This is a genomic window from Paenibacillus sp. JNUCC 34, assembly GCF_058269055.1.
This window is the reverse complement of sequence record NZ_CM177770.1, coordinates 5,152,501-5,210,171: the sequence shown is the minus strand read 5'-3', so window position 1 is coordinate 5,210,171 and position 57,671 is coordinate 5,152,501. Positions and strand designations below refer to the sequence as shown.

Genomic DNA, 57,671 nt, shown 5'->3' with positions numbered 1-57,671 from the left:
TTGGAGAGATTGTACGCAATGGTATGAATGTATACTCAACAGGAGTCTTTCCGCTTTTTAATGAACGAACACAGCAAATCGAAGGCGCAGTAGCGATCATACATGATATTACTGAACTGGAGAAGCTTAAGAGTGAGTTCATAAATATTGAACGGCTTAGCTTGGTCGGACAGATGGCTGCCAGCATTACACATGAAATTCGAAATCCCATGGCCGTTGTAAGAGGCTTTCTTCAATTGATGAAAGAGAAGAGCCCGGATACGTTAGATCATTATTACCGGATCGTGATGGAGGAGCTGGATCGTGCCAATGGAATTATTAGTGATTTCTTATCTTTGGCTCAGAACCGGATTGCTGAAAAGGAAGAATGCCATCTCCATGATATCATCCATGAACTGAGTCCTCTGCTGTGGGCGGATGCCAATCTTCGGGGACAGAGCATTGATCTGAGACTGAGCAGCAATGTTCCGAGCCTTTATCTCAACTCTAAAGAGATGAAACAGCTGATCTTAAATCTGTGCCGCAATGGCATGGAAGCTATGGATGATAAAGGAGTGCTGACCATCGAGACAGGCCTGACCGGCGAGAAAGTGGAGCTGCGTGTGAAAGATACGGGGCCAGGCATTCCCAAAGATAAGCTGGATCGCCTGTTCGAGCCCTTTTTCACAACAAAGAGCAAGGGAACGGGATTAGGTCTCGCTCTCTGTATGAGCATTGCACAGCGCCATCAAAGTACAATCTCCGTGCAATCGGAGGAGGGAGCAGGTACTCTATTTATAGTCTCCTTTCCGATAGCTGACACGGATAAAGAACCTTTACTAAAGCCATAATAAGGCGAGAATATCGGTAAAGGAGGTCATGGAATGAACAAGAATGATTCCAAACAGCAGGAACAACAGAAGCAGGAAAATAAGCACCGCAAGGGTGAACCCATTAAAGACAAAAAGCTGGATGGTGTTAACCATCCTTCAACCTAGACGTTGGGCGATTAAATAAACAGAACAGGGCGGAATCCTTTTACGGATACCGCCCTGTTTTCTGCTTATCTTGCTTTCATCCATTGGGATTGTATAATATAGAATAGCGGAAAGCAGTTATTATATTTGACAATTTGTTTATATAAGGAGTGAAAGCAGCATGGGTATGTCTTTTGACCGATATATGCGTGATATGGTTCAACCGATGAGGGATGAACTGACGGAACTGGGTATCCGGGAATTGAAAACACCGGAAGAGGTAGAGGAAGTACTGCCAACGGCGAAGGGTACGACCCTTGTTGTTGTCAATTCGGTCTGCGGATGTGCTGCAGGTCAAGCGCGTCCGGGTGTAGCTCACGCGCTCCAACACGAAGTGAAGCCTGATCATCTGTGTACGGTTTTTGCCGGCCAAGATAAGGAAGCAACAGCGAAAGCACGTGAGTATTTCGCTCCATATCCGCCTTCTTCACCTTCAATTGCTTTATTGAAGGATGGAGAACTGGTACATTTTATCGAGCGTCATCAGGTAGAGAATCGTTCTGCTGAAGAAATTGCAGCGGATCTCACGGATGCGTTTGATCGTTACTGCCGGTAATCGTCAGTGATCATTAGGTCCCGGAGCATTCGGCAATATCCGAAGCCTCGGGGCTTTTATGGTTCATCCGCCGTTGTTCATTATGAAAGGAGTCCTGGATATGAGCTTACAAGAACAAATCATTGCCGAGTTAGGTGTGAAACCTTCCATAAATGTGGAGCAGGAAGTAAGAAAACGGGTCGACTTTTTGAAATCATACGTTAAGGATTCCGGAGCATCCGGATTGCTGATTGCCATTAGTGGTGGACTGGACAGCGCTGTGGCAACTGGGCTGTGCAAGCTGGCTACGGATGAGCTTACGGAGGAGCTAGGCAAGGAGTACAAAACTCTTGGCGTGTTTCAACCATACGGGACACAAGCAGATATTGATCACAGCTATGAAGCGGCTAAAGCATTTGACCTTAAATACACGGTGGAGACAAACATCGAGGATGCGGTGAACGAGGTTGCGCTTGAGGTGGAGCACGGATTGAAAAATATTGGGGTTCACCAGCATATTAGCATTCCCGGCAAGGGGAATGTGAAGGCTAGAATCCGGATGGTTGTGCAATATGCGTTGTCGTTTGAGCAAAATTTACTCGTTGTCGGTACGGATCATGCCTCGGAAGCGATCACAGGATTCTATACCAAGTGGGGAGACGGCGCCGTTGATATTACGCCGCTCAGCACGCTGAACAAGCGCCAGGTTGGGCAGCTCGGCTCTTATCTGGGTGTGCCTCAGTCGGTATTGGATAAAGCACCTACAGCAGGCCTGTGGGAAGGACAAACCGATGAGAAAGAACTGGGCCTTAGCTATGAGGACAATAGTGATTACCTTGAGGGCAAGGAAATCGCTCCTGAAGCCCGCGAGAAATTGGAGAGCTTTTTCCGTAGATCAGCACATAAACGAAACGCCATTCCGGGAATCTAATAGAGGTTGTTCAAAAAGTCCGCTTTTGATCACGAAGTGAATCAGGAAGTGGGCTCGGCATCGAATCTTGAATTCAGCCGGTTCTTCCGGTGCTCACGTACCCAAAGCGTACGCTCCGCTCCTCAGCCCCTAGCTTCATCCAACCTTCTCGGTGCTGAAAACCGACCTTTTTGAACACGCACTAATACCGATTCCCGACCGAGGCCCCGGAAGATATTCTTCCGGGGTTATTTGTGCTGACTCTCGCGTAGATAACGGGTGACTGTTACAATAGGAAAGTATGTATACATGAAGACCGGATTTTGAAGGGAAGGAGCGATAACAGTGATTTACGGAATCGGACATGATGTGCTCGAAATGAGGCGTGTTGCCTTGTTGATGGAAGGCCCTCACGGCCAAAAGTTTATGGAACGTGTCCTGACAAGGGCAGAACGTACTTTAGCTGAGAACAAGGGTGGAAGACGCACGGAATTTGTTGCCGGACGTTTTGCAGCAAAAGAGGCTATAAGTAAGGCTTTTGGCTGCGGAATTGGGAGTTTAATCGGCTTTTGGGATATAGAGATACTGCCTGATAAGCAGGGAAAGCCAGTTGTCACGTTATCGGCTTCGGCATGGTCCCGTTTGGGAATTAGCGAACCGGATCATTATGCGCTGCATTTGACCATATCACATCAGACTGAGCTAGCATCTGCTTTTTCGGTCGTTGAGAAGTTATAGGATGAGCAAGGTTTACAACAAAAGGAGATAACAGCACATGAATAACATAGAGCAACAGCTATTTTTCAGCCGGGAGCTACTGGACTGGTACGGACATAGCAAACGGGATTTGCCGTGGAGGCGGCACCGTAATCCGTACTACATTTGGATCTCGGAAATTATGCTGCAGCAGACCCGGGTGGATACGGTTATACCTTATTTTAACCGGTTTATTGAAAGGTTCCCAACGGTAGAGTCGTTAGCTGATGCACCGGAAGACGAAGTCCTTAAATGCTGGGAAGGGTTAGGATATTATTCACGGGCTCGTAACTTGCAGTATGCTGCTCGTCAGGTAAAGGAGCAGTATGGCGGAATCATGCCGAGTGGCAAGGAGGAAGTGTTCGGGTTGAAGGGAGTAGGCCCGTATACGGCCGGAGCAATCCGGAGCATTGCCTTTAACATTCCGGCACCTGCAGTGGACGGTAATGTGATGAGAGTGCTGTCCCGTTATTTTTTGATTGAAGAAGATATTATGAAGGGAAGCACCCGTTCACATATGGAGGATCTCGTTGTCCGTTTGATCCCAGAAGGAAGAGCATCTGATTTCAATCAAGGATTGATGGAGCTCGGAGCACTCGTATGTACACCAAAATCTCCGAAATGTCTCACCTGCCCGGTAATGGAGCATTGTACTGGTCGTCTCGAGGGGAAGGAGGAGGCACTGCCGATCAAGACCAAGGCCAAACCTCCCCGCCCTGAGTATCGGGTGACAGCGATTGTTGAAGGTAAGGATGATCATGCAGGGAAGGTATTAATTCGTAAGCGCCCGGCAACCGGTCTACTAGCTAGCATGTGGGAGCTGCCCCATGTGTCCGTATCGCCTGAAGGAGGGGCAGCACTCGTCTCTCTGCCGGACGAAGCTGCTATGGACAGGCTTGCCGGAGAGCTGAAGGGTGAGGGGATCCCGATTACACCGATCGCTCATTTTATGAACGCCGAGCATACGTTCAGCCATATTCATTGGAACATGCGTGTATTCCGCTGTCAGTGGCGTGATATAGGGATAGACCAATTGTACGCTGCTGAAAGTGCAGCTACTTATGAGGCTGGCTTAACCCTGGTAGGAGCGGCTGGTAAAGATTCTGATAAAGATTCTGATAGAGATTCTGATGGAGACACTCCATTCCGCTGGATTTCATCAGATGATATGGAATTTTACGCTTTTCCGAATGTATTCCTTCGTATATTAAATCAATATTTTTCATCCGTGCAGAATTAACATAGTTAGGAGAGGACATGGTAGGCAGCAGGGGGCCCAAAGTTGATATGTCTAACATCTGAATGGGCTGCTGCCATGATCACATATGATGTGATCAGTAATGATGTATGTTATACAACATGGGAGAAGAAACATGTCTAGACCTACTGATATTGTTGTAGATTATACAAAAATTCCTCCCAGGGAAGAGGAAAATCAATGATTTCCTAGCCTAATTATTGTATTCCCTACAACAATCCAGCTTTAGTCGCTGTATGACGAAGTAAAGTTGCATTCTGTACAACATTGGCACTGCGCGCTGCTCCCAGCGCGCGGTGTGTAGTTACATGACGGTGGTCGACCCCAAATCCTGTTGGATGATATGAAAAAGTTATTCCACAGGCAGGGAGGGTTATATTGCCATGTCCTTTAACTTACTTAGCCAACGTGACAGTTAATTTTGGGGAGAGTGGTACATATGTCTGGATGGAAAAACCCGTTACTGTACATATTCGGAATTGGCGTGTCCAATCTGGGAAACTGGATTTACTTGGTGGCCATAAACCTATTGGTATTAAGAATAACCGGCTCACCGGCCGCAGTAGCTGGTATGTTCATTATCAGGCCACTGGCTGTACTGCTCATAAACTCCTGGTCTGGCAGCATCATAGACAGGGTTAACAAGCGGAAATTAATGATAGCAGCTGATTGTATAAGGGGTCTGCTGATTTTTATTATCCCTTGGCTGGATTCAATATGGGCTATTTACAGCATTATGTTTTTAATCAGCATCACCGGTGCGTTTTTTGGTCCGACTTCCATGACGTACGTTACCAAACTGGTGCCACCGGAGAATCGCAAACAGTTTAATTCCTGGTCCAGCTTCACAACTTCGGGCGCCGCGCTCCTCGGACCGGCAATTTCCGGTCTGCTTATTATGTATACGGATATTCGTGTAAGCATTATCATCAATGCGATTTCGTTTTTCGTTTGTGCGCTGGTGATCTACTTTCTGCCGGACGTGGATCAGGAGGATGATGCTGTGAAAATAAGTGATAGGATCAACCTGCGAACGATTATTCGGGATTGGAAACGGGTTATTAGCTACGGTAAATCAGCTAAATACTTCATTCTCATTTATTTATTGTTCCAGTCGGTTATGATGATCAGTTTTGCTTTGGACTCTCAGGAAGCGACGTTTATCAAGCAGGTGATACATTTGGATGACCGAGATTACGGATTGCTGATCAGCGTGGCTGGCGCCGGATATTTAGCCGGTTCCATGGTTGCCGCACTGACCTCCCGGCGGATGTCGTTACGGATGTTTATCAGTCTGGGGGTTCTGCTCTCTAGCGTAGGATATGCGATGTTTTATTCTGCTTCCGGCTTTGCCATGGCGGCATTAGGATTTATCGTATTCGGTTTTTTCTCGTCTTTCGCGAATACCGGTTACTCCACGTTTTTTCAGAATAGCGTTCCGGTAGAGATGATGGGCAGATTTAGCAGTACGACGAGTCTTATGGAAGGGATTGCCCAAATCCTGTTAACTCTTCTTTTGGGCTTTGCGGCAGAGCTGCTGTCGGTTCAGTACGTGTGTCTGATTGGAGCGCTCCTTGCGGCTGTCATTTCCACTTTCCTGTGCTTCGTGATATATATTCCGTCAAAAAGCTCTCATTACGAGACGAAAACATCAAGCACAAACGTTGCGTAAATCTCAGCAATTCGAAGATGAACAGAGCCGCCGTCACTTCGGTTATTACGCTCAACCGCGTAAATGACCGGAGTGTTTTTTTTATAGTCGAAAAAACGGACATTTTTCATTTATTTCAATGTGGCCGATTGCCATGACGCCCTGTCTAATGAGCGAGTTGCCGAAGCTATGGTTATAAGGAAGTACCGAGTCTGAGACAGTATATCAAGGAGCTGGAGATGAAGATCCAGGTTCAATAAGTGGATGGAAAAGTAAAGGTATCGCCCAGTTCTATATATAAACGATGAAATCACCTCGCTGTCATTTTGCAAAGGAGGTGATTTTGTTTCATTATGAGTGAAACGAAATCATGTTTGTTTCACTAAAACACAAGTAGATACCCTGTTATTTTCATGATATAAAAGAATTCAAGCCGAAAACGACTTTTCTCTTTACGATTCGACAGAAATATGCTTTAATATGAATGAACATCGTTTCATTCGTTTCAGTATTTGTTTCATGTAGTATCAGGGGGGATTTCGTGGCCAACATCAAGGATGTCGCAAAATTGGCTGGCGTATCTCCAGCAACCGTATCAAGAGTGTTATCGAATAAAGGTAATACCTCGGAAGACGTCCGGGCAAGAGTCCAGATGGCGATTCGGAAGACGAACTATGTTCGTACCGGAGGCGCCAAGCCTCTCATCGCCAGCAACAGGACCATTTGCTTGACCATCGCCCGGAACTCGACGCATATCTTCGGAAACCCGTTCTTCGACAGCGTGCTATACGGGGTATCGAGCGCTGTTGAGCAGCATGGCATGGATTTGCAGCTGGCGGTGTTCCACAACGTCGATCGGCAGATCGAGAAATGCTTGCAACTGTACAAGCAAAACAAGGTCGATGGGTTTATCTTGACCGGGATTTTGTCGGCTGACAAGGATCGGCTACTGCGAACCTTTCATGAGGAGCATATTCCGTTCGTCATTATCGGCCGCACGTTCCGCCATGACGTATTCTCCGTCCATAACGATAATATGCGGGACGGATACATGGCCGCCCGGCATCTGATTGACACCGGATACCGGAATCTCGTTGTATTGACGCAGGACACGCAGTTGGATGTTTTCGCGGCGAGAATATCCGGTTATAGCCAAGCAGTACAGCAAGCCGGACTGGACGCGAGCCCCGAGCGTATCGTTCAGGCGGGACCGGAAGAAGAGGATATCATGGATGCGCTGCAGCATCTCCTTGATGAAAACATCGCCGTTGACAGCGTCATCACGATGGACAGCGTCATATCGCTTAGCGTTTTGAAGTTCTGTCAGCTGAAGGGTCTGCGCGTTCCGGAAGAAGTGGGGATACTCGGATTCAATGACGCCCCTTATCTGGTCAAGGTATCCCCGACATTAAGCTGTGTGGAGATGAACGGGGCCAACCTGGGGGCGGAAGCGTTTCATTTGCTGAACGAGATCATGAATGAACCGCAGACGATGAGTCTCAAAAAAAACGTGACGATTCCATCTAAGCTAATGATTCGTCAATCGACCACAAGAACTTCCTTGCAGGTCAGATAGAGGCACTCAGGCACAGATCTGCAGTAGGCCCGCAGTTCGGATTGTATGTGGTTTCAAAGATTACAGAGCAAGCGAAGGAGCAGTTATGGAGCTATATCTAGTAAGGCATGGACAATCAGTTGGCAATACGCAGCCGGACCGGGATATGCCGGATTCGCCGCTGACCGAGCAGGGCCACGCTCAAGCCGCTCGCGTGGCGATTTATTTGCAGGAGCGTGGCATCCGCGCCATCTATGCCAGCCCGTTGATTCGGGCGATGCAGTCGGCGCAGCCGCTGGCAAGACTACTCGGTCTGCCGATTCATGTGATGAAATCATTGTATGAAGTGAGGGAAGGCAGCCGGTTTATCGGTCTTTCCCAGCAGTCATTAATGGAGAGCGTCCCGGAAGCTATATTCGAGGATACGATGGAGACGATTGGATGGGAATGCCCGGGGGGAGATCGCCCCGAGACTGTTCGGCGGCGCGCGCAGGAAGCGCTACGGCAGCTTCAGGCGTCCGGAGAGCAGCGGATTGCGGTATTCTGTCACGGTAATTTCAATGAATATCTTCTCCGCGAAACGCTCGGCATTCCATCAGCCGCACATATCCGTTTTCCTCAGGAAAATACGGGGGTAAACCATATTGTTTTTGGCGAGGAAGAGACCGAACTGCTGAAGCTGAACGATACGGGGCATCTGCGGATCGGGGAGTACGAACGGGTAGGTTTGGCTGCCGGCAGCTTTCGAAGGGGATAAATCTAACAACACAGAGGAGAACATGATCTATGCACTTATATGTCATTCGCCATGCACAATCGACGATGAATATTGGACAAGGAGGCGGGCCGAACTGCAGTTTGTCGGAAGTGGGACGATGGCAGGCGGAGCAGATCCCTTCGTTTTTTAAGGATATCAAACTGGATGTGGTATTTTGCAGCCCGCTGCGCAGAGTTATTCAGACGGCGACACCTTTTGCCAAGGACCAGGGTCTAGGGATTGTGCTAATTCCTGAAATGTCCGAGATTTTCAATGAGGAATGGAAAGACTACCGGGATTACGATTGGGAAGCCTGCTCGCAGATTGTGGAGGAATTCCCGCATACAAAATTCGTGGAATATCAGGATATGCAGCAAAAATGGTGGCCGACCTGGCCGGAGAATCATGCGATCGTACGCAAACGCGTCCAGAAATTTGTTGATGCGAAGCTGACCGCTTATTACGGAACCGACGCGCATATTGCAGTATTCGGACATGGTCAGTCGACCTCGGATTTGAAGCAGATCGTCAATCCCGGGGACATTCATCCCGTATATAATGCGGCTGTTGTGCACTATGTTCTCGGTTCGCAAGGTCAATGTGAGCGTGTATCGTTGCATAAAGACCATCTTGGTCCGCACGTATACGAATAGATTTCAATCATAAACTCAAGGGGGAAATTAAGTATGGCAAAGAAAATGTTATTGCTGCTGCTCTCATTTACCGTCGTTTTGTCGCTTGCGGCCTGCGGGCCGAAGCGTGATGCGGAACAGGCCAAACCGGATACGGCCCAACAACAAGAAGAGGGGATGCCGCCGAAGCCGGACCGTCTGAAAATATGGGGACCTGAAAATGAGCCTGAATTAAATTCAATGCGGGCCATTACGAAAAAATTTACCGAGAAGACGGGCATTAACGTGGAAGTCATTCCGTTCAACCCGCGCGAACAAGCGAAAGCGTTCTCACTTGATGGACCGGCCGATCGCGGGCCTGATCTGTGGAGTGCCACCCATAATTCCATGGGCCGCAACGTGCTGCAAGGGCTGGCCGAGCCGTTCCAGATCAGCGAGGAGCAGATTAGCGAGTATTCGCCTGAGGCGATCCAGGCTGTAACGATTGATGGCAAAATATATAACCTGCCAATGGTTATCGAGACGACAGCCTTATTCTACAACAAAGAGCTTATGCCGAAGGCGCCGGAAACATGGGAAGAACTGGAGAAATTCGCTTTGGAGTTCACCGATGTATCGAAGGATGAATATGGATTATTGTTCGATGCTACGAATTTCTATTACGCCAACATGTTCTTGCAGGGCAATGGCGGTTATATTTTCGGATATGACAAAGATACAGGCTATAACGTGGACGATATCGGCCTGAATAATGAAGGCGCTGTCAAAGGTGCAAATCTGATCAAATCATGGTTCGAAAAGGGGCTTATTCCAGAATCGATTAATGGTGACGTGATCGACGGCTTGTTCAAAGAAGGAAAGGTTGGCGCCGTCGTTTCGGTGCCATCATCGATCAAAAATTATGAATCGGTGCTTGGAGACAAGTTGGGTGCCATGCCGCTGCCGAAGCTTGCTAACGGCCAACGTCCACCTTCCTTCCTGGGTGTCAAAGGACTGGTGCTATCCCCATTCTCTAAAAATAAGGAATGGGCGACCGAGTTAGCTCTATTCATTACCAATGACGAGAACGGCGCGAGCCATTTTGAAACGGCCGGAGAAATTCCAGCGCGTCCTGGGATTTTAGAAAGCGATCTCATTACGAAGCACCCTTACTTCTCGGCTGTGGCCGAGCAGTCCAAATTCGCTACACCAACACCGAATAATCCGGAAATCTCCCAGACATGGGAGCCGATGAAAAATGCGCTCGTGTTCCTGGCAAAAGGTCAGGACACCAAAGAGGTGCTGGATGAAGCAGTCGTCCAGATCAAAGAACAAATCGCGATCAACAACGCCAATAAATAAGGAATGATGATCGGATTGGGGTGCGGGTTTCGCACCCCAATCCACTTGACGTTGCATTGCGAATGTCAACGAGGAGGCTTGATTAGATTGGGAGAACCGCAGACACGAACCGACAAGCCGAAAACCAGTTCGCATAACCCCAAGTTGGCGATGCTGATGTCCGGTATTCCGGGGCTCGGGCAACTGTATAACCGGAGATATATAAAGGGTTCATTATTTTTTATTTTATTTTTATCTTTCTTTTTCGTGTTCGCTGATTTTTTGAACATCGGGTATTGGGGGCTTTGGACGCTGGGCACGTTGCAAGGGGTGGACGACTCACGTTCCTTGCTCATTCAAGGCATTATTTCGATCATATTGACCATTTTCTTTGTTATTTTCTACTGGATTAACCTGACAGATGCGCGCAATGACGCTCAGAAAATCCGCGAAGGCTGGAAGGTAACGACGATTCGCGAAGGCTATAAGCAGGCATGGGATAAAGGGGTTCCTTATATATTCGTCGGGCCCGGTATTTTCATGGTTACGTTCGTGCTTATTTTACCGCTACTTTTCATGGTTTCCTTGGCATTTACGAATTACAATATTTATAATTCGCCGCCCCGTCATTTGCTTGATTGGGTAGGGTTTGAAAATTTCAAAAACATTTTTTCCATTCCGATTTGGCGCAATACGTTCTTCTCCGTGCTGTCGTGGACGCTCGTATGGACGTTTGTCGCGTCGACGCTGCAGATTGCACTCGCCTTATTTTTGGCGGTGATCGTGAACGACAAGCGCGTCAAATTCAAAAAATTCATTCGGACGATGCTCATTCTACCATGGGCCGTTCCTTCATTCGTATCTATTCTCGTGTTTGCCGCGATGTTCAATGATCAATTCGGCGCGGTGAACCGGCAAATATTGAGCCCGCTAGGCTTGTCCATTCCGTGGATGTCCGATCCACTATGGACGAAGATAGCCATTATTATTATTCAAGTATGGCTGGGCTTCAGCTTTGTGTTCGCCTTGTTCACGGGGGTGCTCCAAAGTATATCAGGCGACTGGTACGAGGCGGCGGAGGTTGACGGAGCGAGCAAGTGGCAAAGATTCCGCTTCATTACGCTCCCGCATGTCCTGTTCGCGACAGCTCCGCTGCTCATTATGCAATATACGGGCAATTTCAATAACTTCAACTTGATTTACTTGTTCAACCAAGGCGGTCCGCCGGTGCGGGGTCAGACGGCAGGATCGACGGATATTGTCATTTCATGGGTGTACAAGCTAACCTTTGAAACGTTGAACTACAACATGGCGGCCGTCATTTCCATTATTCTGGGTCTAATTGTGGCAACCGTCGCCTTTTTCCAATTCAGGAGAACCCGATCGTTCAAGGAAGGGGGCAACATCTAATGAGTACGAGATGGAAATCGAGATTGGAGCTCACCGGCATTTACGCGTTCATTTTGTTTATGTTCGTCGTGATTGCGTATCCGCTGGTATGGGCTATGGGCGTCTCGCTAAATCCGGGGACCAGTTTATACAGTGCAAAAATAATTCCGGAGAACTGGTCGACGGAGCATTACTCCTGGTTGTTCTCCAGTCCGGACAGTCAATATGCGCTGTGGTACAAAAATACGCTGATTGTCGCCAGCTGGAAGACGGTGCTGTCGCTTATCGTGACGACGTTCCTGGCGTATGCGTTCTCGCGTTATAACTTCAGAGGGCGCAAGAATGGTCTGTACGCGCTTCTGCTGATCAAGATGTTCCCTGTATTGATGGGGATGGTCGCGATTTATATTTTGCTCAACCTCTTAGGACTGCTGGATACGCTGGCTGGCTTGATTCTGGTCTACGTTGGATCCTCCATTCCAATGCACGCGTTTTTGATCAAAGGCTATTTCGACACGATCCCGCGGGATTTGGACGAGTCGGCCAAGATTGACGGAGCGGGCCATTTCCGGATTTTCTTCCAGATTATTTTGCCGCTGGCGAAGCCGATTTTGGCCGTAGTTGCCTTGTTCAATTTTATGACGCCGTTCATGGACTTCCTGCTGCCACGGATCGTCATTCGAAGCTCGGAGAACTATACACTCGCCGTCGGCTTGTTCAACCTAGTCAATCAGGAATTCAGCAACAATTTCACCCGGTTCGCAGCGGGATCGATGCTTATCGCCATTCCGATTGCCGTGGTGTTCCTGTTCCTGCAGCGTTTCCTTATCTCCGGACTGACTGCGGGGGCAACGAAAACATAGGGAAGCGAGCAAGAGTTAGAACCTGCGGAAGTTTTTATGTACAAATTAGATTAGAACAGTAGTGACGAGAGGGGGAGATACGGTGACAAGCCCTTGGACGTTGGACACGGTAAGCATATGTCTGCGATTGTTTCTTGCGCTTGTGCTTGGAGGCATTATCGGCTTCGAGCGGGAGATGAATCAGCATGCTGCCGGATTCCGCACCAATATTTTGGTATGCATCGGCTCTTCGCTCATTATGCTGCTGTCCATCTATGGCTTCAACGCCTTCGTAGATGAGCCGAATGTCCGGATCGATCCGGCCCGTCTGGCGGCACAGGTCATCAGCGGCATTGGCTTCCTCGGTGCAGGGACGATTATTCGAACCGGGATGTCTGTCAAAGGGCTGACTACGGCCGCTACGCTCTGGGTAATGGCCGCGATAGGACTCGCGGTAGGAGCAGGATTTTATCTCCCGGCCATTTTGACCTGCGGGCTCGTGTTCGTCTCCTTGCAGGTGCTGAACAAAATCGAGCTTCGTTATCTGGTCGCGAATAAGGCACTGTCGGTGGAAGTGACCTGTTCCGGAGGTTCGGAGACGCTGGGCATGATTTCGAAGCAGCTGATTGCGGAACGGGTGGAGATCCGGAACATGAACGTGGCCGATGCGGAGTTATCGGGGCCGATTGTAGAGGCAGCTCCGTCGCTGCAGATGATGATCACAATTGTAATGCCGAAAAAAAAGCTGATGAGTGATCTGGTTGAACGCTTAAAGGCGGTACCAGGCGTGACTGCTGTAAAAATAGAGTAACGCTTGGATGAATGGGAATTGAATTGATGTGGGAATGAGAGAGGGCGGAAAATTCGCCCTCTCTTACTTCATGTATGGGATGAGGAATGTCTTGTCCGTTGGGTCGATTGGCGCACGATAAGCTCGGATGGCAGCGTTACCGTCTTGTTCTTATTAATGCGCTCAGGATCGTCCATCAGCTCGATGAGCATCTCCAGCGCTTCTAGACCGAGATGCTCCCCTCGAATGGTCGTGCAGCTGATCGATGGGGAGATTTTGCTCAGAAAGGCGGCATCGTTGAAGCCGATGATGCCGACATCTTCCGGAACTCGCAAATCGCGCTCCCGGCAATACTTCAATACACCGAGCGCCAACACGCTGTCAGCGGCGATAATCGCGTCGAATGCTCTGCCTCCGGAGCTGTATTCGTCCAGAGCGGCAATCATGTCCGCTTCCTTCGAGCCGCACAAGACGACGTCGTCGTCTCCCGCCTCTAGGCCGTTGCTGTGCAGCGCCTGCTTGTACCCTGCGATCCGGTCGCGCACGACATCGACGTCCAGACTCTCGGTCAGGAACACGATACGCCGGTACCCCTCGTCCAGCAAATGCTGGGCCGTGACATACCCATCCCGGAAATTATCGCTATGAATGCAAAAAACATTGTGCTGCAGACTGCGCCCGATCATGACGAATGGAATGGAATGCTGCTGCAGGCTTTGAATCAGCGAGCTTTTGTCCGCCGACATGACGCCGGATAAAATAAAGCCATTCACTCTTTTGTTCCGGTATAGCGCCAAGCATTTCTCGATTTGTTGATCGACAGAGCGAAAGGCGGAAATCTGCAATTCATATCCGTATTTTTGAGTAGCGTTGGATAAACCAAGGAGCACATTGGAATAGTACGGATTCCCAAAAATTTCGCTAGGTTCACGTGCGATTGTATAGCAGATGGTGCGGGATTCGGCGCCCGGAGCGTTCGGCTTCGCCTTTGGATTGTGCACGTACCCGAGCTCCCGCATCGCTTTCTCAACTTTTTCATTCACTTCGGAGGATGTGTTTCCTTTACCCGTAAGAACCCGCGATACGGTCGCCGGTGATACACCGGCTGCACGTGCTATATCTCTTACCGTTGGCAAGTCCCCGCCTCCCTTTCTACGGAATCATAATAATCGCATTGCCTCTTTTGAAGGACAAGAATCGAATCTTTATCATATCTGATTTTCAGTTAAAAATCAAAAATGGTCAAACTTTTATTGTTGAATTTTCCAAGCTCTAGTGGTTAGATAATTAATCGCTAGTTGTTTATATTCTTGGCTTATATTTCTCGCAAAAAACGCTATCGTCCATAAAGAAGGACGATAGCGTTTCTACAATTATATGTGGTTTTTAGCGGCAATTATTTCGCGTTGTTGTAGCGTTTGCCAACTTCTTCCCAGTTTACAACATTCCAGAAAGCGGAGATGTAATCAGGGCGTTTGTTTTGATACTTCAGGTAGTAAGCATGCTCCCAAACATCCAATCCAAGGAGAGGAGTTTGACCTTCCATGATCGGGCTGTCTTGGTTAGGTGTGCTGGTTACAGCCAGTTTACCGTCTTTCAACACGAGCCATGCCCAGCCGCTTCCGAAGCGGGTAGTAGCTGCTTTTGCGAAGTCTTCTTTGAACTTATCGAAGCCGCCAAGCTCGCTGTCGATCGCTTCAGCCAAAGCACCGGTAGGATTACCGCCGCCATTAGGTCCAATAATTTCCCAGAAGAGGGAGTGGTTTGCATGACCGCCGCCGTTGTTGCGAACAGCAGTGCGGATGCTCTCTGGAATAGCGTCAAGGTTGCTGATGAGCTCTTCCAGCGATTTGTTCGCAAATTCAGGAGCGTTCTCAAGCGCTGCATTCAAATTGGTAACATAGGTGTTATGGTGGCGATCATGGTGAATCTCCATCGTTTGTGCGTCGATGTGAGGCTCGAGCGCGTTGTTTGCGTAAGGAAGCTGTGGTAATTGAAATGCCATAATGAAAATACCTCCTGTAAATATAGTTTTTTTTTGGTTATGATCAAAGGGTCTTCCTAGATCTGGAAGCCTTTATCACCCGGAGAAATACAATATGTAATTCGGCTACATACATATATTAAACCGTTCGGGGGGATTAAATCAACTTTTATGTTTGAAAAGTCGGAGGTGAACCCGTTTTTAACACGAAAACTTGTATGATGAACTCTTTCGTGACATATAACACGCAGATTTAATGACTAATAAGCAAACTTTATGACGAAATTTTTCGTTACATGTATAACCGTAATCCAATCCATTAACCTGACCATGAAACTTGGAGAGTGGATATGGCGGATCTGAAAGGAGTATTTCCATAAATGAATACTAAAATGGTCAAAGTTACAGCCATCTTGCTAGGCACGATGTTGGCTGCAGCACCGCAAGCCGATGCGGCAGCCGGAAAGACGCAAACCGCTCCGGTCTCTGCACCGAAAACGTTAACTCCGATAGGTAACATAGGGCTCGGTAACAGTGTCTCTGCAGCTCTGGAGCATGTGGATGTCTGGGAGCAGAATGGCAGCCATGTGGCTGTGTTTACGCTGAAATATAAAAATGGGGGCAAAAGCACGGCACGGCTTGTAACTTATTTTCCTAGAGTGGTGCTGCCCGACGGTTCTGTAACCCCAGCAAATCCGATTACCCGCGACATCACTAAAAAAGGGGTTGAACCCGGCCAAAGTTTGAGCGTGACCTACTATGCCAAGATTAGTACAGGCTCCTTATCCGGTATGAAGGTGGCTATGGATGTATGGAATCCGAAAGTCAAAGGGTATCTGAAGCGTGTAGGAGCGTATAGATTGCCGACAAACTATTCACCCGCTGTGGCACCCGGGGCGAGCACGATGCTAAAGCTGGGCGGAACACCCATTACCGTTCAGACGGAATCCCTGCAAGTCATTAAGTATAATGGCAAAGTAATGGCCAAGGTTGGAATGTATATTACAAATCGCGGCGGAATGGTATGGACAGACAGTAGTTACAACCCATATTTAGTAACACGCAGCGGTACTTCTTTCCTTCTTCAGCCGGAAGCCGGAAAAGATGGATCACCTATTCAACCGAAAGAAAAGAAACTCGTTTATTACATAGCTGAAATTCCTTCATATCTTAAAACGACTGATCTGCGCTTCTTGTGGACGGAAAACGATGAAACGCTAAAGCTGGCTCTGCCTACCGCATCATTCAAGCTGCCTGAGGCTACAGCTCCCAAATGGGATATTGCGCCAGGATCTGTTAAAGCGCTGACACTCCAAGGCAATCGTGTCGATGCCAGGGTCCGTCAGGCTACTCTACGGGCATCCGGTGATCAGGCCTTATGGAATATCGAAATGGCTTTCAAAAACAAAGGTAATAAACCGGTGGAGGTTCCTGTCTATGAGTTTGCGATTAAAGCTTCGGAAGGAACTTATCATCCTTACATTCCGGATGATAAAGCGGCGACGATAACGCTGCGGCCTTCGGAGGAGAAAACGATTTCGATGGAAATTTCACTCCCGCTCAATCTCAGACAGGATCTGTTAAAGCTGCAAATGATAGAACCATCCGGTTCCGGTCTTCCGTCTAAATCGCCTGTAAATACGGATGAGCCGGGCAACAAATCTGCAGCTTCCGATGCCTCTGGCAGAATGATCGTGCCGATTGCATACTTTGGCCTGTCTTATCAACCTGAACAAAAAGCATCCATCGGCGTCGAATACGGCGCACAGACGGCAAATGGTTTTGCGTACACAGTGGAATCAATCCAACGCCTGCCTTGGGAGGATAAGGACCTTGTTGTCGCTAAGCTGCGTCTGCGCAATACTCAAGACTGGAACTCAACACTGCTGCCTGAACTGAAAGTGAATGTAAAAGCGGACGAAAAGACAGTTCTGGCTAGTTCCGAGATTATTGCGGACGAGCAAGGTTCCTTGATTGCTCCCGGGTCATCGACCGAGGTATATGTCTTGACAAAGATTCCTTATACCCAAAATATCCGTTCACTTCGCTTTGAGTTGTTTACCCAAAAAGACACGGCAAAAGCACCTTTCCTTAGCTTGACCACGTCAGGAACAACCATGCAGTCGATCAAGGTTTTGGATAAAGGGGAGCCTTATTCCATCACGACACCAGGTAAACGTGCCGAAGCGCAAGAACGGCGGACGGTCATTTATGAGGGAGTGGACTCAGATATTATATACTCCGAGTTAACATTGACAAGCAGTGAGCAGCGCCGGGTGCAGGCAGCGCGGCTGAAAGGGTATTTCCAAAGCACAGACGGAAAAATTTATGAAGCGGACACCGTACAGCCGGAAACCGCACTTCAACCTGGTGCCAAGCAGTCGGTCGTCTTTTGGACAAGGGTGCCGAAGGGCGCCGCGAGCGATATAGGTCTTGCTGTGGGCACTGCGATGTCCGAAGGCAAGTTTGCGGAACCGGGCAAAGACATAACCGGTGTTCTGAGTGTGAAGAAGCTGATGCTCAATCCAGTGAGACCAGCTGTAATCTCCTCACTGACCCAGTTAAATTGGTTTCCTTATAACGTCTCGGTTACTAAAGCGGTAGGTAATCTGCAGGAAGGCAGCTCTACGATCTCATTGAAGGTCACTTTTGACGTAAAACGTAGCGAGAACATAACCGCTGCCGATGCAGGTCACAAGCTGATTTTAATCATTAAAGACCATTTTGGACAGACGCAGGAGCGTACGCTTACGCCGGGCACAGACATCCAGGTTCCGGGCACGCGGACGGCTTCATTTGAACTGAGTGATGAGTTATATAAGAAGATCAGAGGCGGATGGGTTAACTTGACACTGGTGGATGAATTCCAGAATGAGCGAATTACGCTTGGCAGCCAAAGTTATAATTTGACGGTGCAGCTGAACGAGGATCCGTATGAAGACAGGTAAAATCAAGGACCAGAAAGGAAACGCGAACATGCTGCGTTTGGAAAATGTATCGCATAGCTTCAAAAACGGCAATGAAGTGCTGCAGGTGCTTCATAACATTCAGTTTGAAGTCCAAAAAGGAGAGATGATTGCTCTTCTCGGGAGCTCCGGATCGGGCAAGTCCACTCTGCTTAATCTGATGGCAGGGCTGATGAAGCCGACAGAAGGCCATATTTATATTGCTGATCAGGATATTGTTAAATTTGGGGAAAACAAGCTCGCAGTATTTCGGCGCAAGCACATCGGATTTATTTTTCAGGCATATGAACTCATTCCTACATTAACGATTCGGGAAAACGTAGAGCTTCCGCTTGTGTTTCAGTCCGTTTCACCGTCTAAACGCCGCAAGAAAGCGATGGAGCTTCTTGAAATGACGGGGATCGGTGATAAGTCTGGAATGTATCCGGCCCAGCTGTCCGGCGGACAGCAGCAGCGTGTCAGTATTGCGCGTTCGTTGATTACTGAGCCTTCCGTTATTTTTGCGGACGAGCCTACAGGCAACCTGGATACTAAAACTGAAGAGGAAATTATCAGTATCATGATGAGCCTCAACCAATCGATGAACACGACCTTTGTCATCGTAACCCATGAGATGGAAGTCGCCGCGCAGATGAAAAAGACGATCATGCTCCGTGACGGTTTTTTGGTGCAGCCAGAGGACTATCCGGAACCCAAAACAGTTGATAAGGCGATGTATTCTGTCCCGGTCTTGTCCGGTGCCCCGGCCTACGCGGATGAGGGAGGCGATGGCAAGTGAGACTTACAGACAGTATGAGGCTGGCATGGGGACAGATTAAGCGCCGTAAAGTAGTTACTGCCTTATGCATGACCGGTATTTCCATCGGCTGTGCGGCGATTATTGTTGCCCTTAGCCTCGGTAACTCCGCTCAGAGCTATTTGGAGAAAGAGATTATAGGGAGTCTGAAGCTTGACGAAATTAATGTTTCTCCCCAAAGCTCGGGTGGTGGCGGTGGCGATGGCGGTGGCGGTGGATCAGGCGAATCCGCTGGAGGGGACCGCGGCTTGCTTACAGACGATAAGCTTGAAGTGATTAAAGGCTTTGATCATGTTAAATCCGCGATAGCTACTAAAAGGGTCGGATACTTCAGGTCCATTTCGACAGAAAATTTGATTAATGAAAACCTGTCTCTTGTTGCTGTGGATCTCTCCCAGCTTAAAGAGCAAGGGAATACGTTTAAACAGGGTGGCCCTTTGGAGCAGCTTGGCGCCGTTGTGTTCAACTATGGAGCCACAACAGGGTGGATCGATAAGCAGACAAGTGAACGATTGTACCAAATGATGAGTACGGATCCCGAAAACCCGAAGCTGTGGGAGGAACGGATGATGTATGAAAACACAGTTTCGGATATGTTCGGCAAAAATATTCAAATGGAGCGGTGGGACAACGGAAGTACAATACTCAGCCCGCAGCTTTATGTAGGGGGCGTGCTCGATGTCCCGGTGGGAACAGATGCTCAATTTGCTAGTTATGATCGTCAGGCATATGTATCTTTTGAAACCGCGGAATGGCTTAGCGACAGCCTTAGTCCACAGGGAGGCACGGCTCCGAAACAGCGGGTGTACGATTCCCTTACGATTAAAGTGGATGATCCCGCTAACATTAAGCCGCTGGAAGAATTGATTCAAAAACTTGCGCTCAACGCAAGTGACAATTTGATGATGCGCGATCAGATTGCCTCTCAAATGAACACATTTAAGGCGATCGCACTTGGCGTTGGTGTATTCATTCTGTTATTGGCCTCCATATCTATTATTGTTGCCATGACGATGTCTACGCATCAGCGACGGCGGCAAATCGGCATTATGAAAGTGCTCGGGGCCAATATGCCGCAGATCCGCAACATGTTCATTGTTGAAGCCAGTTTGCTTGGGTTTTTAGGCGGTCTGCTTGGTATCGTATTCGCTAATTTGATTGTCACCGGGCTGAATTCATTCATTACAGCTTCTGCAGGCATGTCGGGGCTGCAGGTTGTAGTTACACTGGACACGCTGCCCATTGGAATTGCATTCGCTGTGATGACAGGGGTCATGTCGGGTATTTATCCGGCGATCAGCGCCGCAAGAACCAATGCATTGCTCGCGATTAAGCGGGATTAGGATTATGAATTAGCATCGGAAAGGGAGCTAAGGAGCATGAAGAAGATCATAAAATGGACGGTGCTTGTCGCTGTCCTGGCCTTCGTGGGCTATTGGGGATATGGAAAGATGAAGCCGGCAGCACCTGTCGATCCCGTGATGGAAGCGCCGCAGGTCATTTCATTTCCTGTAACCGAGGAAACCATCATGTCGACTGTTCAGGTCAAGGGCAGGTCCGAGTATGGACGGGAAACGAATGTATACACACCTTTTGAAGCGAAGGTGTCATCCTGGAAAGTAGTGAACGGCCAACAGATCAAGAAAGGGGACATTCTCTTTAACCTGGAGCAAAAAGTGCTGCGTCAGCAGCTTCAACAGAAGGAAGCAGAGCAGAAGAAGCGGAAGTTGGAGCAGGAGAAGCAGAAGCAGGAGCAGGAGAAGAAGAAGCAGGAGCAGGAACTAAAGGAGTTCATGTTGGATCAGGATTTGGACAATGCCCCACTTGGAGCTACGGAAGCCGAACGACTTAAGGTGTTAGCCGAGCAACTTAAGGCGTCATCCGAGCAGGACAATGCGCAGCTGAGCAGTCAGCTGGATGAAGTAAACGACATTATTGAACGTCAGGCGATGGATGACTTGCACGACAAGTTGAATCAGTCTACGTACAGATCACCGGATTCCGGGATTTTTCTGTTCGACAGCACGCAAAAGCAGCAGCCGCAATCAGTGACAGCGAATCAATATATTGGCAAAATAGTCGATTTAAGCTCTCTGCACTTTGTGGCGTATGTAGATGAAAATGATGTATTCAGCATTAAACCAGGCATGGCTGTCGAGGTGAAGCTGCCTTCCATTAAGGACCTGCGACTAAAGGGAAAAGTGGTGGAAGTGGCAAAATTCGCTGAGGCGGTCACCCAGGAGAAGCAAACTTCCCAGACACCACAGTTTAAGGTTATCATCTCGCTGCCTAAAAATGACCGCTTAATCGGTGGATTGACGCTTAACGGCGAGATTGTAACCCAACAGAAGGATAAAGCCATTGTCGTTCCGAAGCTCGCTGTCCTGACTGAAGGCGGTGAATCGTACGTTATGGTGGACAAGGGAAATGGTCAAATTGAGCGGCAGGATATTAAGATCGGTATGGTAACGCCGGACAAAACAGAAGTCTTATCAGGACTGAAGGCCGGCGATTCAGTGGTCCTGCAGTAAAAGGAGATTCTATCTTAAGGAGTTAAGGAGCAGCGCTCTTCGCGGCATATAGCCGGAAGGGTGCTGTTTTTGTTATAAAGTGAGTCCGGGAAACGAGTCCATTTTTTTGATTTGAAGGACAAAGATAGAAATTTAGCCAGCGATTAAAATGTAAACGCTTCATATAAAGCGTTTTCAAAAGAAAACTCGTGAATTCTGGAGTAATATGTGGTTTAATGGACAAGAACGCAGGATTTTCGCATTTTTTGTAGTAATTATTAATGTTAGGTTTGCATCAACGGAATACTTAATTGTAAGCCGCGTAAACCGCATCATGCTAACGAAAAGGGAGATTTTGAGATGCATGTTCGTTCCTTTCAGTTGAGTGACTGTAACCAAGTAACGGAGCTTTTACAGATTGCTTTGTCGGAAGAATGCTACGAAAATACGATGGAACCTTTTTCCAGACAGCTTGCCTGGGATTCAGACCTCATTATGGTAGCAGAAGAAGATGGCGAAATTGTTGGTGCCTTGATTGGGACCATCGAACGCAATAGTGGGTGTTATTACCGCATTGCCATTCATCCGGATTACCGTAGACAGGGAATTGGAAAGGCCCTTGTCGAGGCTATGGAACAGCGGTTCCAATCCCGTAAGGTCAGCCGGATTCTCGTTGCCGGTGATGAACATAATGCAGCTGCAATGCCGTTGTATGAAGCGATGGGATACGGCGCAAATAAAATCCTGACAGCCTTCCAGAAGCTGAGCATTGTAGGTCAGCCGTAATGGTCAGATCGGATTAAACTGGTTTCACGACATGTGTCCACATGGATGCGTAAAGGCGGGAAACGACATTTATTTCTATATGAAGCATATCTATCAACCGTTGCAAATGGGAGAGAGATATGCTTTTCTATTAATGTACCAATTTATATAGCGGTCTCCAAGTTGGAGGCTAACTTGATAGTAAAGAAGGTGTAGCATGGGACAAGTAATTCCACCGGGTTCGAGCGAGAATGGAGATGCATCGAATTCCCAAGGGAAACCGGCCGAGAAGAACAGCTGGGCTGCTGAGCTGTGGGATTGGGTTAAGACGATTGCCATTGCATTTTGTATCATGGTTCTACTGAATATGTTTGTCTTTAATCTGTCTATGGTTAAAGGAGAATCGATGCAGCCAACACTGGAAGCGTCCGAGCGGCTGTTTATCAATAAATTGGTATACCGCTTTGCTTATCCAAACCACGGTGACGTGATTGTGCTGAAGGATCCAAGCACCGGTCCGGACAGAAAGGAATTTCTTGTAAAAAGGGTTGTTGGCCTTCCGGGTGACACGGTCGAGGTCAAGGGACACATCCTTTATGTAAATGGTGAGGCGCAAGAGGAACCTTATACAGACGTTCCGATCGAAGATCCTGATTTCGGTCCGGTTACCATAGAGGAAGGCCGTTATTTTGTTATGGGCGATAATCGCCATCTTCGAAAGAGTAAGGACAGCCGCGAATTCGGTAGTGTAAAGGAATCGGACATCGTAGGGCGAGCGGAGTTTATTCTTTGGCCGTTGTCCAAAATAAAGGGACTGTAAAAGCTCAAACAAGAAAGGAGGCGCTGGAGATGACTTCACGACTTGGAGCCTACGCTCCTTCGTCTTCCGTTTGGGAGGAACTGAAAGAAGAGCTGAAGCAGGCTGCGCCCAGCATGGGTATTGATGATATAGGGTTTGCTACGGCAGACCCGTTTGTATCACTGAAATCGATTTTGCAAAATCACCGGGATAAAGGGTATGAATCCGGGTTCGAAGAGCCTGATCTTGATAAAAGGGTAACTCCCTCACTACCGGGAACGACTCCGGCTTCGATCATTGCAATAGCTGTAGCCTATCCGTCCAAAATGAGCAATCCGCCCAAATCAGAGCCCGGCAAATATCGGGGGATTATGGCCCGCTCGGCTTGGGGTAGGGATTATCACCATGTGCTGCGGGAAGCGATGGCGAAGCTTGAGGCATTCATCCGTGAACGCGTTCCGGATGCGGTCCTTGAGAGCATGGTTGATACCGGAGCTTTGGTTGACAGAGCAGTTTCGCAACGAGCCGGGATCGGCTTCAGCGCTAAAAACTGTGCTATTATTTCTCCGAAATACGGTTCTTGGATTTATCTTGGTGAAATGGTGACCAGCATTCCTTTTCCGCCGGACTCACCGGTGACGGAAGACTGTGGAGAATGCACTAAATGTATTGATGCTTGCCCTACAGGTGCCCTCGTGGGACCGGGGCAGCTTAACGCGCAGCGATGCGTATCTTTTCTTACTCAAACTAAAGGATTTCTGGATGAAGAAGTGATGCGCAAAATCGGTAACAGGCTGTATGGATGTGATACCTGTCAAATTGTCTGTCCAAAGAACAAAGGTTTGAACTGGACACACCACGAGGAATTGCAGCCTGATCCCGAGAAGGCGAAGCCGCTTCTTCTCCCAATCCTTGATATGAGCAACCGCGAATTTAAGGAAACATTCGGCGATACTTCGGCAGCATGGCGCGGGAGGAAGCCAATTCAGCGCAATGCCGTGATCGCCCTTGGTAACTTTAAAGACGCTTCGGCAGTACCGAAGCTCAGCGAGGTGCTGCTGAAAGATCCGCGTCCGGAGCTGCGGGGAACTGCCGCATGGGCTCTGGGCCGCATTGGAGGCGAAGAAGCTTTGAACAACTTAGAAAAAGGCATGAAATCGGAACAGGATCATAAAGTACGTAGCATGCTGACACAAGCCTTGAGCAAATTGCAGCCGGAGACTAAGGTAGCAGCGGAGACAGAGAAACAAGAAGGCAACCAACATTCTTCTCATAAATCGGAAGAAGTAGGACAGGATGTGCAGTCACCAGGCACCTCTTCGGTCAACACTGCATCGAAGGGAGTAGAGCCTATGGCTGCACCGACTGTTGAAAGTAATGTTTTGTATTACAATGAGGTACACACGCCGATTGGAACATTGACGGTTGTATCGTCTGATCTGGGGTTGTGTTTGATTGAGTTTGGTACATTTACCGTCAAAGAGGCTGTGTTGCAGCAGTGGTCGCGGACTTGGGCTGGTGGTGCTGGATATGAGCGCAATGAGGAGCGTCTGGCTGACGTTACATCCCAGATGAAGCAGTATTTTGAAGGGACATTGAAGGAGTTTACGATACCTCTTGATATGCGAGGAACGCAGTTCCAACTGCAGGTATGGGAAGCCCTTAAGGAAATTCCTTACGGTGAAATCTGTTCATACAAAGATATCGCTGACGCCATAGAACGTCCAAAAGCTGTTCGTGCTGTCGGAGGTGCGAATAACAAAAATCCGGTTCCCATTATCGTTCCTTGCCATCGTGTAATTGGAATGGATGGTGCGCTTGTGGGTTACGGCGGAGGGCTGGAAATCAAACGTTCCTTGCTTACGCTGGAAGGATATCTTCCGGATCGTAAAGGCCTTTAGAAATCAGGCAGCAAACGACCTTAGACCCGCGTTTTTTTCATTTGCTGTCCTGAAAAGGACATGCTATGATAGGTTCGTATATGCGCCATATAATGGTAAATATTAGTATGAGCAAAAGGTGGTCAATTCATGAACATTGTTATTCCGATTATTACATTAATCGTGGGTCTGGTCGGCGGATTTTTTATCGGTGTGTTTTATCTCCGCAAGCAGTTGGAGAAAATGCAAAATGATCCGCAAATGCTGCAAAAGATGGCTAAACAGATGGGGTACAATCTGAACGGCAAACAAATGCAGAAAGCGCAGCAAATGATGAAAAACCAGCCTGCGCCGGGCAAAGGCCAAGGACGTAAACGTAAATAAAGAATGAAGAGTATAATCGTTTGTTTTTTAACGGAAAGGGGGATATACCGTGGCGGGCGTAAAAGATTATGTTAACAACAAAGTTGGGGAACATCGTGAACAGATTGAATACCATGTTGAGCAAATTCTTAAGTTGATCGGTGAAGATACCGAGCGAGAGGGGTTGCTGGAGACACCAGCCCGCGTGACACGGATGTACGAGGAGATTTTTGCCGGTTACGAGATTGATCCCCGCGACGTGCTGGGCGTCACGTTTGACGAGCAGCATGAGGAATTGGTTATTGTGAAGGACATCGTGTACTACAGCCAATGCGAGCACCATATGGCACCGTTTTTCGGTAAAGTGCACATCGGTTATGTTCCTAGCGGCAAGATTGCAGGCTTAAGCAAGCTTGCACGCCTGGTAGAGGCGGTTACGCGCCGACTACAAGTACAAGAGCGCATCACTTCCCAGATTGCGAACATTATGGTTGAGGTGCTTCAGCCACAAGGTGTTATGGTCGTAGTAGAAGGTGAGCATCTGTGCATGTGTGCTCGCGGCGTTAAGAAACCCGGCAGCAAGACGATTACTTCGGCGGTACGGGGAACATTCCAAAGCGATTCGGCACAGCGCGCCGAATTTATGTCGCTGATTAAGAACTAAGACTTATCTTAGGATGAATGATATAGAGAAGGCTCCGCCGGTTTTTCGGCGGAGCCTTTTTGTTGAAATATAAGAAAGTATAAGTTTGGACTTATACTTGACTTATATTTCTCGCAGAAACTTCCGCCGTCTTTAAAGGACGGCATAGCCGTTTCTACTTGAAATATAAGAAAGTGATAGAGAGGTTTTGATTAGAAAGGCTGCCACTTGAGTTTCTTCGCCTGCTCGAAGCGCTCTGCTGCCTCCGGCCAATATACGACGTTCCACCAGTCTTTGATGTAATCCGCGCGAAGGTTTTGGTGCTTGAGATAATAGGCGTGCTCCCATACATCGAGGGCAAGGATAGGGACGACATCCCACTGGGACAGGTTTTGATGTTTTTCGGCCTGCAGTATTTCCAGACGGTGACTGCGGGGACTCCAGACCAGGATCGCCCAACCGCCTCCCTCGACCTTGTCCGCTGCTTCCGTAAACTGCTTCTTGAATCGCTCGTAGCTTCCAAAGTCTTTTTTGATCTGTTGCGCAAGTTCTCCCTGAGGAGCTCCGCCACCCTTCGGGTTCATAATGGTCCAGAATAAGGTGTGAAGATAATGGCCGGCGCCGTTAAATGCAAGTTCACGCTCCCAATGCTTGATCAGATCGAAATTTCCAGTTTTGCGAGCCTCCTCCAGCTTGGTCTCTGCCTTGTTAAGACCGTCAACATAGCTTTGATGATGTTTGTCATGGTGGATGCGCATGGTCTTCTCATCAATGTATGGTTCCAGCGCATTATACGGATAAGGAAGTGGAGGAAGGCGGTGACCTCCGATAGGGACAGGCTGCTGGGAGGGGGGGGAGGAGACGCTTTGGATGGCGGCTTCAACTTGTTCGACCCGAAATGGTGTGACTACTGGGTCCTTTGAAGCACCCGGGATCAGATCAGGATGATCGATCAGGCGTTTCAGTGTCCCAGGTTGGTTAAGCTCCTCCAGAACCTCAATGAAATATTCCGACTCCCGGATAATGTGAAGCAATACCGTATCGGCAAGAGGGACTTGCCTTACGGCAGCACTGTTGCTCTTCATCATATGCAGATGGCGTATGAATTCCTTCGATTGTTCGATGGAGACCCGCAGCAGCAGTTCGATCTGGGCGATAAGTTGTGGTGACAGCGGGCCAGGGGAAGAAAGGACTTCGCGGAGCAGCTGATCCGCCGCCTTTTCCGTTTCTCCGAATACAACAGCCCAATCGTCCAGCAGTTTGACATATGGAGCCTCCAGACCGGGGACAATCGCTTTAATGACTTCCGTATGTTCCATCTCCTGACGTTTCCAGAAGCGGATTTCCTCCAAAATCCTTGCCGGGAGCATCGCTCCGTAAATAAACAGCATGAACTATTCCTCCTGTCACATTCATTCACTATGAAACTATATTCGTACACCAGCCTGTATTATGAAGTTGAATTGCACAAAAAAAGTCCGCATCTGATACCAAGAGGCGGACTTTGGAGTAGATCATATTAAGTTTAAGCTGTACTGGTATATTATTCAGGCATAGGTCCGTCGGGAGATTTCAGCTTTCCGAGAAATGTGGACACTCGGCGTAAATACTCGCGCGGATATTCCCGGAATATGAGTTCATGACGTGAACCCTCGACAATCCACGAGTCGGAATCGGGATGGGTCTGGTTGGCCGCAATTTTTTCCGCGATCGGATAAGGCGCTTTGTCGTCTTTTGTACCGTGTATGAATAGCGTCGGGAACGGATAGTCGTTCTTTTTAACTTCCGTGTAAGGAATTTGGTCGAGGCTCGTGCCGTTCAAGACAGGAAACAACAGCTCTAATATTTCGAGCGAAGGATGGCGAGGCAGATCAATCTGGTTTTTAATGTTGTGATACAGGGTGTCCGGTTCCAGCAAAAAAGTGCTGTCGAGTATCATTGCATCGACATCCTTGGTTTCCAAACCAGCCTGTAAAGCCGTTCCTGCTCCCATGGAGAAACCCCAGACGATGATTTGCTTCGCACCACGCTGCTTGGCCAGTTGAATGGCACCAAGAAGCTGCCGTTTCTCTTCTTTACCTCCAGTAGCAACCTCTTTGCTGGTCTGGGATGCAAAGCCATAATCGAACATGAGTACATTAAAGTTCAGATTGTGCGCGTAGTGGGCAAGGTCGTACATCGGAATCCACGATTCCTCACGATTGGCTCCGTAACCATGACTAAATACGATCGTCCGCGAGGAGTTTTCCGTAGGAATGTACCAGCCGCTCATATTCTTTTTCCCATCGATCGAAGGGAAGAGCACATTCTCATATTCCATATCCTTTGCAAGTTTCGGGTTAGAGTAGAGCGGGGCTACGGTAGGATTCGACAAAACCCAGGCGATATAGGCATGCAGAGCTATGAAACAAAATATGAGAAAGAACACGACTGACAGAATGAGAGCAAGCAAAATATGTTTAAACCGGATCATACGGGTAGAAAGACCGATCGGCGTATCGTTCATTTGAGAGAGTGGGGCGTTATTACCAGTGACCATGCTCATGATTGGCCCCTCCTTACCATGAATTCTTTCATTAAAGTGAAAATTTAAAAATTATAATTATCGTATGCCGGGATGAGATCAAAGTCAATGTAAATTAGGAGATTGTTAGACAAATGTAAAATGAGGAATTTCAGTTTACTTCCCGTCTATTTTTTCATATAATTCTTGTAACCAGGTTTCATGTGATGAAACACGAGAGGAGGAAACCGGGTATGGAAGACCGCAAATTAACGGTGCGTGCCGTTGAACGGGCGCTTGATATATTAATGTGTTTTACAAAGAATCATGAATTGGCTTTGACGGAAATTTCCTCTCTCATTGGACTGCATAAAAGTACGGTACATCGACTGATGACCACTCTGGAGGAAAAAGGATTTGTCGTTCGGGATAGCCGAACGGACAAATACCGGCTAGGGATGAAAATATGGGAGCTGTCAACGCATTTATCGCATAGTGACGATCCGGCGGTATTGCTGCTGCCTGCCATGGAATCGCTTCGCGACCAGCTGGGGGAAACAGTAAGCCTGTATCTTCGGGATGGTGCGGAACGTATCCGCATACAGGCCGTACAAAGCAATCAGGCGATACGCCGGGTTGCCCAGGTGGGTACACGCTTGCCTCTGTCGGTAGGAGCATCCAGCAAGGTGCTGGTGGCCTATGCGTCCCCTTCGGACCAAGAAGAGCTGCTCAACTTGCCGAATTGGCCTGATGTGGTAGACAAGGAGCAGTACCGCCGGCAATTGGTTGAAATTGTGGAGAAGGGTTATGCGATAAGTATTGAGGAACGCGAGCCTGGCGCAGCAGCTGTATCCGTTCCGATCATAGACCGGAGCGGTAAAATTGCAGCGGCGCTGTCGATGTCAGGGCCAGTTAACCGTCTGTCCGCAGAGACGCTACGTGAATATGCCCCGGTGCTCAAGGAAGCGGCAAGAGAAATGGGCCTGATGATTTGATGATTCAGGAAACAAAACAACCGGACTTCCGTAATTGGATGTCCGGTTGTTTTGTTATGGAGGATTCACCTTAACTTATTCATTGCTTCCAAGGTCTGACTAAACTAAACCAGCTTCCTCCGAATTGCTCCCGAAATCATATCAATCACCGTAATCATAATGATAATTCCGAGCAAAATGATTCCGACGCGGTCCCAGTTGCGGGAGCTCAAGGCGAAGATCAACGGAGTTCCGATGCCCCCTGCGCCGATAACGCCGAGAATCGTTGCGGAGCGCAGATTAATCTCGAACCGGTATAACGTGTACGACAAAAAACCAGGCAGGACTTGGGGGATGACGGCAAACCACAGGATTTGCAGACGGCTTGCTCCCGAGGCGATCAGCGCCTCCGTGGGACCCTTATCCATGTTCTCCACCTCGTCGGAAAACAGCTTTCCGAGCATCCCGACGGAATGTAGTCCGAGGGCTAACACGCCTGCAAAGGATCCGGGTCCCACCGCCTTGATGAACAGAATTGCCATGATGATTTCCGGGAAGGTTCGAATAAAGCTTAGAACCAGCTTACCCGATCCGGACACCCACTTTGACCGGCTCATATTGACTGCGGCCCAAAAGGCAAACGGAATACAGAGCACTGTGGAAATGATGGTGCCTAAGATAGAAATCGCCAGTGTGTCCAGCAGTCCTCGGAGCAAGTCCTCGCCATCAGGCAAGTAAACGTAATCCCAGTCAGGCGAGAAGATGCCGGACATAATCGCTGCTGTAATTTGACCTGCTGTTTCTTTGATTCCCGTATACGGGATGCCGGCAAAGGCCCAAATGTAAATTGCAACAAGCAGTACATAGATAAGCCATCGATAACGGTTTTTTTTCGGTTTCAGTACAATTTCATTCCAAGATTTCGTCATAACAATTTCTCCCGCATCTTCGTGCTTATATAATCGATGATCAGAACGACAGCTAGTGTGAAAATAATAATCATGCACGTCTTGTCGTATTCCAAAAACCCTAATGTGACTTCATAATAATGGCCGATGCCCCCGGCGCCGACTAGGCCGAGAATCGCGGCCGCCCGAACGTTGATTTCGAATGTGTAGAGGACGAACGAGATGAAGTGAGCCTGAATTTGCGGAATAACGCCGTAAACGACACGCTGCACGGAGTTGGCACCGGCAGAGGTCATCGCTTCCAGAGGTCCGCGGTCAATGGTCTCCAGCGCTTCATATGTGAGCTTGGCGATCAGGCCTAACGAGAACACAGATAGAGCGAATATGCCGGGTAAAGGCCCAAGCCCGAAAATCGCCACAAATATCGCGGCCAAGAGCAAATCCGGGATCGTCCGGATGAGATTTAATATAAGGCGAACCGGGTGATGAACCCATTTGCTCTTTGTCAAATTGCTTGCGCACAGCAGGGCGACCGGAACGGCTGCAATCGCGCCGAGTGTTGTGCCCACTAACGCCATGCGGATCGTCTCCAGCATGGCGTCCAGGATATTGTCGAAGTAACTCCACTTCGGCGGAAACATTTCCTTAAGGAGATCCAGCATATTGGGTACTCCCTCGACAAGTTCCTTAATTGTGGCGTCCGTCTGAACGGCACTTCCCCATAGCAGCAGAAGAATGACAGCCGCGGTCAAATAATGCTTCAGCTTGCTTGGGGCTTGAGGGCGTTCCGATTCCATCTTGATATTCATAGAATGGGTTCCCCTAGCAATTCGTCCTGCTTCAGCGGGCGTCCGTAAATTTCCGCAAAACGCTCATCCGTCGCTTCCGATACGGGGCCGTCGAATACAACCTCCCCTGCCCGAAGGCCGATAATCCGCGTGGCGTATTGACGGGCTAAATCAACAAAGTGCAAATTCACGATCGTCGTAATGTCGAACTCCAGATTGATCCGTTTCAAGTCATCCATGACCTGCGTTGTGGTTAGGGGGTCCAAAGAAGCTACGGGTTCATCGGCTAAGATGTATTTGGCTTCCTGGGCCAGAACGCGGGCGATCGCTACACGCTGCTGCTGTCCGCCGGAGAGCTCGTCAGCTCGCGAATAGGCCTTCTCAACGATATTGACGCGGTCCAGCGCCTGAAAGGCCAAGTCGATATCCTTCTTCGGAAACAGTCCAAGCACCGTACGTAGGGTGGAGTGATAACCGACGCGGCCCGCGAGTACATTGCGAAGTACGGTGGTGCGCTTGACCAGGTTGAAGCTCTGGAAGATCATGCCGATATCCCGGCGAATCCTCCGCAGCGGTTTGCCGGATGCTTTCGTTATGGACTTTCCGTCAATGAGGATGTCGCCTTCGGTTATGTCATGAAGGCGGTTCATGGAGCGCAGCAAAGTTGACTTGCCAGCACCCGACAGTCCGACAATGGCTACAAATTCCCCTTTGTCTATCGTCAGATTGATCTGGTTCAGCCCCTTTGTTCCATTGGGATATACCTTGGATACATTGCGCATCTCTATCACGTAAACACCATTCCTTTATGGGTTATCGTAAAAAATAGCATAGCCAGCCACAGTGCAGATAGCACTCTGACTGGCTCTTCAAAAATACCCATCATCAACCTCGATTCCTCAATGCGATGAGGGGCCGGGTTCGTCAGACTATTCGGTCTTGACCTTCTCGCCATATTCACGGACGATTTCGAAGATGCTGTCCTCCGATTTCACATAGCCCTCGTGCGTATAAATATCGGCAATAATGGCGTGGCCTTCGGTGTCCTTGCCGATCTCAATGAAGGCGTTTTGGAGCTTCTCGATCCATTCTGGGCTCATATCGGAGCGAACGGTAACGGTATCATTTGGAATTTTCTCGGTATAAGTCAGGACGCGAGTATCCTCAAAAACGTTCGGATAGTCGTTCTTCACGATATTCCGTGCATCCTGGAAAATCGCGGCTGCATCTACATCGCCGTTCAATACAGCGAGAACGCCTTGGTCATGGCCTTTTACGGTGATGGCTTCTACGTCTTTCAACGGGTCCAGTCCGGCCTCGATCAGCTTACCGGCAGGCCATACATAACCTGCGGATGAGGTCACGTTCTGGTAGGCGATTTTTCTGCCCTTCAGATCGGCAACGGTCTTGATTTCGGAGTCTTTCTTTACGATGATCATCGCTTTGTAGAAGTCGACCAGCCCATCTGTTGGCTCACCTGTCTCATCTTTTACTCCATAGCGCTGGGCTTGAAGGATTACTTCTGCGGCGCCTTTTTCTTTAGCAAGGACGTAAGCGGTTGGAGGAAGGAAGCCGACATCGATTTTTTTGGAAGCCATCGCTTCGATAATCGTGTTATAGTCGGTCGAGACGCTCACTTTTACCGGTATGCCAAGCCGGTCGGATAACAGTTTCTCAAGTGGTTTGGCCTTGGCTTCAAGTGTATCCGCATTTTGGGAAGGGACAAACTGTACGGTGAGCTTTTCTGGAACGTAACCGGTATCCGTTGTTGCTGCGTTATTCGAGGCGTTATCTTGCGGTTTGTCTTGAGCGGAGTTTGCCGCATTATTAGTGGCCGCTTCTTTAGTGGTGCTGCTGGCCGGGGAGTTAGTCCCGCAACCGCTTATGACTGCGATGGATAGGAACAGGGGCATAACGAACTTTGCGATTTTTCTCAAACGATATGACCTCCACACATTCTATTTTTCATTACTCATATAACTATAAAAACAGTTTATTAAGCTGCTGTTATCCGAATGATAATTTTTTGTAAAAGTATGTAATTTTAATATAAAACTTGATTTTACTTGCTAAACTTTAAGAGTCCGGTAAATAACTCTTAAGAAGGCTGATCTAAACTAGGAATAAGGGAGTGCAAATATGGAGAATAAGCATCAGATTACGTGCGAAATACTGGTTACAAGCGATATTCATGGGCATATATATCCGACGGATTACCGGACTCGCGAGGAGCGGAACCTCGGTCTAGCCAAAATAGCAACGATGATTCGCGCAGAACGGCTACGGGCGCCGGATCTGCTGCTAGTGGACAATGGAGATTTGATTCAAGGGACTCCGCTTACTGCTTACGCATTGAAACATAGGGACGGTGTACATCCTGCGGTAACCGTGCTTAATGAGCTGCATTATAATGCTGCCGTGCCGGGGAATCATGAATTTAACTATGGAATGGACTTGCTGAAGCGGGTGATCGTCGAATCGGATTTTCCTTGGCTGTCAGCAGGAATTGTAGATTCGGAGACGGGTGAGCCCGCTTTTGGTAAACCGTATATTGTAAAAGTTGTAGGAAACGCAGTTAAAGTAGCGATTCTGGGCGTGACAACGCATTATATCCCTCACTGGGAGAATCCGGCACATATTCAGGGCCTGCATTTTAGAGATGCCCTGGAAACGGTCAGGGCCTGGGTCCCCCGCATTCGGCAAGAAGAACAGCCGGACCTGCTGGTGGTCGCTTACCACGGCGGATTTGAACGCGAATTGCTTACCGGCGACCCGGCGGAGAGATTGACCAGTGAGAATCAGGCATACGCGATGTGCACGGAAGTTGACGGCATTGATGTGCTGATCACTGGACACCAGCATCGGCTTCTAGCTGGTCAGGCAGGGGGAGTTACTATCGTGCAGCCGGGTTGCAACGGACAAGCGCTTGGCAGGATCACAGTTGATTTTTCCAGCAAGGCTGAGGGTGGATGGAGAATACAGGAGAAGAGGGCGGAACTGCTTATTCCTGATGAGATGGTGGAGGCGGATGACACGGTATTAGAGCTGACACGTGAGATCGAGACGGAGACGCAGGCCTGGCTTGATCGGCCGATAGGTCATGTGATCGGCGATCTGACGATATCCGACCCGCTGGCCTGCCGATCTGCCGATCACCCTTTTATTGAGTTTGTAAACAAGGTGCAAATGGATGCGGCGGGGGTGGAGGTATCGAATACGGCTCTGCTGAATAACGAGTCGGCGGGGTTCGGACCCGTGATCACGATGAGGGATGTCTTAACGAACTTCATGTATCCGAATACGCTGACTGTATTGAGACTAACCGGCCGGGATATCCGGGCGGCGCTGGAACAGACCGCCGCTTACTTCATGCTTGATTCAGGCGGAGGACTGGGTGTGAATCCGGCTTACTTGGAGCCGAAGGCGCAGCATTACAATTACGATATGTGGGAAGGCATCGAATATGAATTGGACGTCGCCAGGCCGATCGGCCGGCGAGTAGTCAAGCTAAGCCGGGGCGGGGCAGCGCTCACGGAAGAGATGGAACTTGATGTTGTCATGAACAATTACCGTGCCGGAGGAGGTGGGGATTACGACATGTACAATGGGAAGCCGGTCATAGGGGAGATTCAAATTGATATGTCTGATCTCGTAACCGACTATATTGTGAAGCAGGGGACGATAACGGCAACATGCAATTCCAACTGGAGAGTGATCGTGGGGCGGTGACCGGTATGACAGATACGGTTAACGGTACATATTAACGTTTCGTTGTTTTCTCTTTCATTTTCTGCTTCAGAATTTCATGAAAGGTAATGCGCTTCTCTCCAGCCTGTTCCCTCTTGATGATATTAACGGTTTGCGGCCGCGGATACTGGTTATGGAATGGTGTCATTGTATGTATAGTCAGCATGTGACAATCCTCCTAATGCCGGGATTTGTATAGATATACCGGATTTAAATAAATGATTTTTTACATTTTAACCACCTGCGATGAGTTATGAAACGTTTTTTACCAAAAAGGGGAGAAAAGTCTTAATAAATACAAAGATCCCCACCTTCCTGAAAAGAAGATGGGGATTTTTTACTAAGGCTAAAGCGCCGGTCATGTGTGTTATTTCTGGTTATTTGCGATCATCTGGCGAAGCACTGTTTGCAGGATACCACCGTTATGGTAGTAGTCCACATCGACCATGCTGTCCAGACGAGCAATGACAGGGATCTCGAAAGAAGTGCCGTCTTCGCGGGTGGCGACAACGGTCAGCTCTTGACCTGGTTTCACGTTGTTGTCCAGGCCGAGAACATCAAATGTCTCACGTCCGTTTAGCCCAAGATTCTGCCATCCATGGCCTTCCTGGAACTGAAGTGGCAGAACACCCATGCCTACAAGGTTGGAACGGTGAATCCGCTCGAAGCTTTCCGCCAGTACAGCTTTGACGCCGAGCAGGTAGGTACCTTTTGCCGCCCAGTCGCGGGAGCTGCCTGTACCATACTCTTTACCTGCAATAACGATCAGATTCTGACCACCAGCTTGGTAGTTCATCGAAGCGTCGTAGATGGACATCACTTCGTCGGTTGGCAGGTAAGTCGTCACGCCGCCTTCTGTACCCGGAGCAACCTGGTTCCGGATCCGGATGTTAGCGAAGGTACCGCGCATCATGACTTCGTGATTACCACGGCGGGAACCGTAGGAGTTGAAGTCTTTACGTGCAACACCGTGTTCATTCAGGTAAACGCCTGCTGGGCTGTTCACTGCAATGTTACCGGCAGGAGAGATATGATCCGTTGTTACAGAATCACTCAGCAAAGCAAGTACACGAGCTTCGCGGATATCTTGAATATCGTTCAGGCCGTTTCCAAGATTTTCGAAGAACGGAGGATTCTGAATGTAGGTGGATTGGTTATCCCACTCATATAGCTCGCCTTCTGGTACCGAAATCGCGTTCCAGCGCTCGTTGGCAGTAAATACGTTCGCGTATTTGCTGCGGAAGGCATCCGCGCTTACGGACTGGCCGATCGCTTCGCGGATTTCCGCACTTGTTGGCCAGATATCCTTCAAATATACCGGTTCGTTGTTCGGATCGTAGCCGATCGGATCGTTCTGCAGATCGATGTTTACCGTACCAGCCAGCGCGTAAGCTACAACGAGCGGCGGCGAACCGAGGTAGTTAGCTTTGACCTGTGCGTGAACACGACCTTCAAAGTTACGGTTACCGGAGAGCACAGCCGCAACAGTCATGTCATTATCTGTGATAGCCTGGCTGACTTCGTCCGGAAGCGGACCGGAGTTACCGATACAAGTTGCACAGCCATAGCCAGCAACGTAGAAGCCGAGTGCTTCCAGATAATGCAGAAGGCCTGCCTTCTCTAGGTAGTCTGTAACAACAAGGGAGCCGGGGGTCAAGCTGCTTTTCACATAGCCTGGTTTTTTCAGACCGCGCTCAACCGCTTTTTTCGCTAGGAGACCTGCACCCAGCATAACGCTCGGGTTGGATGTGTTCGTACAGCTCGTGATCGCTGCAATAACAACCGCGCCAGTTCCCATTTCACTAGTTGTACCGTCTTTATGGCTAACGGTTACTTTCTGCTCGATTTTCTCATCGCTCAGACCGTAGCCGCCTTTATCGATCGGGGTACGGATAATGTCGTTAAAGTTGTCTTTCATATTCGTGAGCTCAATACGGTCCTGTGGACGTTTAGGTCCAGCCAAGCTTGGTACAACCGAAGCCAGATCCAGCTCGATAACATCTGTAAATTCCGGATCAGCTGTTTCAGCTGTTCGGAACATGTTTTGTGCTTTATAGTAAGCTTCCACGAGTGCAACCTGATCATCAGGGCGGCCCGTATTCCGGAGATATGCGAGTGTCTCGTCATCAACCGGGAAGAAGCCGATGGTAGCACCGTATTCTGGAGCCATATTCGCTACGGTGGCACGGTCAGCCAGACTGATATTGGCCAGACCCGGGCCATAGAATTCAACGAATTTGCCGACAACGCCTTTTTTGCGGAGCATTTGAGTAACGGTCAGAGCCAGGTCAGTTGCTGTAGCGCCTTCTGCCAGACTACCTGTCAGCTTAAAGCCGATAACCTCAGGTGTTACAAAATAAAGTGGTTGTCCGAGCATACCAGCTTCCGCCTCAATGCCGCCGACACCCCAGCCGACAACGCCGAGACCGTTGATCATGGTCGTATGGGAGTCTGTACCCACGAGGGAATCGGGGAAGACAACTGTTTCACCATCAACCGTCTTCGTTGCTGCTACGGATGCGAGGTACTCCAGGTTAACCTGGTGAACGATACCCGTTCCCGGAGGAACAGCGCGGAAGTTGTTGAATGCAGTTTGAGCCCAGCGAAGGAAGCGATAGCGCTCTTCGTTACGCTCGAATTCTACTTTCATATTATATTCGAGAGCTTGGTCGGTACCGAAAGCATCAACCATTACCGAGTGGTCGATAACGAGATCGACAGGTACGAGCGGGTTGATCTGCTTCGGATCTCCGCCGGATTTTTTAACCGTATCACGCATGGCTGCAAGGTCTACAACGACCGGTACACCGGTAAAGTCCTGCAGTACGATACGGGCCGGAATGAATGGGATTTCTTTATTGTTGTCCAGTCCTTCATTCCATTTGGAGAGCTGCTTCACATGTTCTTCCGTAATTGCACGTCCATCAAATTGGCGGACTGCCGCTTCAAGCAGTACCCGGATGGAGAATGGAAGCTTCGATACACTGCCATGTCCTTGCTCTTCCAGAGCCTGCAAGCTGAAATAACGGTAATTCTTCCCGCTCACCTCAAGCGTTCGGGAGATCGAAAATTGGTCCTTAACTGACATACATGAACCTCCTTGAGTCATATTAATTTTTCCACACTGGTTTCATTAGGTGAAACACAATTTCAAAATTTAACTTACTTTAAGTATAACGTTTACAAGTTCTGACGTAAAGTATTTTTTGCAGTAAATGACGTATTTCAACGAGCTTATTTATGCCCAATTTTCCGGCGTTTCCGGGTGAAAAGCTCGGTTCATAGCAGGGCTTGTTTCTTCATATAATGTGTTATGTATATCTTCCCGGGGTGATGACGGCGATTGAAAGTCCGGAAAGGGGCGAAGAAGATGGTGAAAACGAAAGAGGCACAGCGACCTTGGAAAAATGCTTTGTATACTTATGTGGATCAATATAACCAGAGCCGGGTGGATTACGGATCGGGCCTGAGAGAACAAATCGTGACGGATCTCGATTATCTGATGGAGCGGGGAGAAAGGCAGTTCCGTATTCAGGCCTGGTACGCTGAGCGGGAAGTAGTTCCCCAGAAGAGCGAGACAAGAGCGAAGTTGCACCGCATCCTTAGGGAGACGGAGGACGATGTTGTAGCGGATGTCCGCTTGCACACGGTGTTCTTTTATGAAAAAAGAGGCGTGACCCATCGGGAAGACACCATCAGACAGGAACGGCTGACGGTTGTACGCGATGGTGACGCTTGGCTTATTGTTGGCGTGGAGCGGCTAGAAGATGAACGACATCCTTTGAATGAGCCTGATAAGGAATTTAATGCCCATCATGAAGATTCAGGTCCCGTTCCTTCCATACCTTTGATTAACAATGGAGTTTATGCAGCGGGAACCCATTTACGCGCAGGCCGTTATGAACGGGAAGCGGCTGCCTCATACGCTGATAAATGGTGGGAGTCGGGCAATCCGGAGTTTACGACATTCGCTGTGGATTGCACGAATTATATCTCTCAATGCCTCTTTGCAGGCAAAGCCCCAATCCACTATACTGGTAAAAGAGAAACGGGATGGTGGTACAAGGGTTATGTAAACAGCCGGGAATGGTGGAGCTACAGCTGGGCGGTTTCAAATAGCTTCGCTCGGCATTTGAACACCAGTACTTCCGGTTTAAGAGCGGAAATGATGGAGCGGCCAGAGCAGCTGATGCTCGGGGATGTCATCGTCTATGATTGGGATGGTGACGGAGCATTTCAGCACAGTACGATCGTCACGGCATTTGATGCCGGCGGTATGCCGCTTGTGAACGCCCATACGGTCAGCAGCAAGCATCGCTACTGGGATTATCGTGACTCGTATGCCTGGAACGATAATACCGTGTACCGTTTTTACCATATACCCGATTATTTTTAGCGTGACAGCATGATATGCTACAATTCGTAAAAAAGAGAGGTTTCCGCATGGGACAGAACAAATTAACGGTAGGATTAGTGTATGGCGGTAAATCGGGAGAGCATGAGGTTTCGCTTTCGACGGCCTTTGCCGTCATGAACGCTTTCGATTTTGATAAATACGACATTATTCCTTTCTATATCACGAAGCAGGGGACGTGGAGAATCGGCGGCAAGCTCGCTGCACCGTTCGCAAATGTATCTGAGCTGAAGCTTGAGGACGGAGAAGGTACACAAGCTGCACTCAATGCAGTCTTCAGCAGACTGTATGGTAGCGAGGAAGCAGCGGTTGATATTATGTTCCCACTTCTTCACGGCACCTTTGGTGAGGACGGCACGATTCAGGGACTGTTCGAGATGGCAGATATTCCTTATGTCGGAACTGGTGTGCTTGCTTCAGCGGCGGGCATGGATAAAGGAGTCATGAAGAAGCTATTTGCACAAGTGGACCTGCCGCAATGCAAATATTGCTATTTTAACCGGGCCCAGTGGGAGCGGAGCAGTCATGAGCTGCTGCAGCGCATGGAGGACGAACTTGGTTATCCTTGCTTTGTGAAACCGGCTAACCTAGGCTCAAGTGTCGGTATTTCGAAAGCGAGAGATGCTGAGGAACTGAGAAGCGCGATTGAGACAGCACTGCGTTTTGATAACAAAATCATTGTGGAAGAATTTGTGGACGCCCGCGAGGTTGAAGTCAGCGTGCTTGGCAATGACGAGCCAATGGCTTCGGTACCGGGTGAAATTGTCTCTTCCAGTGAATACTATGATTATGCGGCAAAATACACGGATGGACAGTCGGAGATGCTCATTCCTGCTCCGGTGGAACCGGATACGGCTGATCAGCTGCGGGAACTTGCCATTACGGCATTCAAAGCTATTGAAGGCAATGGTATTACGCGGGCGGACTTCTTTATTCGGCGCTCGGATAGTGCTATTCTTATTAATGAAGTGAATACGATGCCAGGCTTTACACCTTACAGTATGTATCCGCTGCTGTGGAGAGAGACTGGTGTATCTTACCGCGAACTGCTTGACCGGATGATTGATCTGGGAATAGAGCGGCATAACCGCAAGCAGGCATTGGTTTACGAGAATCAAGCTTAAGATACCAAGGGGAGTCCGCGCATATCACGGCTCCCCTTGATTCTAATCTTTTATACCGGAAAGGGAGGCTGGCACATGGGATTTCAAACCGAGTTCAATTCCGTTTGCAAGTTTAAGAATGAGCAGGAGCTTTACGAGCTTCTGGAATACGGACGGGGAAAAATGCTGAAGGAAGGGCTTCGTGTTTTTCCAACTGGACAAAAGGTGATTGCCTATACCCCTGACAACAAAGCGGTTGCGATTGTATTGATCACGGCCAGTGTGGCGGAGATCAACTTTCAGGGCCGTGAAGTGACTTCTGTCGAGTTGCAGCTTGTACGCAAGCTGACCGACGAGGAGTCCAAAGTGCAAACGGATCTGGCTTATGAAATGTTTTTCGGAAATCAGGCATGATTGTAAGGTTCGGATATGTGGCCATGGCGATGGGGCTGAGTGCATCTATGAAGAACAATATTCATAGCGGTGGCGCGTATAGAGACAAGCCTTCTGCGGCCGCAAGATCTGAAGAGCATTTTGCCTCCGAAGATTCATGTGTCCAGCCCGAAAAGTCCTACCGATATCCGAAGTCACGCAGCATCTTGATGTGATGATCGAAGCAAAACTGAAGGACGGCGCCTTGTTTGGGTTAATGAAGGATCTATCGAGTTATCATTGTAATGACATAGTCTGTTCACTTGCATTGGAGATGGAATTAAGGTAACTTTTTAAATATAGAATATTTTTGAAGTCGTTCCAATTCAAGGGCCGCTATTTCATAAGTATAACAGGCGAAAGTTCGTTCTTGGCAGGCTCTAAAAAGCGTAGCACGGAACGGACTTTTGTTTAAATGAAGCGCAATTTTAAATAAAGGCATTATTCGGGAAACATGCCCTTACTTCCCTCGTATAAGATGAATAGGATAATATAAATCTCTTAATCAAGATTCATATAGAAAGTAGAGTGAATGCATTGAATGGAAAAGAAAAGGTACCTTATGTGGTAACCAGCAAAAGTTATACAGCCGTTGCGATCAACTGTGCTGCAAAAGCAGGGGAATGGATCAAGAGCAGGCTTGGAACCGTAAAACAGCTCAGCACTAAAACCTCTGCTCAAGATTTGGTAACCGAAGTGGACAAGGGTGCGGAGCAGATGATCCGCAAGCTGATTTTGACCCACTTTCCGGATCATGCCATTTTGGGTGAAGAGGGTGTTGAACCGGGAGCAGAGGCTTCCATGAAAGCACTGGAAGCTGCGAAAGAAGAACCTTATTTATGGATTGTTGATCCGATTGATGGGACGGCTAATTATGTTCATGGCTTTCCTTTTTACTCGGTATCCATTGCACTGGCTCATAAAGGCGAAGTTATCGTTGGTGTTGTATACGATCCATCGCGTGACGAGCTGTTTATTGCAGAGAAAGGGAAAGGGGCATATGTCCACGGGAATCCTACCTTGGTGTCCAAGGAATCGTCGTTATCCCAAAGCCTGCTAGCTACCGGCTTCCCGATGGATACATCTTTCAATTTACCGCAAAACATGGCTGGACTTCAGGCGCTTCTTCCGAAGGTTCGCAATGTGCGTGGAGGCGGATCTGCTGCTCTTCATATGGCGTATGTTGCCGCAGGCCGTCTAAGCGGTTACTGGGAACTCGGATTGAATGCTTGGGATGTCGCTGCCGGTGCTCTTCTCATCCAGGAATCGGGCGGAAAGATAACCGATACCGAAGGTCGGCCTTACGACCTATCTGTCCGTAACGTTGTAGCCACAAACGGAGCTATACACGAAAGCTTGCTGGATACGTTATCCGAGGCAGAGGCGACGGGTTTCAGGAAAGACTAAGATTTGTGATTTGCACCCTCTACCACGACAGATAAGGAGTGTCAGTGATGAATGATAAGTCGGATCAGGATTTGGAGCGGCAGCTCAGTGAACTGTTGACGGATGGTGAGATGGAATCGAAGAACAAGGAGGAGGAGGGGCGTCGCCTCATTCCACCAAAGTATGAGATTCGTGTTCAAACGACGCTGGATCCGATTGTAGAGGAAACCCGTAAGTACCGCAGCATCGCCAAGGAGATGGATGACCGGTATGACAAATATATGGAGCGGGCAGGCGGTAATAATGACGGTTCGTCAGATTCTGGCAGCAGCACATAGACGATATTCACCGAGAAAGCAGTTCTCTTCAGGGGGCTGCTTTTTTAATGTCTACTTTTCGGCATTGTGAAATGGATATGGTAAAATAGACATGTTGGATATTTTAGCCAAAGGGGTGTAATAATGCTGAAAATTTGGAAAAAGGGTTTGGCTCCAGTCACCATCATCATGCTGATGGCTGTGCTGTTGTTGGGACCATGGGCGGTAGCGCCAGCGTCTGCTCAGGAGCAGCAGCTAGCGAAAAACGATAATACATACCGCATCGTTTCTTTGGGAGACTCGCTTACGGTAGGTTATGAACCGGGGATGGACATGAACTCGAAGCCTTACGGTTTCGTAGACCGTCTGCTAGAGCAGGGATTGTACCATAGCCGCACAGAAGTTGTTAATCTTGGTATAAACGGCCTTAAGACAGGGGGACTTCATCAATATGTTCAAGCCATTTTTGATGAGCGCGCGATTTCAGCAAATGATATCCAGAGCGGATTGAAGGATCCCCGTGTTGCCATTATTGGCTCGGAAGCTGCTCAGGCCAAAACGCTGATTGCCGGAGCAGATGTCATTACAGTGACCATTGGCGGTAACGATATGATGGAGTTGGTGAAGACGGCAGGCACGTTAAGTACGGAGGAGCTTATGGCCCGTGTTGAGGAAGTGCTGAAGATATATACTGACAATGTAACAGTAGTGGTAAATAATCTGCACAGCATTAACCCTGATGCAGTGATCGTGCTGGCAGATCAGTATCAACCGATTCCGAAAATGGCGGATAAAGTTGTTTATCCGAAGCTGTTAGAAGCAGCAGACCAGTTTACTAAGCTGGTTGATGGAATGGCAGAAACTTTTGGTAAGAACGGAATAACCGTTAAAGTAGCGCATGTAGCCAAGGAGTTTGTCGGGTCTGAAATGACGATGACTCATATTTTGAAGGAAGATATCCATCCGAACCAGTATGGTTATGAAGTAATGGCACGCATCTTCTCGGAAACAATCTGGGGCGGTTATACCAAACCTGTTGTATATGAGGCAGAGCAACCTATGGGGATAATCGTCAGCGGTAAGGAGCTCAAGACGCCTTACAAACCGATGATGGTCAACAATCAAAATTTTGTGGCTATTCAGGACATCGTAAATGCCGTTGGAGCGAATAGCACGTGGAGCAATAAAACGTCCAGCGCTACGATCACCTATGGCGATAAAGAAGTCGTAATCAAGATCGGTTCGAAGACAGTTATGGTAAATGGAACTCCTGTGAGCATCGATACGCCGGCTTTCCTGCACAAGGTAGGCAAAGAGCAGAAGACCTACGTTCCACTGGCTGTATTGGCATCCGGGCTCGGGTTTGACGTCCAATACAATTCAAAGCTCAGAACCGTTTTTATTAATCCGTAAATCATTAATTTTTCAGGTCTTATTCTTTATTTATAGTACTTAAAAAGGCTGTCCCTCATGGTTGTAACAACCAGGGACAGCCTTTGTTTTATTTGGCCAAGCAGCGATTGGTTTGACCTCATTATGCTGGCAGTTTGTTATATTATTGCTTCATCGCCTTAAACGATTCTTCTGCAGCTGCGAGAGTAGCGTCAATGTCCGCTTCGGTATGCGCGGTGGTCAGGAACCATGCCTCATACTTCGATGGTGCCAGGTTGATGCCACGGTCAAGCATGTGGCGGAAGAAGGCTGCAAATGCTTCACCGTCTGTATCCTGCGCTTCGTCGTAATTGGTTACTGGGTGGTCGCAGAAATGTGCCGAGAAGGAGCCACGGATCCGGTTTATCGTGAGCGGGATGCCATTTCGATCAGCGGATGCTTTCAAGCCCTCGGTAAGCTTGATGGTCAAGCGTTCCATCTCTTCATACACACCTTCGCCTTTCAGCACTTCCAAACAGGCAATACCAGCAGAGATGGAAGCAGGATTGCCTGCCATGGTTCCGGCTTGATAGGCCGGACCAAGCGGAGCAACTTGCTCCATGATATGTTTGCGGCCGCCGTAAGCACCGATGGGCAGCCCGCCTCCGATAATTTTGCCCAGAGCAGTCAAGTCCGGCTGAATCGCTTCGTGGTTATCCAGTCCTGCATACGTTTGAGCAGAACCATAATGGAAACGGAAAGCGGTAATGACTTCATCGTAAATGACAAGTGATCCGTTATCATGGGCCATCTGACAGAGTCCTTCAAGGAACCCAGGTTCCGGCATAACCATGCCAAAATTGCCGACGATCGGCTCAACCATGACGGCAGCGACATCTTCGCCCCACTTATCAAGCGCTTCGCGCAGACCGTCCAGGTTATTGAACGGAACGGTGATAACCTCGTGGGCAATGCTTGTCGGGATACCGGCGCTGTCCGGGATGCCGAGCGTGGAAGGACCGGAACCTGCGGCAACTAATACGAGATCGGAATGGCCGTGGTAGCAGCCGGCAAACTTAATGATTTTGTTTCGCTTCGTATATGCACGCGCAACACGTATTGTAGTCATTACGGCTTCAGTGCCGGAATTAACGAACCGGACCTTGTCGAGGGAAGGGATGGCTTCTTTCAACATGTTGGCCAGCGTAATTTCTAGCTCTGTTGGTGTGCCATAGAGAACACCGTTCTCGGCCGCTGTCGTAATCGCTTTAGTTACATGTGGATGGGCATGTCCGGTAATGATCGGGCCGTAAGCAGCCAAATAGTCAATGTATTGATTACCGTCTTCATCCCAAAAGTGGGCGCCTTTGGCCCGTTTCATAAACACAGGTGCGCCGCCGCCCACTGCTTTGAAAGAACGGGAGGGGCTGTTGACGCCACCAACGATATGTTGAAGCGCTTCTTGGTACAATGCTTCCGAACGTTTTCTAGATTTGGACATTTTTAGAGTTCCTTTCTTCATGAATCAGGACAGGCTGCGATTCGCGGCCTGTCCTGATCTTGTTATAAGATGTTAGTTACGTTGCGAAGGTCAGTTGGAATCCGGGATTGAACCGACATTATTCGTGGTTTCTTTATCCTGTTTACCCGATTCTGAATCACTGTTGTTTGTTTCGGATTCAGACACTGGAGAATTCAACACATCTTGGACATACTGTTTCAGTGTATCCGGATTTTTCACGGTTAGAACCTCAGCACCGCCGATATTGGCTTCAACCAACAGTTTCATTGGAGGAACCTGTTCGCTGCCTTTCATTTTACTCTGATATGCTACATTAGCAAGTTTCCACATATCATTGACGTCCATATTGGTGTCAATATAAGGACTGACCGCGTTCAGAATCTCCGGCATCTTCATGATGGACGTGGTGGACTGCATCTTTTTGCCTACAGCTTTGATCAGTTCGCGCTGACGTTCCGTACGGGTGAAATCTCCCATCTTGTCATAACGGAAACGCGCATACTGCAGCGCTTTATTGCCATCAAGATGCTGCATGCCTTTCTTCAAATCGATGTCGAACTCGTTCTTGTCAGCCTTACTGGAATACTTCATGTCTTTTTCCACATAAAAATCTACACCGTCGACGGAATCCACCAGCTTCATAAAGCCCCGGAAGTCCGTGTACACATAATATTGAATAGGAATGCCGAGCAGATCTCCGACAGCCTTCATAGCCGTGTTGGGACCATGGGTGATGGCGGTATTAATGCGGTTCTGTCTGTACCCAGGAATGTCTGTATAAGTATCTCTAAGGACAGAGAACAAATGCATTTTCTCTTGAACTGGATCGATAGAAACAACGAGCATACTGTCCGAACGCGGAATCTCGCCTTCTTCAAAACCGCGGGCATCCACACCCATGAGTAAAATGTTAACAGGTTCTGTACCTTCCCATTTTGGAGGCTCTGGTGTATTAGCATCGACCTTTTCAAGCTCCCGGAAAGGAGAGGCTTCCCCTTTTTTTTGCAGACCTTCAAGACCGCTGTAGATGGATGAAACATAATAAGTTCCATAGCCTAGAATACCGGCAATAATAATGCTTACGGTCCATATAATTGTCTTTTTTGTTCTTTTGTTCATTGAGTTCTTCCTTTCGGATTATGCTGGAATGAATAATTTGGTATTACATTTGAACAATCCGCATTCAATCTATTATAATTTTTTTTGAAAAGACAATCAATTTAACGGGTAAAAAACCCAGTCCTAGAAGGAGATGAACTTGCAAAATGACCCAAATTCAAGTGCAGATCGGCAGTGAAATTCCAGACTTCACCCTCCCGGCTTCGAACGGAGAGCACGTTTCTCTGAGTGATTTCCGGGGGAAGAAGGTCGTTTTATATTTTTATCCGAAAAATATGACACCCGCATGTACCAACGAAGCATGCAGCTTCCGGGATAACTACGGGGAGCTTGAGCGGGCGGGGGCTGTTGTTCTTGGCATAAGCCCGGATCCACTTAAATCGCATCATAAGTTTATTCAAAAGTATGACCTTCCTTTTCTGATACTATCCGATGAAGATCACACGGTCAGTCTTTTGTTCGGCGTATGGCAGCTAAAAAAGATGTATGGACGTGAATTTGAGGGCATTGTCCGCTCCACCTTTCTAATCGATGAAAGAGGCAGGCTTGTGAAGGAATGGCGCAAAGTAAAGGTTGCCGGTCATGTCGAAGAGGTGCTTCAAGCTGTACAGTCATAATCTAATCATATAAGAAGCGGTCCCGCATCATGCCTGTACATGCCATGGGGACCGCTTTTTTATGTAGGGAAAGGTCATCGCCGCTGTAGACCAAACTCTTTATTAAAGATTCTAGTCTTTTTTTGAATAGCTCTCCATATAATCTATCAGAAAGCCAAACCGAACTCATAGAAATGGTGGAGGTAGTTTATATGTATAAAAACGTTGTAATCATCTCTCGAATCGCGATGTTATTCGTTCTGGCAGCAGTTCTTATTTTAACCGGTCTCATGACCTCCCTTCAGCCAGGACATTCTTTGGTAAACATATCATTGACTGAGGATGTGGCAGAAGCGGCGCCTCTTATAGAAGAAATACATAACATCCCCGAAACAACAGTATATAGTGGTGCTGTCACCGTATCGACGAAGCCGGTATTAGCTCCTGCAGCTGCTGTTAAAGAGAAGAAACAATCTGCTAAAACAGTGTACCTTACCTTTGATGACGGTCCTTCCGGACTTACTGGAGAGGTGCTGAATATATTGAAAAAATCGGGAATAAAAGCTACGTTTTTTGTGCTTGGAGAGCAGGCCACTGTTCGTCCGGAGTTGATTACAAGAATATATGAAGAGGGCCACGCCATCGGCAATCATACATATAATCATGATTACAACAAACTCTATCAGAAGTTTCAAGAGTTTTGGAGACAGATCAAACAAACCGAAGAGACTATAAGGCTCATTACCGGAGTCAGGCCACAGCTTGTAAGAGCTCCGGGCGGGACGGCAGGCAAGTTTGACGAAACCTACTTCCGACTGCTGAAGCAGGGAGGATACCAGGTATTTGATTGGAATGTGGATAGCGGTGATTCTAAACGTAGAGGAGTACCTGCAGATGAGATTTTTAAAGGAGCAACAACCCCTGTAAGCGGCAATGAGGCGATCGTACTGCTGCATGATGGGGCAGGGCATGAGGAAACGGTGAAAGCGCTCCCCGGTATCATCGCCTTCTATAAAGAGAAGGGTTATAACTTTGATGTCCTGACACCGGAGATGGAGCCTGTCCAGTTCAAGCTTCATAGCAATGTAAAGACGAAACAAGAACAGCCGGGAAGCCGGTGGATTGCGGAGAATGTGGCACTTAATGCGGCATTGTTTAAAGAGGGTAGAACGCTGGCTGTGGATATGGGCGGACTTGCGACTGAATTTGCTCCCGGCGAATATCGTATGGAGAATGGGAAATTTATGGTTCCTCTGAGGTCGGCTGTTGAGCGGCTCGGAGGAGGTGTATTTTGGAAAGCAGAGAGTAGGACGGTTCAAGTATCCTTGACAGATGCTCGTTGGGAGGCCGACCCTATCAAGGGAACAGTGACGCTCAGCGGAACTCGCGGAAAAACGGCTGTATCAGAAGTTAAATTTATCGGTCATACGGTTTGGGTGCCGATCCGGGATGTTTTAGAAATATCCGGTCATCCTGTAAAGGATGTCGTTTCAGGCGGTGACGTATACAGAATTGTAACTTTATAGACAAAATAGTTGCATTTTATGTTTGTAATTATGTTACACAAGTTATAGACTAATAGATGTTAGAGATATTTATCACAATCCCAACGGACGTGTTTTAATAAGGGAGGGGGAATTGTTCCCCCTACTTTATTTTGGCGATAGAGAATAACGGAAGTTCTCACTTTTGACAGTGATGCATAATAGCTACCGGTTATCCTAAAATTACAACTAATCGGTTCAAATCGCCGCCAAGTTCTTCTTGGGAACTCATTTAAAGTAAAGGAGGCAATTCTAATGACAGAAACATCCCGTCCGCAACAATCCGAAGCTTCGGAGACTGTTGCTGAAAATCTAGGAGCTCCGATGACGGACCGCCTCGATGTGTTCGACCAATTGATGAAGCCGGAAGTTCAGGAATCGCTGACTACTCTCGTGGACAATCTTCCGAAGCTTACTGAAATGCTTACATTCTTCACGAAAGCATATGATTTCGGTAAATCGGTAGCCACCGATCCAGTACTTGCAGAAGATACTATGGCCTCGCTGACTGGCTTTACGAAGCCTGTAACAGATTCACTGAAGTGTGTAACTTCCGCAGCGATCGAAGCTGGAGACCGTGTGCACAACCAGAATGATCAGGGAGCAATCAGCGTATTCGGTCTGATGAAGATGCTGAAAGATCCTCAAGTTCAAAAAGGTCTGCGCTATGCACAGGCTTTTATGGACGTTATGAACGAGCGCGACCAACAGAAAAAGCGTTAATTCTCAATAATTATTTAAAGAACGGAGGATGGTCATGTCTAAACACATATTAATCTTGGGCGGAGGCTATGGCGGACTGCTGAGCGCACTTTCTGCCCGGGAGCATTTCGGCGTGAATGACGCTAAAATTACATTGGTTAACCGTTTCCCGACCCACCAGATCATTACAGAACTGCATCGTCTGGCTGCAGGTAACATCTCGGAGAAGGCCGTTGCCCTCCCACTGGATAAATTGCTCCGTGATGCTAACGTCGATCTTCGCATCGGTACGGTAAAGGAAATCAAACCGGATGAGCGTTCTGTGTCACTGGAAGACGGAAGCAAATTTACTTACGACATGCTGGTAGTTGCTCTGGGCAGTGAAACCGCATTTTTTGGCATACCAGGACTTCAAGAAAACAGTTTTATCCTCAAATCTGTTAATGATGCTAACCGCCTGCGTGCGCATGTGGAAAGCCGTATTGCAGAATATAGCAAAACGAAAAACAAAGCTGACGCTACTATCGTTGTTGGCGGCGGCGGCTTGACTGGTGTTGAGCTTGTCGGTGAGTATGCTGACATGAAGACTGAGCTTGCCCGTAAATACGGCATCTCTCCTGAAGAAATCAATCTGTACTGCGTTGAGGCTGCACCTTCGATCCTGCCAGGCTTTCCAGCCGAGCTGGTTGACCGTGCAACGACAAGTCTTCAAAACCGTGGTGTAACATTCCTGACGGGTCTTCCGATCACGAAAATGGATGGTACAACTGTTGAACTGAAAGACGGAAGCACACTCGAAACGAGCACACTCGTATGGACTGGCGGCGTACAAGGAAATTCTGTGGTTGCGAACTGCGGTATTGAAGTGAACCGCGGCCGTGCTGTAGTTAATGAGTTCCTTCAGTCCACATCCCATCCGGATGTGTTCCTGGCTGGTGACAGTGCGGTAGTTATGGGTCCTGAAGGACGTCCTTATCCTCCGACTGCACAGCTAGCTTGGCAGATGGGCGAACTTGCTGGTTACAACATGTACGCTTATGCCAAAGGCGGAGCTCTTGCTTCGTTCATCCCTGTGTTCTCTGGTACACTGGGAAGCTTGGGTCGCAAGGACGGGATCGGAACGATCGGTGCCAACAAAACTCAGCTTAAAGGTCTGCCTGCAACCATGATGAAGGAAGCTAGTAACCTTCGTTACTTGTCCCACATCAAAGGTCTGTTCACACTGGCTTACTAAGCCGATTGGCAGTAAACAAGATATAAATCAAACGAGCCTCAGTCGAGGCTCGTTTTTTTTCGGTTGGTTGACTAAAATTACGTGATATAAAGAGAAATGAGCCGCCAGGGAGTCTATCTTTCCGCTTTCTTGGAAAACCTATTCATAGAATAGTTTCGCCTAACCTCTCTGCGTATGAGCAGAAGAGGAAATGCACGGGAAGCGGAGGTTTGAAGCCATTGTTCAGTTCATCTATTTATCAGGAGGAGACTCCATATCCGGAGTGGGCTCCTGAACTGTTGGAAAGAGTAATCAAACGGGTTGGCGGTGTTATTGTCGGTCATGAAGAGCAGATTCGATTGACGTTTATAGCCATGCTGGCGGGAGGTCATGTGCTGCTTGAAGATGTGCCCGGAGTAGGAAAGACCATGCTTGTGCGTTCTGTTGCTGCTTGTCTCGGCTGTGATTTTGGACGAATTCAATTTACATATGATTTGATGCCGGGTGATATTACAGGGACCTCGGTTTATTATCCTCACATCGGTGAGTTTGAATTTCGGCCCGGTCCGGTGCTGTCAAACATCGTATTGGCGGATGAGATTAATCGTGCTTCACCACGTGCTCAATCGGCACTGCTCGAAGCTATGGAAGAAGGTAAGGTCACGGTGGACGGTAAGAGCTATCCACTTCCTTCACCATTTTTCCTGCTAGCAACACAGAACCCGTATGAGTTTGAAGGAACGAGTCGTTTGCCGGAAGCGCAAATGGATCGATTTTTAATGCGTTTGTCTCTTGGTTATCCAGGAATGGAGAACGAGATGTTAATGCTTGAACGAGGATACAACCGGAGCCCTCTGGATAGTGTCAAGCCACTAATGGCAGGCTCGGAAATGGTGTCTATGCAGCGGATGGTGGCACGGGTTTTTGTTGATGAGAGCATTAAAAAATATTTGGTTGCAGTGGCTGATGCTTCACGTAGGCAAAAGGGTGTGCGGCTTGGAATCAGCCCGCGGGGAACTTTGGCTTGGATGCGGGCATCCCAGGCGGCAGCTTTTATGGAAGGGCGTATGTACGTTATTCCGGATGATTGTCTGCGGGTAGCCGGTCCTGTGTTAGCCCACCGGATTCACTTGGCCTATGATGCACGTGCAGCGGGATTGGGCCAGCTGGAAACGATAGAGACGCTGATCAAGTTGTTTGAGCTTCCGCGGCAGCGCAGTCGAAAGGGGGGCCGGATGTGAACCGTCGTAGACTGGAGTGGGGGAGGGCGCTGTGTATATGGCTAGTAAGCTGGGGACTGTACGCTTGGCTAGGCGGCCAGTCATTGCAGTTTCTTTGGTGGCTTTGCTCTGCAATACTTCTTAACGGAGCGCTTCTACAAGGGTTCGGACCTTCGCACATTGCTGTTCAGCGAGATATATCGCCTACCTGCCTGTACGCTGGAGAGGATGCGGAGATTACGGTCACTATTCAACTCAAATCATGGATGCCGCTACCCTGGATCATGCTAACGGATCGGATCGGAGAGTTTACCGTCCGCAAGCTATGGTTTCCCGGGTTTCGACGTTCTGTCAGCTATTCCTATTCACTCAAAGACTTGACGAGAGGAAATTGGCCGTCTATTGATACAACTATCGAATGGGGAGATCTGTTTGGATGGTTTCGCGCAGGCAGAACGGTTGTAAGCTCTACAGGACTGATCGTTCTGCCACGACCGCTGAGCATGCGAGGTATGCTTGATCTTTCCTTCGGATCGGATGAAGAAGTTGATAGCATACATCGTCCTTCACAATTCACTCTTCCGGGACACGGGTTAAGAGATTATATGCCGGGTGATTCCTTAAACCGAATTCATTGGAAAAACTCCGCTCGTCTCGGTAAATTACAGACTTTTCTTCCTCAACCGGGGCGGAGCATTGACAGATGTATTATTTTGATCACGTCACAAGACGGATACCCGAATTCTGCGGGGTCAAAGATCAATACATCTTTTGAAGATGCTATTGCAGCTTCGGCAGGGTTGCTGTACTCTTCGGCTGTTACTCTTGGAACACCGTCCCTGTGGATCGGAGGGATGGGCCGATCATCCGTTCGTTCTGAAAGAACGCGGGGTGAGGACTATGATATGCTGATCCCGCTGGCCTCCGTCCCGCCTCAACCCGGAAATGGCACGGCTGTTGATATTTTGGAGAGAGCTGCGGCCGATGAGGACCACACAACCGAACTCCACGTTGTAACGGGAACGATAAATCCGGCTTTGATGAAATCGGCCATTCAAATACTGTCTTCGGGAAGAAAAGTGAGCATCTATTGCACTAGTCCAATTCCGGAAACGAATATAAAGCCTACTCCTGAACTGGCGCTTGATCAGTACGCCCACGGAGGGATACTACAGCCGGGAAATATGGGGGAAGTATCGGAAGACCCGTATTTCCGTGCTGGTGGACGATTGTTGTACATATCCAGTGGAAACTTATACGAAATCACAACCAGCGGAGGAGGGGGTGAGGGGGATGGAAGTTATCAGCAGCTTAACCGCTAATCCGAGTAATGCATCAATCAGAGCATCCACAGGATTACGCATGCTATTCCGCCCTTCACCAGGACCACTATCCATGAGGTTGCTCATAAGCTTGCCGATATTCGGATTGCTTACGGGATGGCTCCTCCCCTTACAGGGACTGAGTGACGATGAAGGTCTTATGCTGGAGACATTGTTCATACTGGCTGCTTTTTTGCTGCTGCAGGGACTTTTTACAATACGGGAGTGGGTTTGGCTTCCGTTAAATGCTTGTATCGTCCTGCTATTATGGGGACGACTGTTTGGTTCTAACGATCCATTTACATGGTTTCTCAGATATGTGCAAGACGTCCTGCCTCAAGATACGAATACGGTTTTAAGTTTAGGTACATGGCAGTTCAGTGAAATCAGTGAAGAGACGAGAGTGCTCGTATTGCTTCTCGGATGGGGAATTATGGTGTCCGCGGTATACATGCTGGCTTTATATCGCAGGACAGTGTGGTTGTTCGGGGGGGCGACCATTGTCTATTTAGCTGCGTTGGAATCGGGTCTTGAACAGCCTGTGTATGATGATATATTCAGGGCAACCTGCTTCATTCTAACCGTACAGGGCCTGATGTTATTTCTCAGGCTGAAGAGTGAAGAGAGTGTGAAGAGGGGCTCTGAAGTTCTCGGAATTAGACCGAAACGGCTAATGGCGGTCATCTTGTGTTGGAGTCTATGTGTAGTTCTCCTGACAGCTGCTCTTACAAGCCTGATACGCGCAGGAGGAGATTTTGTGCCTGCGCGAACTGGCTCCGGCCTTACGATTACTGCTATAGCTGATAAGCTCCAGGATTGGGCTTCAGGGTTGTCTCGCAAAGATACGCCGGCGAAAAGTGTAAGCCTGACCGGGTACGATTCATTGGCTCAAGAGATGGGAGGACCGCTGGTGCTGAGCCGGGATCTTTTCTTTACAGGGGAAACACCTGTGCCTACATACTGGAGAGGTGAGGCACTTCAGTATTATGACGGAAGACGATGGATAGCTGGAAATATGGCAGGAACCAGCGTTGAAATAGCTGATGATTTAAGCGGCATGCAGTCGCAGCAGACGGGGACTACAACCAATGAAATCGTTCAAAAAATTACTTTAGCGGCTCCACCTTCTGCGGGTCTTCCTCTCTTTTCAGGGGGACTAATTACAAGAGTTATTGGAGTTCAGGGAAATGACGGGAAGAAGCTGAAGCCCGGGATCATGGCTGATTCTGAGTCCGGTAGTTTTAGGTTCCAGAAAGCAAGCTCCGGTATTTCCAGTTACACGTTAGTGACAAGGTTGGAGGCCCCGCGTGAGAGGCTCCAGCTCCGTTCTGATCAAGCCGATCCGGAACCGATTGCAAAAACCTATTTGCAGCTTCCAGAAACATTGCCGAAGCGGGTGCGTGATCTGGGAAAAGATATTACGGCAGGGATTACCGGCAGGTATGAAAAGGCAATGGCTGTCGAATCCTATTTAGAACAGGAGTATGCCTATACGCTGAAAACGAAAGTTCCTCCGGCTGGACGGGACTTTACCGACCATTTTTTGTTTGATGCTAAGGAAGGCTATTGCACACATTTTGCAACGGCGATGGTGGTGCTTTTGCGGACCCAGGGTATCCCTGCCCGTTATGTCATGGGATTTGCTCCTGGTGAGAAAATGAACGGTACAACAGATGCGTATCGAGTTACTCAGGAAGAGGCTCACGCCTGGGTCGAAGTTTATTTTCCCGGAGAGGGATGGGCTGCTTTTGACCCTACGCCAGGGTTCAACGCCGGGTTTGATGCTGTTTCCGCACAAGAGACATCTTCCGGAGTACCTTCGGATACCCCTTGGCGGCTTACTGAAATGATGCAAATGATAGCGAATTCTGTCCAGGCATGGATTACAGATACACAGCTTATGACAGCAGTCATTTCTGTATTGGTACTATTACCGATCCTGATTGTTGCCGTATTAGCGCTGTTGCGGAGGAAAGGAGTGTCCCCTGCTGCGCGTTCGTCTGCTGTACCTGTTACAGAACGGGATAAATTGACAGCGGTATCGGCTAAGCTATGGAAGAAGCTTGAGAAGAAGTATGGTGCTATGGAACCCGGCATTACGGTTAGAAAATACATACAATCCTTAGACATCGATAATGAAGATCTGCGTTCGGAAATTCAGTTGTTTGCAAGCCTTTGGGAGAGAGCCGCGTATAAGGAAGAACCGCTTTCCCGAACCGAAAAAAGACTCTATTTACGCCAATGTTGTACGATTGCCAAAAAACTGGCATGAAATCTACACCTCCCCTTTCTTGACGGTATGAATTGGGGTTGCGTATAATTAATCTCAATAATCAAGGGAGGCCCGGTAATGAACAAACCTAATGAAATCATCGTCGTCTTGGACTTCGGTGGACAGTATAATCAATTAATAGCACGACGCATTCGTGATCTTGGTGTGTACAGTGAGCTCTTGCCTTACAACACGCCAGTCGACAAAATCAAAGAACTCTCACCGCGGGGTATCGTCTTTTCCGGCGGTCCATCCAGTGTGTATGCAGAAAATGCACCGCATGTAGATCCAGCTATCTACGATCTTGGACTTCCGATCTTCGGAATTTGTTACGGTATGCAGCTGATGGCACAACAGCTGGACGGCAAAGTTGAGCGTGCTTCTAAGCGCGAATACGGTAAAGCTGATCTGGAGTTTAATGCAGGCACTACATTGGTGCAAGGTTTGGAGTTGAAGCAAACGGTATGGATGAGTCATGGTGACCATGTGGTTTCCTTGCCGTCCGGATTTAAACTGGATGCTGGTACGGAGTCTGCTCCGATTGCAGCGATGAGTAACGAAGAGAAGAAGCTGTATGCGGTACAGTTCCACCCTGAGGTTCGTCATTCTGTACACGGCAATGAAATGATTCGCAACTTCCTCTATGAGGTATGTAATTGCGAAGGTAACTGGTCGATGGAGACATTTATCGAGGATCAGATTCGTGAAATCCGTGAAGAAGTTGGCGACAAAAAAGTGCTGTGCGCGCTGAGCGGTGGTGTTGATTCATCCGTCGTAGCGATGCTTATTCACAAAGCAATCGGTGATCAGTTAACTTGTATGTTTATTGACCACGGTCTGTTGCGTAAAGGCGAGGCTGAAAGCGTAATGGAGACGTTTGTCGGTAAATTTGACATGAAAGTTGTCAAAATCGACGCACGCGACCGGTTTATGTCTAAGCTGAAAGGCGTAGATGATCCGGAGCAAAAGCGTAAAATTATCGGTAACGAGTTTATTTATGTGTTTGATGAGGAGTCGAGCAAATTCGACGACTTTGCATTCTTGGCCCAAGGCACCCTGTATACTGATATTGTCGAAAGCGGAACAGATACGGCACAGACGATCAAGTCCCATCACAATGTCGGCGGCCTACCTGAAGATATGAAATTTAGCCTTATTGAGCCGCTGAAGGCGCTGTTTAAGGACGAAGTTCGTAAAGTCGGCGAAGAACTGGGTCTGCCAGAAGCGATCGTATGGCGTCAGCCGTTCCCGGGTCCGGGTCTTGCCATCCGTGTTCTTGGTGAAGTTACAGAGGACAAGCTGACAATCGTCCGCGACTCTGATTATATTTTGCGTGAAGAGATCGCCAAAGCAGGTCTTGATCGTGAGATCTGGCAGTACTTCACGGCACTGCCGAACATGAAGAGTGTAGGTGTCATGGGTGACGCCCGTACTTATTCGTACACGGTAGGTATCCGTGCAGTAACTTCCATCGATGGCATGACAGCAGATTGGGCTCGTATTCCGTGGGATGTTCTTGAGAAAATTTCCGTTCGTATCGTTAATGAAGTGGATAATGTAAACCGTATCGTTTACGATGTTACGTCCAAGCCACCAGCAACGATTGAGTGGGAGTAGTCTCTCTGACAGCTTAGAACTAGAATGAACGACATAACACCTCCAGCCAGGATGAAGATGATTCTGCAAATGCGGAATACTTCAGCTAACTGGGGGTGTTTTTTTATGGAAATAGGGCTCATTGACCATGTCCATTGTGAATATGGCATCAATTTCCGAACGATTCAAATAATCAAAACGATTAACATTCGTTTTTACTGTTGACAAGATTCGAGCTTCGTCCTAGAATGAGTTTAGTAAATGACAACAACGATAAGTGCTTTTTCGTATAATCCCGGGAATCGGCCCGGGAGTCTCTACAAGGTCACCGTAATGATCTGGCTACGAAAAGAAGAGCTGCAAAGGTGCAAATGCGAATATGCTGCATCCGGAGTGTGAATGAATGATTTTGTTCAGGTCCCGGATGGAAGTGTGTGGTGCGATGCATGGTTGTTAAGTGACTCTTTTTTTGAAGCGGGTGCCCTGGGAGAATTCTTCTCAGGGC

50 protein-coding genes, 1 pseudogene and 1 riboswitch (1 of these 52 running past the window's edge) are annotated in these 57,671 nt (G+C 48.4%); of the genes and pseudogenes, 39 read left to right on the top strand and 12 right to left on the bottom strand.

What is annotated here, in order from left to right:
• From AC2TF5_RS24165 to AC2TF5_RS24105, 13 genes are all read left to right on the top strand, one after another.
• Positions 1–830: the end of a two-component system sensor histidine kinase NtrB gene (locus AC2TF5_RS24165; protein ID WP_491299642.1), read on the top strand. 865 nt of this gene lie to the left of the window's left edge; 830 of the gene's 1,695 nt are visible here — the last part of the coding sequence; its start codon lies beyond the left edge, outside the window; its stop codon occupies positions 828–830.
• A gap of 307 nt (positions 831–1,137) precedes the next feature.
• Positions 1,138–1,572: a BrxA/BrxB family bacilliredoxin gene (locus AC2TF5_RS24160; RefSeq protein ID WP_208915847.1), complete on the top strand. Its 435-nt coding sequence runs from the start codon at positions 1,138–1,140 to the stop codon at positions 1,570–1,572.
• Positions 1,573–1,672: 100 nt separating this feature from the next.
• The gene (nadE, locus tag AC2TF5_RS24155; protein WP_491299641.1) at positions 1,673–2,482 is read left to right on the top strand and encodes an NAD(+) synthase; all 810 of its coding nucleotides are present in this window, start codon (positions 1,673–1,675) and stop codon (positions 2,480–2,482) included.
• Positions 2,483–2,806: 324 nt separating this feature from the next.
• Positions 2,807–3,199 carry a holo-ACP synthase gene (gene acpS, locus AC2TF5_RS24150; RefSeq protein ID WP_491299640.1) on the top strand — a complete coding sequence of 131 codons (393 nt, stop codon included), beginning with the start codon at positions 2,807–2,809 and terminating at the stop codon, positions 3,197–3,199.
• Positions 3,200–3,236: 37 nt separating this feature from the next.
• Positions 3,237–4,457 carry an A/G-specific adenine glycosylase gene (gene mutY, locus AC2TF5_RS24145; protein WP_491299639.1) on the top strand — a complete coding sequence of 407 codons (1,221 nt, stop codon included), beginning with the start codon at positions 3,237–3,239 and terminating at the stop codon, positions 4,455–4,457.
• Between the two features lie 457 nt (positions 4,458–4,914).
• A complete protein-coding gene (locus tag AC2TF5_RS24140; RefSeq protein ID WP_491299638.1) occupies positions 4,915–6,147 on the top strand; it encodes an MFS transporter in 1,233 nt (410 codons plus the stop codon).
• A 520-nt stretch (positions 6,148–6,667) separates the two neighbouring features.
• Positions 6,668–7,702 (top strand): LacI family DNA-binding transcriptional regulator, encoded by a 1,035-nt coding sequence (locus AC2TF5_RS24135; protein ID WP_491299637.1) that lies wholly within the window; start codon positions 6,668–6,670, stop codon positions 7,700–7,702.
• A gap of 85 nt (positions 7,703–7,787) precedes the next feature.
• Positions 7,788–8,438, top strand: a complete 651-nt coding sequence (locus AC2TF5_RS24130; protein ID WP_491299636.1) for a histidine phosphatase family protein — start codon at positions 7,788–7,790, stop codon at positions 8,436–8,438.
• A gap of 29 nt (positions 8,439–8,467) precedes the next feature.
• Positions 8,468–9,091 carry a histidine phosphatase family protein gene (locus AC2TF5_RS24125; protein ID WP_491299635.1) on the top strand — a complete coding sequence of 208 codons (624 nt, stop codon included), beginning with the start codon at positions 8,468–8,470 and terminating at the stop codon, positions 9,089–9,091.
• Between the two features lie 33 nt (positions 9,092–9,124).
• Positions 9,125–10,411 carry an extracellular solute-binding protein gene (locus AC2TF5_RS24120; protein ID WP_491299634.1) on the top strand — a complete coding sequence of 429 codons (1,287 nt, stop codon included), beginning with the start codon at positions 9,125–9,127 and terminating at the stop codon, positions 10,409–10,411.
• An 87-nt stretch (positions 10,412–10,498) separates the two neighbouring features.
• Positions 10,499–11,800, top strand: a complete 1,302-nt coding sequence (locus AC2TF5_RS24115) for a carbohydrate ABC transporter permease (protein ID WP_491299633.1) — start codon at positions 10,499–10,501, stop codon at positions 11,798–11,800.
• Positions 11,800–12,642, top strand: a complete 843-nt coding sequence (locus AC2TF5_RS24110; RefSeq protein ID WP_241932046.1) for a sugar ABC transporter permease — start codon at positions 11,800–11,802, stop codon at positions 12,640–12,642. Before AC2TF5_RS24115 ends, AC2TF5_RS24110 begins: the two co-directional genes overlap by 1 nt.
• 82 nt (positions 12,643–12,724) lie before the next feature.
• Positions 12,725–13,432 carry an MgtC/SapB family protein gene (locus tag AC2TF5_RS24105; protein ID WP_491299632.1) on the top strand — a complete coding sequence of 236 codons (708 nt, stop codon included), beginning with the start codon at positions 12,725–12,727 and terminating at the stop codon, positions 13,430–13,432.
• A 68-nt stretch (positions 13,433–13,500) separates the two neighbouring features.
• Here the strand turns inward: AC2TF5_RS24105 and AC2TF5_RS24100 are convergent, their stop codons facing one another.
• Positions 13,501–14,547: a LacI family DNA-binding transcriptional regulator gene (locus tag AC2TF5_RS24100; protein WP_491299631.1), complete on the bottom strand. Its 1,047-nt coding sequence runs from the start codon at positions 14,545–14,547 to the stop codon at positions 13,501–13,503.
• Positions 14,548–14,807: 260 nt separating this feature from the next.
• A complete protein-coding gene (locus AC2TF5_RS24095; protein ID WP_491299630.1) occupies positions 14,808–15,416 on the bottom strand; it encodes a superoxide dismutase in 609 nt (202 codons plus the stop codon).
• Between the two features lie 359 nt (positions 15,417–15,775).
• Here AC2TF5_RS24095 and AC2TF5_RS24090 point away from each other — a divergent pair, with 359 nt between their 5' ends.
• From AC2TF5_RS24090 to folE, 9 genes are all read left to right on the top strand, one after another.
• Complete coding sequence (locus AC2TF5_RS24090; protein WP_491299629.1) at positions 15,776–18,343, top strand: hypothetical protein; 2,568 nt, start codon at positions 15,776–15,778, stop codon at positions 18,341–18,343.
• Between the two features lie 28 nt (positions 18,344–18,371).
• Entirely contained in the window at positions 18,372–19,139 is a 768-nt protein-coding gene (locus tag AC2TF5_RS24085) for an ABC transporter ATP-binding protein (protein ID WP_491302982.1), read from the top strand.
• The gene (locus AC2TF5_RS24080; RefSeq protein WP_491299628.1) at positions 19,136–20,500 is read left to right on the top strand and encodes an ABC transporter permease; all 1,365 of its coding nucleotides are present in this window, start codon (positions 19,136–19,138) and stop codon (positions 20,498–20,500) included. Before AC2TF5_RS24085 ends, AC2TF5_RS24080 begins: the two co-directional genes overlap by 4 nt.
• A 36-nt stretch (positions 20,501–20,536) precedes the next feature.
• Positions 20,537–21,688 carry an efflux RND transporter periplasmic adaptor subunit gene (locus AC2TF5_RS24075; RefSeq protein WP_491299627.1) on the top strand — a complete coding sequence of 384 codons (1,152 nt, stop codon included), beginning with the start codon at positions 20,537–20,539 and terminating at the stop codon, positions 21,686–21,688.
• Between the two features lie 339 nt (positions 21,689–22,027).
• On the top strand, positions 22,028–22,453 hold the full coding sequence (locus tag AC2TF5_RS24070) for a GNAT family N-acetyltransferase (RefSeq protein WP_491299626.1): 426 nt from the start codon (positions 22,028–22,030) through the stop codon (positions 22,451–22,453).
• Between the two features lie 196 nt (positions 22,454–22,649).
• Positions 22,650–23,252 carry a signal peptidase I gene (gene lepB, locus AC2TF5_RS24065; RefSeq protein ID WP_491299625.1) on the top strand — a complete coding sequence of 201 codons (603 nt, stop codon included), beginning with the start codon at positions 22,650–22,652 and terminating at the stop codon, positions 23,250–23,252.
• A 29-nt stretch (positions 23,253–23,281) separates the two neighbouring features.
• Positions 23,282–25,132, top strand: coding sequence for a tRNA epoxyqueuosine(34) reductase QueG (queG, locus tag AC2TF5_RS24060; RefSeq protein ID WP_491299624.1), 1,851 nt, complete (start codon positions 23,282–23,284; stop codon positions 25,130–25,132).
• A 129-nt stretch (positions 25,133–25,261) separates the two neighbouring features.
• Positions 25,262–25,495, top strand: coding sequence for a YneF family protein (locus AC2TF5_RS24055; protein ID WP_491299623.1), 234 nt, complete (start codon positions 25,262–25,264; stop codon positions 25,493–25,495).
• A gap of 49 nt (positions 25,496–25,544) precedes the next feature.
• On the top strand, positions 25,545–26,138 hold the full coding sequence (gene folE, locus AC2TF5_RS24050) for a GTP cyclohydrolase I FolE (RefSeq protein WP_208915823.1): 594 nt from the start codon (positions 25,545–25,547) through the stop codon (positions 26,136–26,138).
• A 191-nt stretch (positions 26,139–26,329) separates the two neighbouring features.
• Here the strand turns inward: folE and AC2TF5_RS24045 are convergent, their stop codons facing one another.
• The gene (locus tag AC2TF5_RS24045; protein WP_491299622.1) at positions 26,330–27,508 is read right to left on the bottom strand and encodes a Fe-Mn family superoxide dismutase; all 1,179 of its coding nucleotides are present in this window, start codon (positions 27,506–27,508) and stop codon (positions 26,330–26,332) included.
• Between the two features lie 152 nt (positions 27,509–27,660).
• A complete protein-coding gene (locus AC2TF5_RS24040; protein WP_491302981.1) occupies positions 27,661–28,623 on the bottom strand; it encodes an alpha/beta hydrolase in 963 nt (320 codons plus the stop codon).
• A gap of 251 nt (positions 28,624–28,874) precedes the next feature.
• Between AC2TF5_RS24040 and AC2TF5_RS24035 the strand changes: the two genes are divergently transcribed.
• A complete protein-coding gene (locus tag AC2TF5_RS24035; protein ID WP_491299621.1) occupies positions 28,875–29,615 on the top strand; it encodes an IclR family transcriptional regulator in 741 nt (246 codons plus the stop codon).
• A 104-nt stretch (positions 29,616–29,719) separates the two neighbouring features.
• Here AC2TF5_RS24035 and phnE (AC2TF5_RS24030) read toward each other — a convergent pair whose 3' ends face one another.
• From phnE (AC2TF5_RS24030) to AC2TF5_RS24015, 4 genes are all read right to left on the bottom strand, one after another.
• Positions 29,720–30,523: a phosphonate ABC transporter, permease protein PhnE gene (gene phnE, locus AC2TF5_RS24030; RefSeq protein ID WP_491299620.1), complete on the bottom strand. Its 804-nt coding sequence runs from the start codon at positions 30,521–30,523 to the stop codon at positions 29,720–29,722.
• Positions 30,520–31,311, bottom strand: coding sequence for a phosphonate ABC transporter, permease protein PhnE (gene phnE, locus AC2TF5_RS24025; RefSeq protein WP_491299619.1), 792 nt, complete (start codon positions 31,309–31,311; stop codon positions 30,520–30,522). Before phnE (AC2TF5_RS24025) ends, phnE (AC2TF5_RS24030) begins: the two co-directional genes overlap by 4 nt.
• Positions 31,308–32,081 (bottom strand): phosphonate ABC transporter ATP-binding protein, encoded by a 774-nt coding sequence (gene phnC / locus AC2TF5_RS24020; protein WP_491299618.1) that lies wholly within the window; start codon positions 32,079–32,081, stop codon positions 31,308–31,310. Before phnC ends, phnE (AC2TF5_RS24025) begins: the two co-directional genes overlap by 4 nt.
• Before the next feature lie 138 nt (positions 32,082–32,219).
• On the bottom strand, positions 32,220–33,227 hold the full coding sequence (locus AC2TF5_RS24015; RefSeq protein WP_491299617.1) for a phosphate/phosphite/phosphonate ABC transporter substrate-binding protein: 1,008 nt from the start codon (positions 33,225–33,227) through the stop codon (positions 32,220–32,222).
• Positions 33,228–33,429: 202 nt separating this feature from the next.
• On the opposite strand from AC2TF5_RS24015, the gene AC2TF5_RS24010 reads away from it, so the two are divergent.
• The gene (locus AC2TF5_RS24010) at positions 33,430–35,019 is read left to right on the top strand and encodes a bifunctional metallophosphatase/5'-nucleotidase (protein ID WP_491299616.1); all 1,590 of its coding nucleotides are present in this window, start codon (positions 33,430–33,432) and stop codon (positions 35,017–35,019) included.
• A 31-nt stretch (positions 35,020–35,050) separates the two neighbouring features.
• On the opposite strand, the gene AC2TF5_RS24005 is transcribed toward AC2TF5_RS24010, so the two are convergent.
• Together AC2TF5_RS24005 and acnA are read right to left on the bottom strand one after the other, a co-directional pair.
• Entirely contained in the window at positions 35,051–35,203 is a 153-nt protein-coding gene (locus AC2TF5_RS24005; protein WP_491299615.1) for a hypothetical protein, read from the bottom strand.
• A gap of 201 nt (positions 35,204–35,404) precedes the next feature.
• Positions 35,405–38,125, bottom strand: coding sequence for an aconitate hydratase AcnA (acnA, locus tag AC2TF5_RS24000; protein WP_491299614.1), 2,721 nt, complete (start codon positions 38,123–38,125; stop codon positions 35,405–35,407).
• A gap of 282 nt (positions 38,126–38,407) precedes the next feature.
• On the opposite strand from acnA, the gene AC2TF5_RS23995 reads away from it, so the two are divergent.
• The 7 genes and pseudogenes from AC2TF5_RS23995 (at position 38,408) to AC2TF5_RS23965 (ending at position 44,102) form a co-directional block, all read left to right on the top strand.
• Positions 38,408–39,433, top strand: coding sequence for an amidase domain-containing protein (locus AC2TF5_RS23995; RefSeq protein WP_491299613.1), 1,026 nt, complete (start codon positions 38,408–38,410; stop codon positions 39,431–39,433).
• Between the two features lie 47 nt (positions 39,434–39,480).
• Positions 39,481–40,575, top strand: a complete 1,095-nt coding sequence (locus tag AC2TF5_RS23990; RefSeq protein WP_491299612.1) for a D-alanine--D-alanine ligase — start codon at positions 39,481–39,483, stop codon at positions 40,573–40,575.
• A gap of 75 nt (positions 40,576–40,650) precedes the next feature.
• Positions 40,651–40,968 carry a hypothetical protein gene (locus AC2TF5_RS23985; RefSeq protein ID WP_491299611.1) on the top strand — a complete coding sequence of 106 codons (318 nt, stop codon included), beginning with the start codon at positions 40,651–40,653 and terminating at the stop codon, positions 40,966–40,968.
• 120 nt (positions 40,969–41,088) lie between these two features.
• Positions 41,089–41,275: pseudogene (locus AC2TF5_RS23980) on the top strand (UV DNA damage repair endonuclease UvsE); the annotation flags it as partial.
• Positions 41,276–41,523: 248 nt separating this feature from the next.
• The gene (locus AC2TF5_RS23975) at positions 41,524–42,393 is read left to right on the top strand and encodes an inositol monophosphatase family protein (RefSeq protein WP_491299610.1); all 870 of its coding nucleotides are present in this window, start codon (positions 41,524–41,526) and stop codon (positions 42,391–42,393) included.
• Between the two features lie 47 nt (positions 42,394–42,440).
• Entirely contained in the window at positions 42,441–42,710 is a 270-nt protein-coding gene (locus AC2TF5_RS23970) for a hypothetical protein (RefSeq protein WP_491299609.1), read from the top strand.
• Between the two features lie 123 nt (positions 42,711–42,833).
• A complete protein-coding gene (locus AC2TF5_RS23965; RefSeq protein ID WP_491299608.1) occupies positions 42,834–44,102 on the top strand; it encodes a stalk domain-containing protein in 1,269 nt (422 codons plus the stop codon).
• 142 nt (positions 44,103–44,244) lie between these two features.
• Here the strand turns inward: AC2TF5_RS23965 and AC2TF5_RS23960 are convergent, their stop codons facing one another.
• Together AC2TF5_RS23960 and AC2TF5_RS23955 are read right to left on the bottom strand one after the other, a co-directional pair.
• Complete coding sequence (locus AC2TF5_RS23960) at positions 44,245–45,561, bottom strand: glutamate-1-semialdehyde 2,1-aminomutase (RefSeq protein ID WP_491299607.1); 1,317 nt, start codon at positions 45,559–45,561, stop codon at positions 44,245–44,247.
• 90 nt (positions 45,562–45,651) lie between these two features.
• A complete protein-coding gene (locus AC2TF5_RS23955; RefSeq protein WP_241932072.1) occupies positions 45,652–46,701 on the bottom strand; it encodes an LCP family protein in 1,050 nt (349 codons plus the stop codon).
• A 146-nt stretch (positions 46,702–46,847) separates the two neighbouring features.
• Here AC2TF5_RS23955 and bcp point away from each other — a divergent pair, with 146 nt between their 5' ends.
• The 8 genes from bcp (at position 46,848) to guaA (ending at position 57,187) form a co-directional block, all read left to right on the top strand.
• On the top strand, positions 46,848–47,318 hold the full coding sequence (gene bcp, locus AC2TF5_RS23950) for a thioredoxin-dependent thiol peroxidase (RefSeq protein WP_241932073.1): 471 nt from the start codon (positions 46,848–46,850) through the stop codon (positions 47,316–47,318).
• A 191-nt stretch (positions 47,319–47,509) separates the two neighbouring features.
• Positions 47,510–48,823, top strand: coding sequence for a polysaccharide deacetylase family protein (locus tag AC2TF5_RS23945; RefSeq protein WP_491299606.1), 1,314 nt, complete (start codon positions 47,510–47,512; stop codon positions 48,821–48,823).
• A gap of 273 nt (positions 48,824–49,096) precedes the next feature.
• Entirely contained in the window at positions 49,097–49,564 is a 468-nt protein-coding gene (locus AC2TF5_RS23940) for a DUF1641 domain-containing protein (protein ID WP_241932075.1), read from the top strand.
• A gap of 34 nt (positions 49,565–49,598) precedes the next feature.
• Positions 49,599–50,777 carry an NAD(P)/FAD-dependent oxidoreductase gene (locus AC2TF5_RS23935; protein ID WP_491299605.1) on the top strand — a complete coding sequence of 393 codons (1,179 nt, stop codon included), beginning with the start codon at positions 49,599–49,601 and terminating at the stop codon, positions 50,775–50,777.
• A 218-nt stretch (positions 50,778–50,995) separates the two neighbouring features.
• Positions 50,996–51,997 carry an AAA family ATPase gene (locus AC2TF5_RS23930; protein ID WP_491302980.1) on the top strand — a complete coding sequence of 334 codons (1,002 nt, stop codon included), beginning with the start codon at positions 50,996–50,998 and terminating at the stop codon, positions 51,995–51,997.
• The gene (locus tag AC2TF5_RS23925; RefSeq protein WP_491299604.1) at positions 51,994–53,298 is read left to right on the top strand and encodes a DUF58 domain-containing protein; all 1,305 of its coding nucleotides are present in this window, start codon (positions 51,994–51,996) and stop codon (positions 53,296–53,298) included. Before AC2TF5_RS23930 ends, AC2TF5_RS23925 begins: the two co-directional genes overlap by 4 nt.
• A complete protein-coding gene (locus tag AC2TF5_RS23920; RefSeq protein ID WP_491299603.1) occupies positions 53,270–55,570 on the top strand; it encodes a transglutaminase TgpA family protein in 2,301 nt (766 codons plus the stop codon). Before AC2TF5_RS23925 ends, AC2TF5_RS23920 begins: the two co-directional genes overlap by 29 nt.
• A 78-nt stretch (positions 55,571–55,648) precedes the next feature.
• Entirely contained in the window at positions 55,649–57,187 is a 1,539-nt protein-coding gene (gene guaA, locus AC2TF5_RS23915; protein WP_491299602.1) for a glutamine-hydrolyzing GMP synthase, read from the top strand.
• A 244-nt stretch (positions 57,188–57,431) separates the two neighbouring features.
• Positions 57,432–57,531: riboswitch (purine riboswitch) on the top strand.
• Positions 57,532–57,671 lie beyond the last annotated feature (140 nt).

What these genes read in the sequence shown, in the direction of transcription:
- AC2TF5_RS24040 (WP_491302981.1), bottom strand. Translation starts at nt 28,623, where the DNA reads ATGAACGATACGCCGATCGGTCTTTCTACCCGTATGATCCGGTTTAAA.
- AC2TF5_RS24120 (WP_491299634.1), top strand. Translation starts at nt 9,125, where the DNA reads ATGGCAAAGAAAATGTTATTGCTGCTGCTCTCATTTACCGTCGTTTTG.
- AC2TF5_RS24005 (WP_491299615.1), bottom strand. Translation starts at nt 35,203, where the DNA reads ATGCTGACTATACATACAATGACACCATTCCATAACCAGTATCCGCGG.
- AC2TF5_RS24035 (WP_491299621.1), top strand. Translation starts at nt 28,875, where the DNA reads ATGGAAGACCGCAAATTAACGGTGCGTGCCGTTGAACGGGCGCTTGAT.
- AC2TF5_RS24110 (WP_241932046.1), top strand. Translation starts at nt 11,800, where the DNA reads ATGAGTACGAGATGGAAATCGAGATTGGAGCTCACCGGCATTTACGCG.
- AC2TF5_RS24130 (WP_491299636.1), top strand. Translation starts at nt 7,788, where the DNA reads ATGGAGCTATATCTAGTAAGGCATGGACAATCAGTTGGCAATACGCAG.
- guaA (WP_491299602.1), top strand. Translation starts at nt 55,649, where the DNA reads ATGAACAAACCTAATGAAATCATCGTCGTCTTGGACTTCGGTGGACAG.
- lepB (WP_491299625.1), top strand. Translation starts at nt 22,650, where the DNA reads ATGGGACAAGTAATTCCACCGGGTTCGAGCGAGAATGGAGATGCATCG.
- phnE (WP_491299619.1), bottom strand. Translation starts at nt 31,311, where the DNA reads ATGAATATCAAGATGGAATCGGAACGCCCTCAAGCCCCAAGCAAGCTG.
- AC2TF5_RS23970 (WP_491299609.1), top strand. Translation starts at nt 42,441, where the DNA reads ATGAATGATAAGTCGGATCAGGATTTGGAGCGGCAGCTCAGTGAACTG.
- nadE (WP_491299641.1), top strand. Translation starts at nt 1,673, where the DNA reads ATGAGCTTACAAGAACAAATCATTGCCGAGTTAGGTGTGAAACCTTCC.
- AC2TF5_RS24095 (WP_491299630.1), bottom strand. Translation starts at nt 15,416, where the DNA reads ATGGCATTTCAATTACCACAGCTTCCTTACGCAAACAACGCGCTCGAG.
- AC2TF5_RS23955 (WP_241932072.1), bottom strand. Translation starts at nt 46,701, where the DNA reads ATGAACAAAAGAACAAAAAAGACAATTATATGGACCGTAAGCATTATT.
- bcp (WP_241932073.1), top strand. Translation starts at nt 46,848, where the DNA reads ATGACCCAAATTCAAGTGCAGATCGGCAGTGAAATTCCAGACTTCACC.
- AC2TF5_RS23920 (WP_491299603.1), top strand. Translation starts at nt 53,270, where the DNA reads ATGGAAGTTATCAGCAGCTTAACCGCTAATCCGAGTAATGCATCAATC.
- AC2TF5_RS23935 (WP_491299605.1), top strand. Translation starts at nt 49,599, where the DNA reads ATGTCTAAACACATATTAATCTTGGGCGGAGGCTATGGCGGACTGCTG.
- AC2TF5_RS24045 (WP_491299622.1), bottom strand. Translation starts at nt 27,508, where the DNA reads ATGCTGTTTATTTACGGAGCGATGCTCCCGGCAAGGATTTTGGAGGAA.
- AC2TF5_RS24090 (WP_491299629.1), top strand. Translation starts at nt 15,776, where the DNA reads ATGAATACTAAAATGGTCAAAGTTACAGCCATCTTGCTAGGCACGATG.
- AC2TF5_RS23990 (WP_491299612.1), top strand. Translation starts at nt 39,481, where the DNA reads ATGGGACAGAACAAATTAACGGTAGGATTAGTGTATGGCGGTAAATCG.
- AC2TF5_RS23945 (WP_491299606.1), top strand. Translation starts at nt 47,510, where the DNA reads ATGTATAAAAACGTTGTAATCATCTCTCGAATCGCGATGTTATTCGTT.
- AC2TF5_RS24075 (WP_491299627.1), top strand. Translation starts at nt 20,537, where the DNA reads ATGAAGAAGATCATAAAATGGACGGTGCTTGTCGCTGTCCTGGCCTTC.
- AC2TF5_RS24085 (WP_491302982.1), top strand. Translation starts at nt 18,372, where the DNA reads ATGCTGCGTTTGGAAAATGTATCGCATAGCTTCAAAAACGGCAATGAA.
- AC2TF5_RS24140 (WP_491299638.1), top strand. Translation starts at nt 4,915, where the DNA reads ATGTCTGGATGGAAAAACCCGTTACTGTACATATTCGGAATTGGCGTG.
- AC2TF5_RS23940 (WP_241932075.1), top strand. Translation starts at nt 49,097, where the DNA reads ATGACAGAAACATCCCGTCCGCAACAATCCGAAGCTTCGGAGACTGTT.
- AC2TF5_RS24055 (WP_491299623.1), top strand. Translation starts at nt 25,262, where the DNA reads ATGAACATTGTTATTCCGATTATTACATTAATCGTGGGTCTGGTCGGC.
- mutY (WP_491299639.1), top strand. Translation starts at nt 3,237, where the DNA reads ATGAATAACATAGAGCAACAGCTATTTTTCAGCCGGGAGCTACTGGAC.
- AC2TF5_RS23960 (WP_491299607.1), bottom strand. Translation starts at nt 45,561, where the DNA reads ATGTCCAAATCTAGAAAACGTTCGGAAGCATTGTACCAAGAAGCGCTT.
- AC2TF5_RS23995 (WP_491299613.1), top strand. Translation starts at nt 38,408, where the DNA reads ATGGTGAAAACGAAAGAGGCACAGCGACCTTGGAAAAATGCTTTGTAT.
- AC2TF5_RS23985 (WP_491299611.1), top strand. Translation starts at nt 40,651, where the DNA reads ATGGGATTTCAAACCGAGTTCAATTCCGTTTGCAAGTTTAAGAATGAG.
- phnE (WP_491299620.1), bottom strand. Translation starts at nt 30,523, where the DNA reads ATGACGAAATCTTGGAATGAAATTGTACTGAAACCGAAAAAAAACCGT.
- AC2TF5_RS24160 (WP_208915847.1), top strand. Translation starts at nt 1,138, where the DNA reads ATGGGTATGTCTTTTGACCGATATATGCGTGATATGGTTCAACCGATG.
- AC2TF5_RS23965 (WP_491299608.1), top strand. Translation starts at nt 42,834, where the DNA reads ATGCTGAAAATTTGGAAAAAGGGTTTGGCTCCAGTCACCATCATCATG.
- AC2TF5_RS24125 (WP_491299635.1), top strand. Translation starts at nt 8,468, where the DNA reads ATGCACTTATATGTCATTCGCCATGCACAATCGACGATGAATATTGGA.
- queG (WP_491299624.1), top strand. Translation starts at nt 23,282, where the DNA reads ATGACTTCACGACTTGGAGCCTACGCTCCTTCGTCTTCCGTTTGGGAG.
- AC2TF5_RS24070 (WP_491299626.1), top strand. Translation starts at nt 22,028, where the DNA reads ATGCATGTTCGTTCCTTTCAGTTGAGTGACTGTAACCAAGTAACGGAG.
- acnA (WP_491299614.1), bottom strand. Translation starts at nt 38,125, where the DNA reads ATGTCAGTTAAGGACCAATTTTCGATCTCCCGAACGCTTGAGGTGAGC.
- AC2TF5_RS24010 (WP_491299616.1), top strand. Translation starts at nt 33,430, where the DNA reads ATGGAGAATAAGCATCAGATTACGTGCGAAATACTGGTTACAAGCGAT.